This is a genomic window from Mycobacterium sp., from assembly GCF_035623875.1.
Taxonomy (GTDB): Bacteria; Actinomycetota; Actinomycetes; order Mycobacteriales; family Mycobacteriaceae; genus Mycobacterium.
In genome coordinates, this window is sequence record NZ_DASPSP010000153.1 from 1 (window position 1) to 41,146 (window position 41,146).

Below are 41,146 nucleotides of genomic sequence, written 5' to 3' on the forward strand. Positions count from 1 at the left end.
GGGGTCCGTGTCAAGGTTGGTGATCCAGGTGAACGGGAAGCCGATCCGATGGTGCTTGCCGAAATCGTCGTAGACCATCGTGTTGGCGAGGGTGTTCTGTCCAATGAGACTTTGGCCGTGGACGTAGGGGAAGTGGTATCCCTCGGCGAACGCTTCCAGTGCACCCTTCCATGAGACGTCGGACTTGAACTCGCGCTCGGTGTGATAGCCGTAGGCCTCGTAGTTCCACAGCGCCAGTTCGGCATTCAGTACTCCGAGGTGCGCGTCGAGGTCGATGGTTGCATCGGCGGTCAGCACCGCCCAAATAAATCCGTGACGCTCCTCCGATGGCAGTTCGACCAATCCGTAATCCTTGGTCTCCATGGAATCGAAGCCGGCCTTGCCGGGGACCATGAACAGTTCCCCGGTGTTCTTGTACGTCCAGGCGTGATACGGACACACGAACCGTGAAGCGTTGCCAGAACCGCAAGCCGGCATTGCGCCCCGGTGGCGGCAGTAGTTGAGGAAGACGTGGCTAGCAGCGGAGCGGTCGCGGGTTATCAACAGGGAATCGCCAAGCACCGACCGAACCACGTAGTCGTTCTTTTCTGGCAGCTGTGCCGACGGGACGATGGCCAACGGCACCCGGCGCAGAATCTGCGATTCCTCAATCTCGGTCAGCTTCGGATCGCGGTAGTAATGCAGCGGCACCTTCAGTTCGCGGTCGGTCAGGTCCGTCGTTTTGTCCAATGCATGACGCAAGCCTCGCCGCGTCAGCGCCTCGTCGGTGCCGCTCACTGGGCTGGTGGTCGTTGTCACCATCACAATCTCCTCCTCGCCGTATAGCTGACCATACAGTAGATAACATTTGTATTGTCAAGACTGTGGCCCTGTTTGTGCGACGATCACGCAATGCGGCGGCATGGCTGGTCAGGAGACATCCCGGCTGATGACGATGAAGCGGTCGCCCGCATCATCGCCGCGACCAGGAGCGCCATCGACGAACGCGGGACAGTGAGCGTGTCGGAAGTCGCTCAGACGCTGGGAGTGACGCGCCAGACGGTCTATCGCTACTTCGTGACCCATGAGGCGCTCTTGGCTGCCACTGCCCTGTCCTGTGTTGACGGGTTCCTCGATCGGCTTGCCGCCCATTTGGGTTCGATCACCGACCCAACTGAAGCGGTCGTCGAGGGTATCGCGTACACATTCGAGCAAATCGGTCATGACAAGTACCTCAGCCTGGTTTTCCAACCGGGCAAGGCCAGTGCCTTCACCGCCGGGGTGACCTCGGACATGGCTATTTCGTTCGGCCGCTCGATGTTGCAACGGTTCGATGTTGATTGGGATGCAACAGGTTTCACTGACGACAAGTTGGACGAACTTCTCGAGGTCATGTTGCGCATGCTGCAATCACTCATCGTGGACCCCGGACGCCCAGCACGACGGGGCGGCGAACTTCGCCGATTCCTGCGGGAGTGGATCGGGCCTTCGATCAGCACACACGCCACCGCGCCCACATGAGACTGTCGCAACTCGTCGGGTTTGACCTCAACTATGGTTGAGGTTCTAGCGTGGGTGCTATGTCGTTCAAACCGCATGAGATTGAGTTCATGAAAACGGCCGACCTCGCGCGGTTGGCCACCATCCAACCCAACGGCACGTTGCAGAACAGTCCGGTCGGCTTCAGCTACAACGAAGATCTGGGCACCGTGGACATCCATGGCTACCGGATGTCGAAGAGCCGTAAGTTTCGCAACCTGGCTTCCAACCACACCGTTGCGCTGGTGATCGACGACATTGCGTCCCGCGACCCGTGGCGGGTGCGGTGCCTGGAGATCAGGGGGACAGCCGAGCAAGCGGAGTCCGGCGAGAACCGCACCGAGCCCAACGGTAGCGAGATCGACACCGCGATCATTCGGATTACCCCGCGGCGCATCATCAGCTTCGGCATCGACGACACCGAGACCGAACCGCACAAGTTGGCGGCCGACAGCCGCGACGTGCCGACTACCGCCGACTAGCCCGCGACCGCCGCTGGATGGTCAGCGCTGCCACGGCGGCGGACTCGTTGATCGCCAAGTGGGCCAGCATCGGCGCGCTGAGGCTGCTGGAATGTTGAGCCAGCCAACCAAATATCCAGCCCGCACCGCCGGTAGCCAACACGGTGGGCAGCACGGGCTCACCGGTCGCGCGCGCGTCGGCGATGTGAGAAAGGCCAAACGCGACCGCCTGTAGCAGTCGACCAGCGGAGGCGCCGTAACCGCGATCGGCCAAGGCGGCCAGCGCGGCACGGAATGCGGCCTCCTCGGCCCACACCGTGCCCAGCGGTATCCGCAACGCCAGCCAGGTCGACGCCGGCGTGGGCAGTTCCCGCCCGGCCATCGAAACCCGCACGGCCGGAAGAGACGTCGTTGCCATCACTGCCGTCGCCGCTGCCGACCCGACGGCCAGCCCCAGCCGCAATCCGGCCCACAGCCGCGGCGGACGCAGGCCCAGCGGCGCCCTCGTCACGACGACCAGCAGCCCGGCAAGACCGGCCTGGAGCGTGGCCCGCGCGGGTATCCGCGGGCCGACGAAGCTCCAGCCGACCAGCGCGGTGGCCAGCCCGAGCGCCTGGATACGAGGAAAGTTACTGTGCCGCATCAGGTTTGGTCTCGGACGTTTGCAGCGCGGCACGGATGCGCTCGGTGTCGGCTGGTGTCCAGCCGTCCGGCGGCGCCACCGCGACCCACCCGTCCAAGATGTCGTTGCTGTAGTTGTGGCCGTGCCCGCCGGGCACGCCCTCGGCGTTGGTCAGGTCGGCACTGACTTGCCAAAAGGTGACAACCGGATTCCAGCGCACGGCAGCGCTGCGGTCCCGGCCGCGGGGTTCGACGAGCCAGCCGGGTCTGCCGAATAGCAGGTCGGGTGACCACCAGACCACCGGATCGGATGGGTGCTGCAGAAAAAGCACCCGGGTGCCCACCCATGGCGGCCCAGCCACATGGGTCACGTCCGCCGGATCGATGGCTTCGGAGAACCGCACCGTTCGCCCGCTGTCGTAACGCGGCGCTACCTCAGTGGTGCGAGGGTCACGCCGCACGATCAGTGCATGCCACAACGGACTCGCTTGCGGTGGTCCCACCCACAGCACCGCGTCGAAGCCCATTTGGCGGATGTCGGGCAGCCATCCGAAGGCGGCCTGGCCGGCCATCGAGCCAAGGCTCTCGCCATAGAGGACCAATTTCGGCCGGTGGTCGGGCGGCAGTTGTTGCCAGCGTTGGTGAACCGCCTCGATCAGCATCCGGCCGGAATCCATGGACTTCTGCCGGTCGGCCAGGAACGAGATCCAGCTCGGCAAGTAGGAGTACTGCAGACCGACGATCGCGGTGTCGCCGTTGTACATCATCTCCAGCGAGCTCGCCGCCACCGGGTCGATCCAGCCGGTGCCGGTGGTCGGCGCGATGACCAGTAATTTGCGGGTGAACGCCCCCGTGCGCTCGAGTTCTCCGAGGAGCACCTCCAACCGGCCCCGGTCGTCGGGTGCGGTATGCAGCCCGGCGTAGACCCGAACGGGCTCCTTAGCGGGCCTGCCGTTGAGCCGGGCCAGTTCGGCGGCATGCGGACCGGTGGCGACGAAGTCGCGGCCCTGATACCCCAGCGTATCCCACGGCGCCAATGATGCTGGGCTGCCCGACTTTTCGCCAAGCAGCGGCTGCGACACACCAGCGGGGGTGGCGATATCCCGCGGCTGGAAGACCGCGCTGGCCCCCGCAAAGAACCCGCGGACCAGAACACCGTTGAACAGCATGATCAGCAGCGCGACAACGATAGCCGTGCCGATGAACAGCGCCACCTCGTCGTGCAGGTGCCATCGCCTGATCAGCATCCGGGCCAGCAGCTTGACAGCGTCGATCAGCACCCTGAACGTGGAGACCAGCAAGCCACCGACAACGACAGCGACGATCAGCGTGCGCAGGTAGCCCAGGGTCGTCGGGCCTTCGATGCCCATCAGTGCAGACACCTGCCGCTGCCAGGAGGCGGCCGGGATGAGCATCAACACAGAGGCCGTCGGCGCAATCACGACGACCGCCGCCTTCATCCAGAACAGCACCCGCGTCGGGGGCGGCCACCAACGGGCATTCCGGAGCAGCAGACGATGGGTGGTCTTGCCGATCAGCACACCAATGCCGTAGCCAAAAGCTCCGTTGATACCGCCGATCAGCCCCTGGAACACCCAGTCCCGCGGCAGCAGCGACGGCGTCAGGGACAGACAGAAGAACAACGCGCCAAACGCCATCCCGACGAATTTCAGCCGTAGCAGGCTCCACGCCCACACCACCAACGGATGCCGTCGGCGAAGTTCGGTATTCATCGAAGCAGCGCAGCCAGCACTCCCTCGGACGTGCTGCGCAGCTCTGCCAGGGAGACGGTGAACAGACCCTGAATCTCCACCGCGTCCGAACCCTGGTCGACGACACCGATGCGAGTGGCCGGCAGGCCCCGTGCCTCGCACATCGAGCGGAAGCGACTCTCCTCGGTGCGCGGCACGGCGACCAGCACCCGGCCCGCCGACTCGGAGAACAACATGACAAATGGGTCGGCATCCTCGGGAAGCACGATGCGGCAACCCGTTTCGCCTGCAAGCGCCGATTCCACCACGGCCTGCGCCAGGCCGCCTTCGGACAGGTCGTGGGCTGCAGACACCAGTCCGTCACGGGAGGCCGCGCCCAGCACATCGGCCAACAGTCGCTCGCGAGCCAGATCCACCGCGGGCGGCAGCCCGCCCAAATGGTCGGCGGTGACTTGCGCCCACACCGATCCGTCGAGTTCGTCACGGGTGTCGCCGAGCAGCATCAGCGTCTCCCCCGGCTCGGTGCCCATCGCCGTCGGGAGGCGCCGCGCGACATCGTCTATCACGCCCAACACGCCCACCACCGGGGTGGGCAGGATCGCCGTCGACCCGGTTTGGTTGTAGAAGCTGACGTTGCCGCCGGTTACCGGAATGCCCAGTGCCGCACAGCCATCCGCCAGACCACGTACCGCCTGGGCGAACTGCCACATCACCCCGGGGTCCTCCGGCGAGCCGAAGTTGAGGCAGTTGGTTACCGCCACGGGTGTGGCACCGGTGACTGCGACGTTGCGGTAGGCCTCGGCCAGCGCGAGTTGGGCGCCGGTGTAGGGGTCGAGCAGCGTGTAGCGGCCTGACGCGTCGGTCGACAGCGCGATTCCGCGGCCGGTGGACTCGTCGACGCGTAGCACGCCGCCGTCGGCGTGTTCGGCCAGCACGGTGTTTCCGCGCACGTAGCGGTCGTATTGCTCGGTGATGAAGGCACGGCTGCACAGATGTGGACTACCCAGCAGCGCAAGCAAAGTCGCGCGCAGCTGATCGCCAGTGACCGGCCGGGCCAGGCTGCTCGCCCGGTCGGCGTTCAACGCATCCTGCGAATCCGGGCGAGCGACTGGGCGCTGATATACCGGGCCTTCGTGCGCCACGGTGCGTGGCGGCACGTCGACGACCGTCTCGCCGTGCCAGGTGATTCGCAACCGGTCACCGTCGGCGACCTCGCCGATGGTGGTGGCCAACACTTCCCACTTGCGGCACACGGCCATGAAAGCGTCCACGTTCTCCGGGGCAACGACCGCGCACATCCGTTCCTGTGACTCGCTGCAAAGCACTTCGGCAGGGGTCATGTTCTTGGTGCGCAGCGGAACGGTGCCCAGCTCGATCACCATGCCGCCATCACCGGCTGAGGCTAATTCCGAAGTCGCACAAGCTATTCCAGCTCCACCGAGGTCCTGGATACCGATCACCAAGTCTTGCGCATACAACTCCAGGCAGCACTCGATGAGCACCTTTTCCATGAACGGGTCGCCGACTTGAACCGACGGCAGCTTTTTGCGACCCGATCCGGATTCGTCGCCGCCGAACGTCTCCGATGCCAGCACCGACACGCCGCCGATCCCGTCGAGCCCGGTCCGCGCGCCGAACAGGATGATCTTGTTGCCCGCACCGGAAGCAAACGCCAGATGCAGATCCTCCTGCCGGAGCACGCCCACACACAGCGCGTTGACCAACGGGTTGCCGGCGTAGCAGGCGTCGAACACCGTTTCGCCGCCGATGTTGGGCAAGCCCAGCGAGTTGCCGTAACCCCCGATGCCGCGCACCACGCCATCGAGCACGCGACGAGTATCCGGGGCGTCCGCGGCGCCGAAACGCAGCTGATCCATCACCGCCACCGGTCGGGCGCCCATCGCCATGATGTCGCGGACGATGCCGCCGACCCCGGTGGCCGCGCCCTGGTAGGGCTCGACGTACGACGGGTGATTGTGCGATTCCACCTTGAAGGTGACCGCCCAGCCGTCGCCGATGTCGACGACGCCGGCGTTCTCCCCGATCCCGGCCAGCATCCCGGCCCGCATCTCGTCGGTGGTGGTCTCACCGAAGTACCGCAAGTGCACCTTGGAGGACTTGTAGGAGCAGTGTTCGCTCCACATCACCGAGTACATGGCCAGCTCGGCGTCGGTCGGCCGGCGGCCCAGGATGTCGCGGATCCGCTGGTATTCGTCGTCTTTGAGGCCCAGTTCGCGGAATGGTTGCGGCTGATCAGGGGTGGCCGCGGCCTGCTCGACGGTATCGACCGCTTGCGTGAGCCCGGACGTCACGGAGACAGTCTAGATTGGCCGCCCCGCGACCACCGACGACACGAGCAGCCGGGGCCAGACAGGCTAGTGCCCGCTTACCACGCAGAACGCGTTGCCGTCGGGGTCGGTCAGCACTACCCAGCGAAAGTTGCCGCCGAGGCTGTGCCGGCCGACCTCGGTGGCACCGGCGGCGGTAAGTCGCGAAACGTCGGCGTCCAGATCAGCGGCGACGAAATCCAGGTGCACCCGGTTTTTACCCGGTGTGGGATCGGGCACCTTCTGAAAGCCGAGCCGCGGTCCGTCCGATCGGCTCACCGCGATGAATTCGCCGGGGATCAGTTCCTGGGTCTTGCCGTCGAAGTGCTCGGCCCACCAACCGGCGAGCTTCGCAGGGTCGCTGCAGTCGAACGTCACCATCTCCGTCTTGAGTGTCATACCGGCGACCCTATGCCCGCACTCCGACAACGGACCGTCCTGACGGTGATGACCTCCGAGGTAATTGCGGATCCGCTGGGGCCGAGACACGCTTGCATCAACGCGCTGCGCCGAAGCGCCCAACCCGTGGAGGAACCATGACCGACATCCAATCTGCTTTTCCTGCAACGACTCCGGACTCGGCTGCCCCGCTGTTCAGCGCCCAGATGTGGGCGGCGTTCTGGGCGGCGCCCGATCTGTCCCGCGGGATGAACATCCTGGCCGAGGACATCGTCGGCTACTGGCCCGGCGACCCCGAGCCGGTGCAGGGAGTCGAGGCGTACACCGGAAAGATCGCCGAACTGCTGGCCGCCGCTCCGGACCTCCGGCTCGAACTCCTCGACAGCGCCACCGTTCCCGGTGCCGCCGACGGCGAGCAACTGATCTTCCTGCACTACATCGGCCGCGGAACCGGCCCGGAGGGACCATTCGAGATCCGGGGGCTCGACCGGGTCCGCACCCGCAACGGGGTGGTGGTGGAGAACGTGATCCGCTACGAGCCGGTCTTCGTCACGCAGCGCTGACCAAAGGTCAGCCCGGTGACAAGAATGCCCGCAGCGCCGCCGCGTAGGCGGCGACGTCGCCCGCGCCCATGAATTCCCGTGCTGAGTGCATGGCCAGCTGAGGAGCGCCGACGTCGACCGTCGGGATGCCGGTCCGTGCCGACGTCATCGGGCCGATCGTAGAGCCACAGGGCAGGTCGGCACGGTGTTCATAACGTTGCAGCGGCACCCCGGCCTGCCGACAGGCCAGCGCGAACGCAGCGGCGGTGCGACCGTCGGTGGCGTAACGCAGATTCGGGTGCACCTTGAGCACCGGGCCACCGTTGATCGCGATGAGGTGCCCGGGCTCGTGCCGATCCGGATAGTTGGGGTGGGTGGCGTGCGCCATGTCCGCCGAAGCCACTATCGATCCCGGCAGCCGGCGCAGAAAGTCCTCCCGTCCGCCACCACCGGCCAGCACGATGCGCTCCAGCGTGGTCGGCAGCAGCTCGGAGTCGGCGCCGTGGTCGGACGCGGACCCGACCTCTTCGTGGTCGAACAACGCCAGCACCGGAAGGTATTCGCCGGCCGTGGCGTCCAGGAACGCCTCCAGACCCGCATAGCAGGAGGCCTGGTTGTCCAGCCGGGGCGCGCTGACGAACTGGCCGCCGTGGCCGGACAGCGTCGACGGGGTCAGATCGTGGGTCATCAGATCGGCGCCGAGCACGGCATCGGGATCGACGCCGGCTTGCTCGGCGACGTAGCCAATGAACGACCCGGTGCGGTCGCCGGCTCCCCACACGGCGTTGACGTGGCGCTGTGGATCCAGCGTGAGCGACTTGCGGTCCTCCGCCAGGTGGATGGCCAACTGCGGTACGCGCAGGATCGCAGCATCGATCCGCACCAGCCGGTGAGCGATACCCTCGCCCTCGCGGACGGACAGCCGCCCGCTGACGCCCAGGTCGCGGTCCAGCCAGGAGTTCAGCCAGGCCCCGCCGTAGGGCTCCAGCGCCACGATCTGCCAACCCGCGACCTCGCGGTCGGGGTGTTGCTTGACCCGCAGATTAGGGCTGTCGGTATGACCGCCGATGACCCGAAACGGTCGGCCGCCGGTATCGGTGCCGCTGTCCCAGGCCACCAGCGACCCGGCGCGCACGGTGAAGAACTTGCCCTCCGACGGCCACTCGTCTGCCTCGGCCAGCTCGGTATAGCCGGCGGCGTGCAGCCTGGACGCCACCGTGGCACACACGTGGAACGGCGACGGGGACGCGTCGATGAATTCGCACAAGCCTCGCGCCGCGGCCGCCATGTGCCCATCTTTTCATCACGGGATTATCTGAAACCTGCGGGCACGTTAGGGTCGAACCCGTGCCCTCAGAGCTCTCGGTGCAGCCGCAACCGGTTCTGGCTCCGCTGACACCGGCCGCGATCTTCCTGGTGGTCACCATCGATGAGGGCGGCGAGGCTGCGGTGCATGATGCGCTGCCGGATATCTCCGGCCTGGCACGCGCAATCGGGTTTCGCGATCCCACTAAGCACCTGTCGGTGATCACCTCGATCGGCTCGCAGGCCTGGGACCGGTTGTTCGACGGGCCGCGGCCTGCCGAGTTACACCCGTTCGTCGAGCTGGACGGGCCGCGGCATACTGCCCCGGCCACTCCCGGCGACCTGTTGTTCCACATCCGGGCCGAGAGCATGGACGTCTGTTTCGAGCTGGCCAATCGCATTCTCAAGTCGATGGCCGGTGCTGTGACCGTTGTCGACGAAGTGCACGGCTTCCGGTTCTTCGACAACCGCGATCTGCTGGGTTTCGTCGACGGGACGGAAAACCCCGACGGTGCAGTCGCGGTATCCGCCACCACCATTGGCGACGAGGATCCGGAATTCGCCGGCTCCTGCTATGTGCACGTGCAGAAGTACGTGCACGACATGGCGGCCTGGGAGTCACTGTCAGTCCCCGAGCAGGAGCGGGTGATCGGCCGGACCAAGCTGGACGACATCGAGTTCGACGACGACGACAAGCCGGCCAACGCGCACATCGCGCTCAGCGTCATTACCGACGACGACGGCACCGAGCTGAAGATCGTGCGCCACAACATGCCGTTCGGGGAGCTCGGAAAAGGCGAATTCGGAACCTATTTCATCGGTTATTCACGCAGGCCCGAGATCACCGAACAGATGCTGCGCAACATGTTTTTGGGCGATCCGCCGGGCAACACCGACCGCATCCTGGACTTCTCGGACGCGGTCACCGGCACATTGTTTTTCTCCCCCACCGTCGACTTCCTCGAAGACCCACCGCCGCTGCCGAGTTCACCGGTCGCGACGCCGGCGGTGGTGGCCGTGCCCTCAGATGGCACAGACGGCTCGTTGGCGATCGGCAGTCTGAAAGGAACCGGGCAATGAACAACCTCTACCGCGATCTGGCGCCGATCACCGAAGAGGCTTGGAACGAAATCGAATTGGAAGCGACACGGACGTTCAAGCGGCACATCGCCGGACGCCGAGTCGTCGACGTCAGCGAGCCGGGAGGGCCGGCCACTGCGGCGATCAGCACCGGGCGGCTGCTCGACGTGAAGGCACCCACCGACGGCGTCGTCGCGCACCTGCGTTCCAGCAAACCGCTTGTGCGGCTTCGGGTTCCATTTACGCTGTCGCGCGCGGAGATCGACGATGTGGAACGCGGGTCGCAGGACTCCGACTGGGATCCGGTCAAGACTGCCGCCAAGAAGCTGGCGTTCGTCGAAGACCGGGCCATCTTCGAAGGCTATAAAGCCGCGTCGATCGACGGTATTCGTGGCTGTAGCTCCAACCCGCCGCTGAAACTGCCCAAGGAAGCACGCGGCTTTCCTGATGTCATCTCGCAGGCGTTGTCGGAGCTGCGATTGGCCGGTGTCGACGGTCCATATTCGGTGTTGCTGTCCGCCGACGCCTACACCAAAGTCAGCGAGACCACCGAACACGGCTATCCGATCCGCGAGCACATCCGCCGGCTGATTGACGGCGACATCATCTGGGCACCCGCCATCGACGGCGCGTTCGTGCTGACCACCCGCGGTGGTGACTTCGACCTGCAGCTAGGTACCGACGTGTCGATCGGATATCTCAGCCATGACACCGACACCGTGCAGTTGTACCTGCAAGAGACCCTGACGTTCCTGTGCTACACCACCGAGGCGTCGGTCTGCCTCAGCTCGTAACTAGGTCAGCGGTTCACCGCCGTCGACCTTCAAGGTCACGCCGGTCATGAAGGTGTTGGTCATCGCGAACAGCGCGGCGCCGGCAATGTCGTCGGGCGTCCCGATACGCCGCGCCGGATTGCCGGCGGCGATGTTTTCGAAGTAGCCCCGCTTGCCCTCTGCACCAAGCGAATCCCACGCGCCGGTGTCGATGACACCGGGCGAGATGGCATTGACCCGGATCGGGGCGAGCTCGACCGCCAGCCATCGGGTGAGGAAATCGACAGCCCCGTTTGTGATACCGACCCCGAGATAGCCGACGTTGAGTTTGAAGGCGTGCACGCCGGAGAACAGGACGAATGAGCCTCCCGGGTTGATCTGCCCCGCAAAGTATTTGGCGAGCATGGTGGGGCCGATGACTTTGGTGTCGAAGGACAGTCGCAGATTCTCGCGCTGCAGGTCTGCCAATTTTCCGCGGGCACGGGCCGAGGCGGTCGACACCACGTGGTCGACCGGGCCGACCCCGTCGGCGAGCGCGGCGATGGATTCGTCATCGGTGATGTCCACCACCTCAGCGCTGATCCCGGGGTCGTTATAGGCATCGGCGAGGTTGGCTTTGTCTCTTCCTGCGACGACAACTCGCGCTCCCTCTGAGCGCGCCAGCAGGGTGACCGCGCGCGCGATTCCGCTGCCGCGCCCGACTACCAGCAATGTTTTATCCCGCAACGCGCTACCCATCGACAGCTACTGCTTTGGCTCGCTCGCCGAGAATGGGTTAATTAACCCAGAATATGCATACCTTGCCGTGCGGGTCAACGCGCAAGTCGGCTCTGATGATTCGACACCAGAGGCTTGTGCCGCTGTTGCGGTGAGCGCATACTGGGATGCACAACCCAAAATGCCTTTCACACCCGCGGCTCAGGAGGAATGACTCATGCCGGCTGTTCATCACCGCTACCTCACCATCGACGGTCATCGGCTGTTCTTCCGGGAAGCCGGCGATCCGAACGCGCCCGCACTGGTACTCCTACACGGCTTTCCGACCAGCTCGTACATGTTCCGGGACTTGGTTCCCGCGCTCGCTGATCGCTACCACGTGATCGCGCCGGATCACCTGGGATTCGGCCTTTCTGACGCCCCACCGGTGGAGCAGTTCGACTACACATTCGATGCTCTCACCGCGTTGACGCAAGGCCTGCTGCGCGCATTAAAGGTCGACCGGTACGCAATGTACGTGCAGGACTACGGAGCTCCGATCGGGTGGCGGCTGGCGCTCGACGACCCCGCCACGATCACTGCGATCGTCAGCCAGAACGGCAACGCTTACGACGCCGGCTTTGTGGAGAGCTTCTGGAAGGTGGTCACGGCGTATCAGGCCGAGCAGACCGCCGAGACCGAGGGCGCGGTACGGCAATTCCTGACCTTGGACGCCACCCGCTGGCAATACGTCACCGGGGTGCCGGACGAGACACTGGTCAATCCCGAGTCCTGGCATCACGACTATGCGCTGCTATCCCGGCCCGGTATCGACAAAGTGCAACTCAAGCTGTTGCGCGACTATGCCAGCAACTCACCGCTATACCCGCGTGTGCATGACTATTTTCGCGCCAGCAAGGTCCCACTGTTGGCGGTGTGGGGTCGCGGCGACGAGATATTCGGTCCGGCCGGTGCGCAGGCTTTCGCCGACGACTTACCCGATGCAGAAATCCATCTGCTCGACGGCGGGCATTTCTTGCTGGAGTCGGCGCTGGACGAGGTGACCGGACTGATCCGCGCCTTCCTCGCCAAAGTGCATCCCGCCACCTGACGACACACTGCGCAACTATATGGGTTGAACATCCCATAAAGAGCGGTGCCGGCGCGTTAACCTGACGTTATGGTTCATGCCGATCTGCAAGACGACCGGCGCTTGACCGCCAAGGGCCGCGCCACCCGCGACCGGATCGTGAAGGTCGCCGCCGAGCTGATCCTGCGCGACGGTCTCTCGGCGTTGAACATGGACGCGCTGCGCAAGGCCGCGTCGGTAAGCGGCTCGCAACTGGCCCACTACTTCACCGACAAGCGCGCGCTGATCCGCGCGGTCGTGGCACGCCAGATCAATGTAGTGCTGGACTTTCACCGCCAGTCCAAGCTTCGCGAGCTTGACACGTTCGATGACTTCGAGCGCTGGATCGATCTGAACATGCGTTACCTGCGACGCATCGGCTACTCCGGCACGCCCACCTACCACGGGCTGGCCGGACAACTCGGCAAGTCCGACACCACAACGCGCGAGACGCTAGCAGCGGGCTACTGGCAATGGATCCAGTTGCTGGAGCAAGCGATCCGCCAGATGCAAGATCACGGCGTCCTGGTCGCAGACGCCGACCCGCGAAAGTTGGCTCTGGTCATCGTCGGCGCCCACCAGGGCGGCGCCACGTTGGCCTTCACCTATCGGGCGGGGTGGCCGCACGCCGACGCCGTGCGATTCGCGGTCAACTACTTGCGCATGTCCGCCACCGACTCCGCCGAGCGGATCCCCCGCCCACCGCGGCGTCCCCGCGGTCGGCACAAGGCCGCCCAACCTGCCTGATCCGAGCCGAGAGGGGCGGCCACGTGCGCGACGACGCCACACCGCGGTTCACTCGCAAGGGACGCGCGACTCGGGATCGCATCGTCGACGTCGCCGCCAAGCTCATGTTCCAGGGTGGCGTTGCCGGCACCAGCATCGACGAGGTGCGCAACACCGCGGCCGTCAGTGGATCGCAGATCTCGCACTATTTCGACGACAAACGCGATTTGACCCGCCAGGTGATCAGCGCACGCCGCGAGGACGTCCGGGAGTTTCACAGTCGGCCAAAGCTGGGCGCTCTTGACAGCCTCGAAGCGCTGCAAGCGTGGGCCGATGCGAACGTTGCCGACATCAACGCCGTCTACCGCGAAGGTGGATGCGTCTACGGTTCGCTCGCAAGCGAGTTGGTTGAAGCCGACGCCGAAATCCACGGCGATCTCGCCGCCGGCTACGACCAATGGATCGAGCTGTTTCGCGTCGGACTCGCCGAAATGCGCCGCCGCGGCGATCTGCGTCCCGACGCCGACCCCCGACACCTCGCAGTCTCGCTGGTCGCCGCGCACCAGGGCGGCGCCATGCTCACTTACATCACCGACAGCCCAGAACCGCTGCGCGCAGCGGTGAATGCTGCAGTCGAGTACGTGCGGTCGTTCGTACGGACCCCAACGGCCCGCAAATCCCCAACTGCCACTCGCCGCAAGCCCAAGGGCTGATCGGCCCAGCCCCTGGCCCGTAGACATATCTGGGTTATCTGGCCCATGATATTGGGTGATGCGTCCCAATATAGCCTCGGGAAAGGAAGGTACGTCATGTCGATCGCGGAGTCGACACAGCCCGCACTACCCACCGCGCCCGCGGTAGTCCGCGAACGGCCGGGTGGCGAAACCATGCGCGCAATCGTGCTGGAGAAGTTCGGCGGACTCGACAGCCTGGTCTACACCGACATCCCGAAACCGCTGCCAAAGGACGGCGAGGTCGTCATCGAAGTCCGCGGGTTCGGACTCAACCACGCCGAGTTGCACATGCGCCGAGGGGAATGGGCAGAAGCCGCCGAAGTCAGCGGCATCGAGTGCGTCGGCATCGTCGACTCCTGTCCGGGCGGCGAGTTCCCGGTTGGCGCCAAGGTGGCCGCGCTCATGGGTGGCCTCGGCCGAACCATCAACGGCAGCTATGCCGAATACACCCGCGTGCGCGCGGCCAACGTCACCCATATCGACTCCGAGCTGCCCTGGTCACAGTTGGCCGCGCTGCCGGAAACCTTTGCTACCGCGTGGACATGCCTTTTCCGTAACCTCAAACTGTCCGCAGGACAAACTGTCGTAATCCGCGGCGCGACTTCATCGTTCGGCCAGGCCGCGGTCAAGATGGCGGTCGCAGCCGGTGCACGCGTCATAGCCACTGCACGCAGGCGCGAGCGTTTCGACATGCTGGAGGCACTCGGCGCCGCGCGGGTCGAGCTGGAGTCGCGAACGCTGGCGGCCGGCATCGCCGAAGCCAAGCAGATCGATGCGGTCCTCGACTTGGTCGGCAACAGCACCATTCTGGATTCGCTGGACATGCTTCGCCGCGACGGCACCGCGTGCCTGGCGGGATGGCTGGGCGGCCTGGACCCAATCGGCGACTTCAATCCGCTGTTGCGCATGGCCAGCGGCGTGAATTGGTCCTTCTTCGGAAGCTTCGTATTCGGCACGGAAGGATTCCCGCTCTCGGATGTGCCTCTGCAAGACATCGCAGCGCAAGTGGCCGCCGGCCAACTCGAAGCAGCCCCGGAACGCGTGTTCTCCTTCGACGAGATCCGCGAAGCGCACCGCATCATGGAGGCCGGCGAAGCCGGCGGAAAAATGGTGGTCGTCATGGGATGAGTCTGGTTTGGTCGTTAGCGCTGGAGTTAGATGATAGAACGATGATTGCCGCTCCATCCGTTCTGGTGTTCGACGTCAACGAAACACTCATCGATATCGAATCCATGGCATCACTTTTCGAGCGAATCTTCGATGATCCACCCGCGATGCGGGAGTGGTTCAATCAGCTCGTCATGTACTCGATGACCGCAACGCTGTCGGGGCACTACGTCGACTTTTTCTCTCTGGGGCAGGGAGTCCTGCAGATGCAGGCAACCACCCACCGCCTGGCGATCACCGACGACGACGTGCACGCACTGAAGCACGCCATGCTGACGATGCCTGCCCATCCCGACGTCGAGGATGGGCTAACAGCGCTGCGCGACAACGGCTTCCGCCTGGTAACGCTGACGAATTCGCCACCCAACCCGGATGGGCCGAGCCCGCTGGAACACGCCGGGCTGGCGCACTTTTTCGAGCGACAGTTCAGTGTCGACGCTTGCCGCGCGTTCAAACCCGCGCCGACGGTGTACCGGTATGTGTGCGAGGAACTCGCCGTGGCCCCGGCAGAATGCATGATGGTCGCCGCCCACGTCTGGGACACGATCGGTGCGCAATCCGCCGGATTCAGCGGCGCACTGATCACCCGCCCCGGCAATGCGCCGCTACCCATCCCCGACTTGCCGCAGCCGACGGTCGTCGCCAATGATCTGCGCGAGTTCGCGCGGCAACTCTGCGCGTCGTAATGCTGACGCTCCAGCCAACCTCACAAACCCGGCGCACGAGACGTCTACCGAGTAGATAGCAATCCCGACGACCTCTCCCAGGAGCCGCCATGCCCACCGCAGCCGCCACAAACTCGACGTGCCACGTCATCGTCGACTCGCCGATCGGACCGTTGACGCTGGTGCGCGACGACGGTGATGACGGTGGCCTGACCGGCCTGTACTACCCCGGCCACTGGACCCGTCCTGACCGGAATTCGTTCGGGCCGCACGTCGACTCACGCGACGATCACGGCTTCGATCAGGCCGTTGCCCAGCTGGCGCAGTACTTCGCCGGCGAGCGCCGGGATTTCGACCTGCCGCTCAAGCCGGGTGGCAGCGACCAGGCGCGGCAGATCTGGCAGCTCATCGCGGAGATCCCGTACGGCCAGACCACCAGCTACGGTGAGCTGGCACGCACCGTCGGTGCCGGCTTCAGCCCCCGCGACATCGGCGGCTTTGTCGGCAACAATCCGCTGTCGATCCTCATCCCCTGCCATCGGGTGGTCGGATCCACCGGGAAACTCACCGGATACGCCGGGGGCCTGGACCGCAAGCGCTACTTGCTCCAGCTGGAAAACGCGATGCCCGCCTCACCTCAGCCGCTGTGGTAGCCGCCCGTGATGAAGCCGCCATTCGAGAAGGTCGTCGCGCAGCATGGTCCCACCGTGCTGCGGGTAGTCCGCGCCGTCCTCGGCCACGCTGATGCCGACGACGCCTGGTCCGACACCTTCTTGGCGGCGATGAAGGCATATCCCGATCTACCGGCCGATGCCAACCTAGAGGCGTGGCTGGTTACCATCGCCCACCACAAGGCGATCGATATCCACCGCGCCACGTCTCGGCGGGCAATACTGATCCCGAACACACCGGATACGCCGTCGCGCGACCACGCCGACGAATGTCACCATGACCTGACGGAGGCGGTCGCCGCGTTGCCGACCAAACAACGTCACGCGGTGGCCTACCACTACCTGGCCGGCCTGCCCTACGCCGAAATCGCCACGCTGCTCGACACCAGTGCCGCCGCCGCCCGGCGCGCGGCCGCCGACGGCATCGCCACGCTGCGACGTGCATTACCAAAAACGGAGTCCGCCAATGACTACAGTTGACCTCGCCGCGCTGTATCCAGTCGACGACGACGACATCACCCGCCTGCACGCCCAGTTGGCGGCGGCGGCCGATCGCGACGACCTGCTCGACGTCGCCTACCGGACGGTCGACTCACCCGTCGGCTCATTGCTGATCGCCTCAACACCGGTCGGGCTGGTGCGGGTGGCCTTCGGCAGCGAGGGGCATGAAACTGTCTTGCAGAACCTCTCCGACCGGATCAGCTCCCGATTACTGCGCGCCCCGGCGCGGCTCGATGCTGTCGCGCGCCAACTCGACGAATACTTCGCCGGGCACCGCCTCGCCTTCGATGTCCCGCTAGATTGGCAGCTCTCTACGGGATTTCGCCGGGTGGTCCTGACCCGTTTGGCGGTCGACGTCGGCTATGGCACCACCGCCAGCTACGGCACCCTCGCGCGACTTTCGGGTTCTCCCAAGGCCGTTCGCGCCGTCGGAACGACCTGCGCGACAAATCCCATCCCAATCGTGGTGCCGTGTCATCGGGTCGTCCGCGCCGACGGCACCTTGGGGGGCTACCGCGGTGGGCCGGCCGCCAAACGGACCCTGCTCGATCTCGAGGGCGTCGCGTAACTAACCTCAGCAACTGGGACGACGCCGGTCAGGCCGACTGGGTAGCCGGAATCGGGGCGACCCTGGTGCGCGGCCATGGACGATTGGAAGGGACCGGCCGCGTGGCGGTCACCGCGGCCACCGCCGGCCGCGGTGAGGTGTCGGTGCTCACCGCCCGGCACGCCGTCGTCATCTGCACGGGAAGCCGCGCAGCGCTGCCGGATTTGCCGGGCATGGCCGAAGCCCGACCATGGACCAACCGCAAAGCCACCGACAGCAGCACGGTGCCGAACCGCCTTGCCGTCGTCGGCGCGGGCGGTGTCGGAGTCGAAATGGCCACCGCTTGGCGCGGTTTGGGCGCATCAGTCACTCTGCTGGCGCGTGGATCTGGTCTGCTGCCCCGGATGGAGCCGTTTGTCGGTGAGCTTGTCGAACGCGGGCTCCGGGAGTCGGGTGTTGTTGTGCGCGTGGGTGTGTCGGTGACCAAGCTCCGCCGACCCGACGCGGACCGACCGGTCACCCTCGAACTGAGCGACGGCAGCGAGCTGGAAGTCGACGAGGTGCTGTTCGCAACGGGTCGCGCGCCGCTGACCGATGACATCGGTTTACAGACAGTAGGACTCACCCCGGGCAGCTGGCTCGACGTCGACGACACCTGTCGCGTGCGGGCCGTCGAGCGCGGCTGGCTCTATGCGGCCGGTGACGCCAATCATCGTGCGCTGCTAAACCATGAGGGCAAGTATCAGGCGCGGATCGCGGGGGCGGCGATCGCGGCGCGGGCAGCGCGGCAACCGTTGGACACCGCGCCGTGAGGCGCGCATGCGGCCACCGCCGACCATTACGCGGTGCCGCAGGTTTTCTTCACCGAACCTGAAGCCGCTGCGGTCGGGCTGTTGGCCGAGCAGGCTGAGCAGGCCGGTCACCGCGTCCGCGTGGTCGACGTCGACCACGGCTATCTGCTCGGTGTGACCATGGTCGGCCCGGGCGTCTCCGAACTGCTGCACTCGGCCACCATCGCAGTCGCCGGCCGAGTGCCGGTCGACCGGCTGTGGCACGCCGTACCGTGCTTTCCGACCATCAGCGAACTGTGGCTGAGACTTCTTGAGGCCTACCGGGATTCGCTCGCCTGACACTCTCGGCGCGCTGACTGCGACCCGTCACTACGCAGCCAGCACGGCGTCCAGCGCCGAATAAAACAGACCGAGCCCGTCGTCGGACGGCCCAGTCAGCGCCTCGATGGCATGCTCGGGGTGCGGCATTAGCCCGACGACACGGCCGTCGGCCGAGCTGATACCCGCGATGTCGTGCAGCGAACCGTTCGGGTTGTCGTGGTAGCGGAATACCACTCGGCCTTCACCTTCCAGCTCGTCGATCACGTCGGCGGAGGCTACGTAGCGACCCTCACCCGACTTCAACGGGATCAGCAGGTCGGCGCCGGGCTCGAACCGCGACGTCCACGCCGTGCTCGTCGACGCCACCCGTAGCCACACGTCGCGGCAGACGAAATGCAGGCCGGCGTTTCGGGTAAGCGCGCCGGGCAACAGCCCGGCTTCACACAGCACCTGAAATCCGTTGCAAATTCCCAAAACCGGTAACCCACGGCCAACAGCCGCGATGACTTCACCCATCACCGGGGCGAACCTGGCGATCGCGCCGCACCGCAGATAGTCGCCATAGGAGAACCCGCCGGGCACCACCACCGCCTCGACACCCTTGAGGTCGGCGTCGGCATGCCACAGGCTGACAGCCTCAGCGCCGACGACACGCACCGCGCGCGCAGCGTCAACATCGTCGAGCGTCCCGGGGAAGGTGATGACGCCGATGCGGGCCGTCACTGCGGTTCCCGGCTTACTGTCCAATCTTCGATCACCGTGTTCGCCAACAGCGACTCGGCGATCTCGGCAAGTGTCGAATCGTCAACACTGTCGTCGACTTCGAGTTCAAACCGCTTGCCCTGCCGGACATCTGCGATGCCAGCATGCCCAAGCCGCCCCAACGCGCCGACGATCGCCTGACCCTGCGGGTCGAGAATCTCGGCCTTGGGCATCACGTGCACAACCACCCGGGCCACCCGCGCTCCTCCTACTGATCCGGTTTACTCGGCCCCAACTCTACCGGTCGACACCGCGACCGCCTTGCTAGCACGAGCCGATGTAGGCCGCGCACAATGGCGACGTCATAGCGTCCAGTACCTGGGCGTCCGAGATCACCGGCCAGGGCAACTGCGGTGGCTCCGAAGACCACAGCGTCAGTTCGCTGATGGTGCTGTTTTCCGGATAGGCGACCAGGTAGGTGTGCATGATCACCGGTCCACTGATCACCGCGGCCAGCCGATTGGGCTCGTCGGTGGTGACCGACGGCGACTCTGCCGCCGCGCCCAGCTGGCAACCGCGTAGCGCCGCCGCGGCAACGCTCAGCACCGACGACGCGTTCTGACCGCCGCGGGCGGTGTCACCGCGCCAATGCAAGACTTGGGCCTGCAACTGCCACTGACCCGGGGGGTTGGTGACGGTCGCCCGGCCGGCGACCGCCGAGTTGCGGGTGTCCTGCGGGAAGGCAGGAGTCGCACACACCTCCTCGAACCGGAACTGCGGCGTCGCCGTCCCGGTCATCGGCACCGCCACACCGCCCAGCGAAGGCCAGCGGTATGTCGAGTTCAGCGGTATCCCGGACGACAAGATCCATGCGGTGTCGGGAATCCGGTCGCATACCGGCGGACAGGTCTCCTGGTCCGCGTGGGCGACGACCGCCGACATGCACCCGCCAATCAGGCCGCTGGCGATCAGCATCGTAGTCACGAGTAGGCGCATACCAGGTACCCCATGAGCGCACAATCGTAGACATGCATCTCACGCATTTTGGCCATTCCTGTCTACTCGCCAAGTTCGGCCATACCACCCTGCTGTTCGACCCGGGAAATTTCTCGCACGGTTTCGAGGGGATCACCGGCCTGTCGGCGATCGTGATCACCCATCAGCACCCCGACCACGTCGACGCCGCCCGGCTGCCTGCGCTGCTCGACGCCAATCCCGGCGCCGCGCTCTACGCCGATCCGCAGACCGCCGAGCAGCTTGACGTGCCGTGTCAGCAGGTGCAGGTCGGCGACGAGCTGTCAGTCGGCGACCTGACCATCCGCGCACTCGGCGGCCGACATGCCGTCATTCATCCGGAAATCCCAGTGATCAACAACATCTCGTACCTGGTCGGTGACGGCGAGCACCCCGCCAGGTTCATGCATCCCGGCGACGCGCTGTTCGTCCCGGACGAGCCGATAGACGTGCTGGCCACTCCGGCGGCGGCACCGTGGATGAAGATTTCCGAGGCAGTCGACTACCTGCGGGCGGTGGCGCCGGCGCGGGCGGTGCCGATCCACCAGGGCATCATCGCTCCGGACGCCCGCGGCATCTACTACGGCCGACTCAGCGAGATGACCAGCACCGACTTCCAAGTGCTGCCTGAAGAAAGCGCGGTCACCTTCTAGGCGATGTCGTTGGCGGCGCCGCGGCCAGCGGCACGACCTGAGAAGATGCAGCCGCCCAGAAACGTTCCCTCCAGCGCCCGATAGCCGTGCACACCACCGCCGCCGAAACCGGCTACCTCACCGGCCGCATAAAGCCCGTCAAGCGGAGTCCCGTCGGCCTTCAGGACCCGTGAGCCCAAATCGGTTTCCAAGCCGCCCAACGTCTTTCGGGTCAGGATGTGCAGCTTGACTGCGATCAGCGGTCCGGCCTTGGGATCCGCCAAGCGGTGCGGAGCGACCACTCGACCCAGCCGGTCGCCGAGATACCCCCGGGCAGCGCGGATCGCGGTGATCTGGCCGTCCTTGGTGAAACGGTTGGCTACCTCGCGATCGCGCGCAGTGACCTCTTCGGCTACCGTCGCATAATCCAGCGGCAGCACATCGGGCAATTTGTTCATGGCAGTAACCAACTCGCGCAACGAGTTTGCGCTGACGAAGTCGACGCCCCGGTCGACGAAGGCTTGCACCGGGCCCGGCGGGCCCGACCGTGCCCGCGACGACAGCAGTTCGCGGACGCTGCGCCCAGTCAGGTCAGGGTTCTGTTCCTGACCTGACAACGCGAACTCCTTCTCGATGATCTTGGCGTTCAGCACAAACCAGGTGTAGTCGGAGCCCGACTTCGCGATGTACTCCAGCGTGCCGAGAGTGTCGAAGCCGGGATACAACGGTACCGGCAGTCGCTTGCCGGTGGCGTCCAGCCATAGCGACGACGGTCCCGGGATGATTCGGATGCCGTGCAGCGGCCAGACCGGGTCGTAGTTGGTGATGCCCTCGGTGTAGTGCCACATCCGGTCGCGATTGATCACCCGGGCGCCGGCCTTCTCCGTGATCGCGATCATCCGGCCGTCCACATGGGCGGGCACACCGCAGAGCAGTTGCTCAGGCACCCGGCCCATCCGCTTCGGCCAGTTCGCCCGCACCAGCTCGTGGTTGCCGCCGATACCCCCGCTGCTGACGATCACCGCTTGAGCACGAAACTCGAACTGCGCAAGGGGCTTTCGTGATGATGGAACACCGCGCGGTTCCGCCGAGGGTTCCAGCACGGTGCCCCGAACCCCAGTCACTGCGTCATCCTCGACGATCAGCTCGTCCACCTGGTGCCGGTGCGCGAAACGCACCTTCGGCTGGTCCCGCAACCGCCGTGCGAAAATTTCCACCAACGCCGGCCCGGTTCCCCAGGTGATGTGAAAGCGCGGCACCGAGTTACCGTGCCCCTGCGCGTCGTAGCCGCCGCGCTCGGCCCACCCCACCAGCGGGAAGATCTGCAAGCCCCTGGCGCGCAGCCAGCTGCGTTTCTCCCCCGCGGCGAAATCGACGTAGGCATACGCCCATTGCCTCGGCCAGTAGTCTTCCTGGCGGTCGAACGCCGCGGTGCCGAGCCAATCCTGCAGAGCGAGTTCGTGACTGTCGCGAACGCCCAGGCGGCGCTGCTCGGGGCTGTCGACGAAGAATAGGCCGCCGAATGACCAGAAGGCCTGCCCGCCGAGGTTGGCGCTGTTCTCCTGGTCGAGGATCAGCACCCGTAGGCCACGGTCCACCACCTCGCAGGCGGCCACCAAGCCGGCCAGGCCCGCCCCGACGATGATGACATCCGCGGCCGGCCCAGCTCCGGTATCGCTCATGGCGCTACACAGTAGCGACCCGGGACGTCAGGCTGCGTCGAGAACCGTCTGATCAGCCCGCCACTCATACACGCTGGGGGCACAGGCTTGCAGCAATGCCAGGTCCACCGCGTCGAGCATCGCTTGCAGCGGCCCGGGCTTGCGCAGGTGATGTGCTGCGACCGCGACCCTGACGATGCCGTCACGGCGGGCTACCCGCTCCGCGGACAGCACCAGCATCCGGCACCACCACGGCTCGGCCAGGAAACCTTCCCCGATGCCTAACACCCGTGCCCGCACCGTCGTCTGCCGGACCAAGTCGGTGATTCCATGCAGATCGGCTAGGAGTCGAAACCCGTTGTGCGGCAGAGCCTTGACCGTACCGGGTGACGCCGTCCAACCCGGCGGCGCAAACAGCCGGGTGCGCAGCCCGAGATGCTCGAGCACTCGGTCGGCGGCCATCAGCCGCAGGTTGGCCTCATGCATGGGCAGCGCCGCGAACTCGCCGCGTCGTTTCTTGGTGGCGGCCTGGTCATAGCCGTTCAGCAGGATCGGGTCACCGGCGGCGCGCCGGTCGGCGAGCCACTCGACGGTGTGCGGGTCACGGTCGAGCCGGTAGCCGCCTTTGAGCCGCGGGGCCACCAGCAATGACACCGGCACCGCCCGGGTGTCCATCTGTGCGCAGAACTCAGCGACGTCATCCAACGTGCGTTCACAGATCCCGGAGACCGAGACGATCAATTTTCCAGACACATCACAATTTTGACGATGCCAGGTGTCCAAATGGTGACATACACACGGACAACAAACGTCGATCCGGCCCTGCGACCAGCTAATTCGGTAGTGCAGCCTCGATTGCGGCAATAACCTCCGGCGCATCGGGGACCGTCCGTGGACGAAATCGGTTGACCACTTTTCCACCGGGCGCGATCAGAAACTTTTCGAAGTTCCATTGCACGTCACCGGCCTGCCCATCCGCGTCGGGCGTCTTGGTCAGTTCTGCATAAAGCGGGTGCCGGCCAGGCCCATTGACCTCGGTTTTTGCTAACAGCGGAAACGTCACGCCGTAGGTGGTGGAACAAAAGGTTTGGATTTCTTCGGCGGTGCCGGGTTCTTGGCCCATGAATTGATTGCACGGAACTCCAAGGACCGTGAGGCCCCGGTCGCCGTAATCCCGCGCAAGCTGTTCTAGCGCAGCGTACTGCGGGGTCAGGCCACATTTGGACGCCACGTTGACCAGCAAAACTGCGTGGTCGCTGTAGTCGGCCAGCGACGTCGGCCGGCCGTCGAGTGAGGTCAAAGCGATATCGGTCACGGTCATACCCGGCCACGCTACCCCTATCGCATCCAGCGCAAAGTATGTTGGTCAGCTAGCTAGTTTCTCGTTAGGCTGATTCCGTGGTCCATCGCTCCGACACCCCGCGCTCCTCTGAACCGGCGAGGCCGGGTACGGGAACCACCGTTGACGGGGTTGTGTTGCCGGACGCGCCGATCAAGCCGGTAGCCGACGACCGAGCCGATTATCCGGACACCCTCGATGTCGGCCTGCTGCGCATCGCCGGTGTCTGCATTCTTGCCTCGGTGATGGCGATCCTGGACACCACGGTCGTCAGCGTGGCACAACGCACGTTCATCGCGGAGTTCGGATCCACTCAGGCCATTGTCGCCTGGACGATGACCGGCTATACACTCGCGCTCGCCACCGTGATCCCGCTGGCCGGTTGGGCAGCTGATCGGTTCGGTACCAAGCGGCTGTTCATGGGCTCGGTTTTGTGGTTCACGTTGGGTTCGCTGCTGTGTGCAATGGCATCAAATATCACGGCGCTCATCGCTTTTCGAGTAATACAGGGACTCGGCGGCGGGATGCTGATGCCGCTGACTTTCATCATCTTGACGCGCGAGGCAGGTCCGCGTCGGCTCGGCCGGTTGATGGCGGTGCTGGGGATCCCGATGCTTTTGGGCCCGATGTGCGGGCCGGTGCTGGGCGGCTGGCTGATTGACGCCTACAGCTGGCAGTGGATTTTCCGGATCAACCTGCCGCTTGGGGTGATCGTGTTAATCCTTGCCGCAGTGGTGTTCCCCAAGGATCGCCCGACGCCGTCGGAGACGTTCGACTTCACCGGTATGGCCCTGCTGTCGCCGGGGTTGGCGACGCTGTTGTTTGGAATATCCTCGGTCCCCCGGCACGGCACGTTCGCCGATGACCATGTGTGGATACCGGCGGCCGTAGGCCTGAGCTTGATCGCCGCGTTCGTCGTCCATGCCCTGAACCGCGCCCAGCACCCGCTCATTGACCTTCGGCTTTTCACGAATCGAGTGGTGACGCTGGCTAACTTGTCGATGTTCTTATTCGCCGTCGGTTTCTTCGGCGTCGCACTGTTATACCCCAGCTACTTTCAACAGCTGTTGCATCAGACGCCACTGCAATCCGGGCTGCATCTGATCCCGCAAGGGCTCGGCGCGATGGCGACAATGCCGCTCGCCGGAACCTTGATGGACAAACGCGGACCGCGGAACGTCTTGCTGGTCGGTATCGCGCTGGTCAGTATCGGCTTGACCGTGTTCGCTTACGGCGCATGGAAACAAGCCGGGTACCTACCAATCCTGCTGGTCGGGTTGGTGATTACCGGCATGGGTTTGGGTTGCACGATGACGCCGCTGTCCGGAGCGGCGGTGCAGACCTTGGCCCCGCATCAGGTAGCACGTGGGTCGACGCTGATCAGCGTCAATCATCACGTCGCCGGTTCGGTTGGCACCGCACTGATGTCGGTGATGCTGACCAATCAGTTCAACCGCAGCGAAAGCATCGCCACTGCAAATACACTCGGTATCCTGCGCGGGAAAGCTGATAGGCACGGGACGCCGATTCATTCGTCTGTGCCTCCGCCCCACGCACTTTCCGCCGATTTCACCAGCCGGCTGATGCACGACCTCGCGCATGCCTACACACTCGTCATCGTGGTGGCCATCGTCCTGGTTGCGTTAACGCTTGTGCCGACAGCGTTTCTGCCGAAGAAGCCGCCGTTGCCGGTGCGCCACCAGACGCCGGTGCCGGCCTACTAGCCTGGCGACAAGTCTTCGAAGAGCATCGTCGCTATCCGCTCGGCGGTCGTCATCGGGTCAGTCGCCTTGATGCGCGCGTTCACCGCGTCGTTGAGCCAGAGCATCGAAAACCCGTGCACCAGTGACCAAGCCGCCAGCTCGGCACCGGCCGGATCCGCCTTAGCGTGCTGGTCCGGCAGCGACGCCACGCCGCGCGACAGCTCGGCGCCGGCAGCCGCCTGGGCATCGGCCAGGTCGCGGTTCGATGGATCGACCAGCGACTTGTCGAACATCACCCGGTAGTGGCCTGGATGCGCGATGGCAAACCGCACGTACGCCAGCGCAGCATCCAGGAACCGGGGCCGGGCCCCCGCGAGGGCCGCGGCCAACAATTCGAACCCTTGCGCGGCAAGCGCGGTGAACAAGCCGCGCCGATCAGTGAAGTGGTGGGCCGGCGCGGCGTGTGACACCCCCGCCTCCCGCGCCAACTCGCGCAGTGACACCCGGTCGGCGCCGCGCTCATCGACAAGACGTGCGGCCTCGGTCAAGATCGCGGCCCGCAGGTCTCCGTGATGGTAGGTCGGACGAGTCATAGCGCCAGCATAACGGATAAACTTGACAGTGCCTAGTTCAACCCTTATGCTCGCCAGACAGAACTTGTCGGTGTCTAGATTGGAGGGTTGAAATGGCTCCGCTGATCACCTTGCTGGCGGGAAGCATCGTGGCCCGGACCGCGGGCTGGGCCGGTGTCCACTATGTCGACACCTGGATCAAAGCGATTGCGGTCGGCCTGGCCGCGATGTTCGTTCTGACCGGTGTGGCGCACTTCGCCCCACCGCTCCGCGCCGCCTTGGTCGCGATCGTGCCTCCGCGGCTGCCGGCGCCCGGCCTGCTGGTGACTCTCACCGGCGTGTTGGAGTTCCTCGGCGCCGTCGGACTGTTGGTTCCGACCACTCGCGTCGCTGCGGCCGTTTGCCTGCTGCTGCTGATGCTGGCGATGTTCCCGGCCAACATCTACGCGGCGCGGATGCCCAATCCGCCCAAGTCGATGACGACGCAGCTACCCCTGCGCACCGCTGAGGAGATCGTCTACCTGGCCGCTGCCGTAGTGGTCGCGATCGGCGGCAGCTAGCAGCCAGGCGTACTGGTAGGCCACTTCTTTCCAGCGCTCGTAGCGCCCACTGATACCACCATGGCCGGCGGTCATCTGGGTCTTTAACAGCACCGGATTACCGTCGGCTTTGGTGTGCCGCAGGGCCGCTACCCATTTCGCGGGCTCGACGTAATGGACCCTGGTGTCGTTCAGCGAGGTCATCGCCAGGATGGGCGGATACTTCTGGGCGGCGACGTTCTCGTACGGCGAATACGATTTCATGTAATGGTAAACATCGCTGTTGCTCAACGGGTTTCCCCACTCGTCCCACTCGGTGACGGTCAGCGGTAGCGACGGGTCCAGAATTGTCGTGAGCGGGTCGACGAACGGAACTTGCGCCAGAATCCCGGCGAACAGATCGGGGGCCATGTTGGCCACCGCACCCATGAGCAGCCCACCGGCGCTGCCGCCCAGGGCCACCAGCTGCTGCGGTCGGGTCAGTCCAGAGTCCACCAGATGGTTCGCGACCGCGACGAAGTCGGCGAACGTGTTCTTCTTCTCCAGCAGCTTGCCGTGCTCGTACCACAGCCGACCCATCTCGCCGCCGCCGCGGACATGCGCGACGACAAACGTCATGCCACGGTCCAGCAGCGACAGCCGGGCGATGGAAAAACGCGGATCCTCACAGATCTCGTATGCGCCGTAACCGTAAACAAGTGCCGGAGCCGGGAATTCAACGTTGGCTCGGTGCACGATCGAGATGGGAATCCGGCTTCCGTCGGCCGCGTAGGCCCAATCTCGGCGTTCGACGTAGTCCTCGCGCCGGTAGTCGCCGAGCACCGGCTGCTCGCGCAACAGCGTGCGCTCGCCGGTGACCAGATCCAGGTCGTAGATCTGCACCGGGGTGACAAACGATGCTGCGCCGATGCGGAGCCTGGGTGAGTCCCAATTCGGGTTGGCGCCAAGGCCGACCGACATCAGCTCAGAGTCGAACGAGATCTCCTCGGGCTGTCCATAGTCGGGACCATCAATGGGCCACAATTGAATTCGCGGCAACGCCTCACCGCGGTAGCTGACCACCAGATGTCCGGCGAACGCGTCCACGGCGTCCAGCCGCACGTCGTCGCGGTGGGGGATCAGCGTGCGCTGGGTGCCGGGGTCATCGGCAGGTGCCTCCACGAGCGTGAAGTTCACCGCACCGTCGTTGTGCAGGATCAGAAACCGGTTCTGCCCGTTGACGATTGCGTGCTCCACCGAATACTCGAGACCGTCGCGCCGGGGCAGCACGGTGACGAACTCGGCATCCGGGTCGGCGGCGTCCGCGTAGCGGACTTCCGAGGTAATGGCCGACGCCGACACGATGAGCACGTAGGCGTCGCTGCGGGTCCGACCGGCCGCAAGCCAGAACCGCTCATCGGCTTCGTGATACACCTTCTCCGCGGGCAGGCCCGAGGCGAGTCGGTGCCGCCACACAGTATCGGGGCGCCAAGCCGCGTCGACGGTCACGTAGTAGACGGTTCGATTGTCGGTAGCCCAGGTCGCCCCGGCGCCAATGCCGACAATCTCGTCCGGGTATTGTTCCCCCGTGCGCAGGTCCCTGAACCGCAACGTATAGCGTTCATCACCGACCACGTCGACGGAGTACGCCAGCACATTGCCGTCAGGGCTGACGCTGGCGGCGCCCAGTGCGAAGTAGTCATGCCCCTCGGCTTCGACGTTCTCGTCGAGCAATATCTGCTCACCGGGGATCTCGGTGTGCTCGTCGAAGATCGGTGGGTTCCAATCGGCCGGATCGGCTACTGGGCAACGGCATTGGATGCCGTATTGCTTGCCTTCAAAGCTGCGGGCGTAATACCACCAGTTGTCCCGCCGGATCGGTACCGATAGGTCGGTTTCCTTGGTGCGTGCCTTGATCTCGTCGAAAATCCGCTGCCGCAACGGCTCGAGCTGGGCGGTCGTCTGATCGGCGTACTCGTTCTCGGCTTCCAGATACGCGATGACCTCGGGACTGGACTTGTCGCGCAGCCATTCATACGGGTCGACGAACACGTCACCGTGAAATTCCCGTCTACTCTCCACCCGCTTGGCGACGGGAGGTGCCCCGAGGTCGCTCATGCGCCAGGCCCGATCCAGTCGTCGAAGCGCAATCCGGAAATCCGTTCGTAGGCCTCGACGTAACGCGCACGCGTGGCGTCGATGATGCTCTCGGGCAGCGGCGGCGGGGGCTTCGGTCCCGAGCGGTCCCAGCCGGAGTCGGGGCCGGTCAGCCAGTTACGGACGAACTGCTTGTCGAAACTGGCCTGCACCTCGCCGGCGCGGTAATCGGCGGCCGGCCAGTAGCGCGACGAATCGGGGGTGAAAATTTCGTCGGCCAGCACCAAGTTCTCGTGCGCGTCGATACCGAACTCGAATTTGGTGTCGGCGATGATGATTCCTCTTCTCAGCGCATGGTCGGCCGCCTGTACATAGGTCTGCACAGTACGGTCGCGCAATTGGTTGGCGCGAACCCCACCGACCATCTGGATCACTTGTGCGAATGAAATGTTCTCGTCGTGTTGTCCCAGTTCGGCTTTCGTCGCCGGCGTGAACAGGGGTGTGGAGAACCTGCTGGCCTCGACCAGGCCCGGGGGTAGTGCGATGCCACAGACTTTCCCGGTCTGCTGGTAATCCAGTAATCCCGAGCCGGTCAGGTAGCCGCGGGCGACGCACTCCACCGGAACCATCTTCAGCTCTCGCACCACCAGTGCGCGGCCAAGGACCTCGTCGGGGATGCGGGGATCGTCCGGTGGCCCGGCAAGGTGGTTGGGCGCCTCGACGAGGTCGAAGAAGAACACGCTCATCGCGGTCAAAATCCGACCTTTGTCGGGAATCACGCTGTCGAGCACATAGTCGAACGCTGAGATCCGGTCGGTGGCGACGAACAGCAAGTGATCGTCATCGATGCGATACAACTCTCGGACCTTGCCGCTGGCCAGGTGCCGATAGTCGGACAGTGCGGGACGCATCGGGTCAGCCTAGCGGGCCGGTAAATGCCAACCTGCAGACCGACCGTGTGTTGGGATCGGGGCTATGAAATCGCGGTATCTGCCATACGCCACTACTCCGGGCCGACTGTTGGCTCAATTGTTCAGCGATGTCGTCGTTGTCATTTGGACATTCATTTGGGTGCTCGTCGGCCTGGCCGTCCACAGCGCGGTCTCTAGCATCGCCGCGGTGGGTCGACAGGTCCAAGGCGGCGCGGGTGGTGTCGCCGACAGCCTCAAGTCGGCCGGCCATGGTGCCGATAGCATCCCACTGGTCGGTGACACGGTGAGCAAGCCACTCACCGCGGCCAGTAAGGCCGCTCTCGACATCGCCGGCGCCGGGCACGACCTGGACACCACCGCCACCTGGCTCGCGGTGGTGCTGGCATTGGCCGTCGCTGCACCGCCGGCCATGGCGGTGGTGATGCCCTGGTTGGTGCTGCGCATCCGGTTCTTCCGACGCAAATGGACCGTCAGCACGCTCGCCGCCACACCAGCCGGCGGACAGCTGCTGGCGCTGCGGGCATTGGCCAACCGGCCGCTGCGCAGGCTGACTGCCGTCAGCCCCGACCCGGTCGGTGCATGGCGCGTTGCGGATCCTGGCGCCATCCGGGGACTGGCCGCCCTCGAGCTGAGGTCCGCGGGAGTAGCGATCCGCCCGCGCTAACACTCGGCGATCGGCAAGACCCCGCCCATCACCCGCTTGACCAACCTCCCTGGGCAGTACACCTAGTCCTCGGCCTTGCTGGCCCGAATCGCCTCGAATACGCCAGGATCGACCAACGTCGAGGTGTCGCCGAGTTTGCGGCCGTCAGCCACGTCGCGCAACAACCGGCGCATGATCTTGCCGCTGCGAGTCTTCGGCAGTTCGGGTACCACGTGGATCTCTTTCGGCTTGGCGATCGGCGAGATCTCGCGGGCGACCTCGGCACGCAGTTCCTCGACCATCTGGTGGCGCGGCAAGTCGACCGCGCTGGACTCCAGGATGACGAACGCACAAATGGCCTGCCCGGTCTGCTCGTCGGCGGCCCCCACCACCGCAGCCTCGGCCACGTGGGCGTGGCCCACCAGGGCGGACTCGACCTCAGCGGTCGAGATACGGTGGCCCGACACATTCATCACATCGTCGATCCGGCCCAGTACCCAGATGTTGCCGTCGGCGTCGTAGCGTGCGCTGTCGCCGGCGAAATACCAGCCCTGCTCGCCGAACCGCGACCAGTAGGCCTTTTTGAACTGCTCAGGATCCCGCCAGACGCCGCGCGGCATTGACGGCCACGGCTTGTCCAGCACCAGGTAGCCGCTGGCCTGCTCACCGTAGTCGGTGCCGGGTGGCAGCTGTTCGCCGTGGTCGTCGACGATCTTCGCCGAGACGCCCGGCAGCGGTGTCATCGCCGACCCGGGCCTGGTCGCCGTAACACCCGGCAGCGGCGAAATCATGATGGCGCCGGTCTCGGTCTGCCACCAGGTGTCCACGATCGGAGTCTTGTTCGCGCCGAAGACTTCGCGATACCAGCGCCACGCCTCCGGGTTTATCGGCTCACCGACCGAGCCCAGGAGACGCAGCGTGGATAGATCGTGGGCGTCGGGAATCGCGCGTCCCAGCCTCATAAAGGTGCGAACCAGCGTGGGTGCGGTGTAATAGATTGTCACACCGTATTTCTCGATCACTTCGAAGTGGCGGTGCTCGGTCGGCGAGGTTGGCGTGCCTTCATAGACCACCTGAGTGACACAGTTCGACAATGGACCGTAGACGATGTAGGTGTGCCCGGTCACCCAGCCGATGTCGGCCGTGCACCAGTAGACGTCCGTCTCGGGCTTGACGTCGAAGACGTTGAAGTGTGTGTAGGACGCCTGGGTCAGATATCCGCCGGTGGTGTGCATGATGCCCTTGGGCTTTCCGGTCGTGCCCGACGTATAGAGGACGAACAGCGGGTGCTCGGAATCGAAAGCTTTCGCGGTGTGCTGGACCGAGGCCTTGTCCACCGTCTGGTCCCACCACAGGTCGCGGGCTTCAGTCCAGGCAACGCCGATCCCGGTGCGGCGCACTACCAGAACGTGCTCTACGCATCCCAGTCCCGAAAGTGCTTCGTCGACAGCATCTTTGAGCGGAGCGGCCTTGCCGCGGCGGTACTGGCCGTCGCTGGTGATCACCAGTCTGGCCTCGACGTCCTCGATCCGCGCGCGCAGCGCCGAGGCGGAAAACCCCGCGAAGACGACGCTGTGCACGACCCCGAGCCGTGCGCATGCCAGCATCGCCACGATCGCCTCGGGCACCATCGGCAGGTAAATGATGACTCGGTCGCCCGCGACCAGTCCGAGGTCGGTGAGTACATTGGCGGCCCTACAGACCTCGTCCTTCAATTGGGCGTAGGTCAGCGTTCGATTGTCGCCGACCGGCTCACCCTCCCAGTGGATTGCGACCCGGGCACCGTTACCGGCCTCGACGTGCCGGTCGACGCAGTTGTAGGCGACGTTGAGGGTGCCGCCGATGAACCACTTCGCGAACGGCGCTTCCGACCAGTCGAGCACGTCGGTGAACGGCGCTTCCCAGCACAATCGCTGGGCCTGTTCCGCCCAGAACGCTAGCCGGTCCGCTCGCGCCCGCTCGTACAGATCCGTCGTTGCGTTGGCGTGCTCGACGAAATCGGCTGGCGGCGTGACCGATTCGTAGTGGGCAAGTTCGGTTGTGGTGTCCAATTGTCTTGCCGTTCTCCCGCGATGGTAACCGGTAGTCGATTGCAGTTCGTCGTGGCACTCCCGATTCGGTAAGCGTGGCTCAGGCTAACTGGATCCGAGCTCACCAGATAGGGACCTTCGGCCCCTATGACCACCCGATGCCGGAACTGCCGGCATTGGCTGATTTAGGCGTAGTTCTACCGCCAGAGCGCGAGCAAGATCCCGGTCGCCGTTCCTGCGGCGAAACCGTCGGCTCGGTCGGATGATCAATGCTGTCAGACGAGTTCCACGACTAGGTGCCGGATGCCGGTATGCCGGTTGCTGCGCGTCCATTCGACGGGCCGCATAACCCGTACGACGTGGAAACGCGACAACAGTTCGTCGAACAGCACTCGCAGTTCCAGTCGGGCCAGATTGGCGCCCAGGCAGTAGTGCACGCCTTGACCGAAACCTAGATGTGGATTGGGCTTTCGGGTGATGTCGAACTCGTCGGCGCGGTCGAAGACGCTGGCGTCGCGGTTGGCCGAGCCTTCCCAGATCTGTACCTTCTGTCCCGCCTCGACCGAGGCTCCGCCGAGCGCGACGTTTCGTGTGGCGGTGCGACGTTTGGACGGCGACGGTGACGTCCACCGGACCATCTCTTCGACGGCCGTGGGTAGCAGGTCCAGATCCTCACGCAGCGCGCGCAATTGATCGGGATGTTCCGCCAACGCCAGCAGCCCACCGGCCACCGCGTTGCGGGTCGTCTCCGCACCGGCACTGAACAGCAGACTGAAGAACAGATACAGCTCGAGATCGGACATGGCCGGCGCGGCAGGATCGTCCAAATCATCCAGCTTTGCGTTGGCAACCACCGACAACATATCGTCGGTCGGCCGGGCACGCTTCGACGCGATCAGCTCCTGGCCGTAGGTGTACATCCGCGACCCGGCCTCTTCTGCCGACATCTGCGCAAGCGAGGCCTTACGCGATCCGCCGAAGTCGAACTGTGGCTCGATGGCCTCGAAGAGCCAATGCCGTTCGGATTCCGGCACTCCCAGCAGGATGCAGATCATCTGCATCGGCAGTTCGGCGGCGATGTCAACCAGAAAGTCGAACGGTTCGCCGGGCGCCACCGCATCCAGCAGCCGACGCGTCCGGGCCCGAAGATCGTCCTCGACGCGGCGGATCATCCGCGGCGTCAGGCCGGAGCTGACGAGTCGCCGAATCTGCGAGTGCCGCGGATCGTCCATCATGTTGAGCACCTGGCCCGCGATTGCAAGGTCCTGCAACAGCGTCCCGCCGAACGGCCGTTCGCCGCCGGTGACTGACGAGAAGGTCACCGGATCCTTCAGCACGGCAAGCGTTTCCGCATACGTGGAAACGGACCAGAAGCCCTCACCGTCGGGTGTGTGCTCGGTCGGCTCGTGCCAGTACACCGGGGCTTCGCGCCGATGGACAGCGAACAATTCGTGCGGAAATCCGTTGGCGAAGTTGTCCAGATCGGTGAAGTCGATCCCCGAAACGGCGCCGGCGAGGGTCATAGGATCGCACCCGGCGTGTACTTGGCCGCGTCCGGGTAGCGGGCGACCAGCGCGTCGACCGCCGCAACCACCCCGTCGACTTGGTCGCCGGCGGCCCCGATGAATGCCTCCTTATCGGCCAGCGCGGTGTTCAGCGCCGCCCGGTCCAGCGGCAGTCGCGGATCGGCGGCCAGCCGGTCGAGCAGGTCGGGCTCGGCGCCGCGTTCGCGCATCGCCAGTGCGGTCGCCACCGCGTGTTCTTTGATCACCTCGTGGGCGGCCTCACGGCCCATCCCGGCCCGCACCGCTGCGATCAGGACCTTGGTGGTGGCCAGGAACGGCAGGTAGCGGTCCAGCTCGCGCGCGATCACCGCCGGGTAAACGCCGAATTCGTCGAGCACGGTCAACATCGTCTCGATCAGCCCGTCGACGGCGAAGAAACTGTCCGGCAACGCAACTCGGCGCACCACCGAGCAGAAGACATCCCCTTCGTTCCACTGCGCACCGGCCAATTCCGCGGCCATCGAAGCGTAGCCGCGCAGCACCACCTGCAACCCGTTGACTCGCTCGCAACTGCGGGTGTTCATTTTGTGCGGCATCGCCGACGAGCCGACTTGGCCCGGCGCAAAACCCTCGGTGACCAGGTCGTGGCCGGCCATCAGCCGGATGGTGTGTGCCAGTGAGGACGGCCCAGCGCCCAGCTGCACCAGAGCGGACACCACTTCGTGGTCGAGCGAACGCGGATATACCTGTCCGACACTGGTCAAAACCGTTGTGAATCCAAGGAAGTCGGCAATGCGTCGTTCGAGTTCAGCCAGCTTCGCCACGTCGCCGCCGAACAAGTCGAGCATGTCCTGGGCGGTGCCCATCGGGCCTTTGATGCCGCGCAGCGGGTAGCGGTCGATCAATTCCCGCAGTCTGGTCAACGCCAGCAGGGTCTCCTGCGCCGCCGAGGCGAACCGCTTCCCCAACGTGGTGGCCTGTGCTGCGACGTTGTGGCTGCGTCCGGCCATCACCAGGTCGCGGTAGGTCGCCGCACGCTCGGCCAGTCGGGCCACCACAGCCACGCCATGGGCGAACACCAATTCCAGCGACCGGCGAACCTGCAGCTGCTCGACGTTTTCGGTCAGGTCGCGGCTGGTCATGCCCTTGTGCACCTGCTCATGGCCGGCCAGCGCGTTGAATTCCTCGATGCGGGCCTTGACGTCGTGGCGCAGCACCCGCTCGCGGGCGGCGATCGAAGCCAGGTCGACATCATCGAGCACCCGTTCGTAGTCGGCGACAGCGGCGTCGGGGACCTCGACCCCCAATTCCGTCTGCGCCCGCAGCACCGCCAGCCATAGCCGCCGCTCGGCGACGACTTTGGCCTCCGGCGACCAGATCGCCACCATCTCGGCGCTGGCGTAGCGGTTGGCCAGCACGTTCAGGATTGTCACAAACACACAGCTTAACGGCGCCGCAAGGCGCGCGGATCAGGCACAGTAGGCCCCATGCACTTCGTTGGGCTCGATCTCGCCTGGGGCGAGAAAAACAGCACCGGTGTCGCGGCCATCGATTCCGATGGCCGGCTGCTGCACGTCGGTGCCGCACAGGACGACGCGAGCATCGAAGCGGCGGTGTCGCCTTATGTCAGCAACGACTGCCTGGTGGCCATCGACGCGCCGCTGATCGTGAAGAATCCGACCGGGCACCGGCCGTGCGAGGTGGCGCTCAACCACGACTTTCACCGGTTCGAGGCGGGAGCGCGCCCGGCGTTTGCGGAGAAGCCCGAATTCAACGATCCGCGCGGCGCCCGGATAGCGACGGCTTTGACGCTCAACATGGATCCACTATCGAGGTCGCCACGACGGGCAATAGAGGTGTATCCACACCCGGCGACCATCGTATTGTTCGGCTTGGAGAAGACGCTGAAGTACAAGAGGGGACCTTTCGAGGTTCGTCAGCGTGAGCTGCTGCAGTTGATGACGCTGATTGAGGGACTCGACAAGGCAACACCGCGGCTGCGGGTGAACCACAACGTGTCTTGGGTCGAACTGCGGAGGCGGGTGGCCGCCGCTACTCGACCGGGACAGCTCGACAGAGACGAAGATCCCGTCGACGCCGTGCTTTGCGCCTACGTCGCGCTGTATTGGTATCACCGGCCGGAAGATGTGACCCTCTATGGCGACTTCGCGACCGGGTACATCGTCACGCCGACTCTTCCACCGGATCTGGCGCCCGCGCCGCGTCGTCGTCCAGCCTCACAGCCGGACACCGAAGAATTACGTGAGCGGCTCGCGCACCTTGCGGCGCTCCTCGACGAAGCGCAACGCGAGTTGACCGTGATCCGCCGACAGCTCGACCATTAGCCCGCCGACGATGCACGCCGGAACGGCGTGAGGTGGGGGCACCCCCAGCCGCGCAGCGGCGAGGGGACAAGGCGGGCAATCGAGCATTAGCCCGGCGACGTCAAATCTGTATGCTGCGCTGGTCGAACGGTGCCAACGAGTCGATGACATCGATCACAGTCGCCCGCGCGACGGTGCGGGGATCCTCGCAGTCGTCGACCAAGGCAGAAACCACCGCGCCATCGACTGTGCAAATCAACGCCGAGACCAGCTCCAGGCGCGCCGAGCGTCCCGACCGCTCGATCACCTCGGCGATAGCGTCGGTCCGGTGACGCAGGTTGCGGCGCTGGATGTCGCGCAATGCGGGCTGGCGGGCACAGGCGATGTAGCGCTCATAGCGCGAAATCAGCTGCTCGGTCAGGGGCGGGCCGGATTCATTGCCGACGAGCAGGTCGACCAGCAGGTCCGCGGTTGTCTCTGACCCGCGGCGCCGGCGGGACAGGGTTGCGACCTGGGCCCGCAGCTGCGCCACCTCCAGCATCCCGATATGGGCGACTGCGCTGGCAATCAGGTCATCGAGACTAGAGAAGTAGTAGGTGGTCGAAGCCAGCGGAAGGCCCGCGCGGCGTGCCACGGCACGGTGACGGACTGCCTCGAATCCGCCTTCGCACAACAGCTCGGCGGCAGCGCTGACCAGCGCGTACCGTCGCCGTTCCCCCTTAGGAGTGACAGCTGCAGTCACCTAGGACATGCTGCCAGTCAGCCTGGTGCCGCATTGCCCTTTCCGACAAACGCCAGGTCCGATGTGGCACCTGCAGCCGCACAGCGACGATGGGGCGTTGAGTGGCGCTTTAAGATTGCCCGCATGCCAGATCTGAGTCGTCGTGCCGTGTTGCGCCTTGGCGCCGGCGCGGCGATGGGAGCACTGGGCGCCTATGCGCTGGATAGGTTGCCGCCCGCGCGGACCCCGCTCACGGCGCCGGTGACGATGGCAGGCACCGGCGTTCCGCTGGCGCCGCGCCCGCCGCTGGACCCGGCCCCTGCGCCGGTCGCGGCCCCAACGATGGTGACCGGCTCGTTCGTGTCGGCGGCGCGCGGCGGAATAGCCACCAACTGGGCGATCGCCCGGCCGCCGGGTCAAACCAAACCCCTGCGACCGGTAATTGCGCTGCACGGCAAGGGAAGTAGCGCGGCCACCGTGATGGACGGCGGCGTCGAACAGGGCCTGGCCCAAGCGGTCGCTGCCGGCCTGCCGCCGTTTGCAGTGGTCGCCGTCGACGGTGGCGGAAGTTATTGGCACAAAAGGGCTTCCGGCGAGGATTCCGGCGCGATGGTGTTGAACGAGCTCATCCCGATGCTGGACACCAAGGGCCTCGATACCTCCCGGGTCGCTTTTCTGGGCTGGTCGATGGGCGGTTACGGCGCACTGTTGCTCGGTGGCCGGCTCGGAGCGCCGCGCACCGCCGCGATCTGCGCGGTGAGCCCGGCGCTGTGGCTGTCGTCAGGGGCCGCCGCGCCGGGCGCGTTCGACGGCCCAAACGATTTCGCGGCCAACTCGGTATCCGGGATGCCCGCGCTGGCGTCCATCCCGATCAGGGTGGACTGCGGCAACAGCGATCCGTTCTACGGGGCGACAAAGCAGTTCGTGGCTCAGCTGCCCAACCCGCCGTCGGGCGGGTTCTCGCCCGGCGGGCACGACGCATCGTTCTGGAGCTCTCAGCTGCCCGCCGAATTGACCTGGATGGCACCGCTGCTGGGAGCCTAAACCATTACCACAAGCCTTACGATATTTGATACGATAGCCCGTTCGAACTATCGGAGGTCATCGAATTGGCGAGGCAGGCAGTCGCAGACAAGCGGCAGCGGCGTCAACGTGGATCGATCAGCGTCGACGAAATCATCAATGGCGCGTTCGAAGTAGCCAAGGACGTATCGGTTGACGGCTTGAGCATGCCGCTGCTGGCCAAGCACCTCGATGTCGGTGTGACGAGCATCTACTGGTACTTCCGGAAGAAGGACGATCTGCTCAACGCGATGACCGATCGCGCACTGGGCCAGTACGATTTCGCGACACCATTCGTCGAAGGCCAGGATTGGCAGGAGTCGCTGCGCAATCACGCTCGAAAAATGCGCCAGACCTTCCGCAGTAATCCGATCCTCTGCGATCTGATCCTGATCCGCGGGACCTTCGGCCGGGAGGCGACGCAAGCCGCCTTCCAGAAACTCGAGATGGCGGTCGCCACCCTGGTGGAGGCGGGCCTATCGCCCGAGGATGCGTTCGACACCTACGCCAGCATCTCGGTTCACACCCAAGGCGCGGCAGTGCTGGAACGGCTGCAAGACCGATCCGGCGGGGCTCAACCGTACCGGCGCAGCGGAACTTCGGTCATCGACCCCGAGACCATGCCGCTGATCGCCGAACTGACCGACAAAGGTCACCGGATCGGCGTCGCCGACGACATCAACTTCGAGTACGGCCTCAATTGCATTCTCGAGCACGCAAGCCGGCTCCTCGCCGCGCGTCGCTAGACCTCGACGACGACGGCGCCGCCCTGGCCGCCGCCCGCACACATCGCTGCCACACCGATCCCGCCGCCGCGCCGGCTCAATTCGTGCACCAGCGTGGTGAGCATCCGGGCGCCGGAGGCTGCGATGGGGTGGCCCAAGCTGCACCCACTGCCATAGACGTTGACCCGGTCCTCGTCGAGCCCATACTCGCGGCATGCCGCGATCGGCACCGAGGCGAACGCCTCATTGATCTCCCACAGCGTTACGTCGCTGGCAGCCAGACCGGCCCGATCCAGCACCTTGCCGATCACCTTCACCGCGCCCAGACCGGTGTCCCGCGGTTCGACGCCGGCGGCGGCCCATGTCTTGACCGAGCCCAGCACCGCGAGCCCGGCAGATCGGGCGAAGTCGTCGTCGGCCAGCGTCAGCGCGGCGGCCGCGTCGTTCGTACCGCTGCTGTTGCCGGCGGTGATGGAAAACCCGTCGATCTCCGGGTGCAGCACTTTCAGCGACGCCAGCTTCTCCATGCTGGTGTCGCGGCGCGGGTGTTCGTCAACGCTGAAGTCCACCAGCGCATCATCGGGGCCTTGAATTTTCAGCGGGACGATCTCATCGAGGAAAGCGCCGCTGTCGATCGCAGCGATGGCGCGTTGGTGCGACCGCAACGCCCAGGCATCCATCTCTTCGCGGCTGATCCCGACTGCCTGGGCGGTGTTCCACCCCACCGTGATCGACATGTCGCGGGTCGGCGCGTCGGGTGCCTCCACATGGGTGGGCGGGAGCCACTGGTCTTGGAACTCCAGGGTCGGCCCCGGGATGCGCTGCTTCATCAGCGGAGTCATCGACAGCGACTGCACTCCGCCGCCGACGACGACATGCTCGACGCCGGCGCCGATCTGCGCAGCCGCGTTGGCTACCGCGGTGAGGCTGCCGGCACAATGCCGGTTGACGGCCTGGCCGGGTACAGAAACCATGCCCGAGGCGGCCGCCGCGTAACGCGCCAGATCGCCTCCGCCGTAGTGGGATTCGGCGAAGATGACATCGTCGATGGCTGGCGTCTCGACTCCGGATCGTCGAACCGCTTCTTGCAGGATGGTGGTTGCGAGGATCTCGGGGGGAGTGTTGACCAACGAGCCCTTGAACGACGTCCCGATGGCGGTCCGGACAGCACTGACGATGACGGGCTTGGGCATGGGGTCTACCTTCGGGATTCGGGAGGACTTTAGAAAGTCCGCTGAGACGGCAATCGTATCAGCTACCGTAGCGACGACGATATCGGGTGCATGCTGGCCGTAGGGCACGCTGAGACACTTGGGTCCCGCACCCGTCCACACGGAGAAGCCGATTTTTTTTCCGTCAGGCGCAGCTGCCGCTGGCTTTGCTGACACCGGACATGCGGGAAAGGCAGGTCATCGACGCAGCCCCGGCCGATTACGCCATCACCGTCAGCCCGCAAGTTGAGACAGATTCGGTCGCTTCGCCGTTGGCGCAGGTCGCTACCGGTGACTGGGCATGCATCATTCCACACACCTGGCTGTGGACCAGCCTGATGGCCGTAACATCCGCGTGGTTGAACTCGTCGATCCAGTCCTCAAGGCGCAGGTCGCCGTCGCCACCAGCTCTGCCGAGCCGGGCTCGCCGGTGGCCCGCGCTTTTTCGGCATGCGCGCAAAAGTTGTCGGAACGAGTTTTTCGACGTTCGGTTGCTCGGAATTGCCGGGCGGCGTTGAGGATTACCCGCTAGCGGCAGCGCTTTTCGGGTTGAGGCTGGTCAGGTGTCCGCTCTCCACACCCGCGGCTGGGTCGAGTTCGCAATCCACGATCGCCGGCCCCTTCGATGCCAGCGCGTCGGTCAGGGCGGATTGCAGTTCGGCAGCAGTGCTGACGTGATAACCCTTGCCGCCGAAGGCCTCAGCGATCAACTCGTGGCGGGCATGCGGACTCAGCACGGTCGGCGCTGGCTCCGTGCCGGAGGCCTCGTCACCCCGGTAGACGCCGCCGTTGTTGAGGATGACGACGGTGATCGGTAGCCGGTAGCGGCAGATCGTCTCGAATTCCATGCCGCTGAAGCCAAAGGCGCTGTCACCCTCGATTGCCACCACCGGTTGGCCGGTTTCGACCGCGGCAGCGATGGCGTAGCCCATGCCGATGCCCATCACACCCCAAGTTCCGCTGTCGAGCCGGTGGCGCGGCAGCTGCATGTCGATGACGTTGCGGGCGATGTCCAACGCGTTGGCACCCTCGTTGACTAGATACACTTCCGGATGCTGTTGCAGCACAT

General features: G+C 65.2%; 42 protein-coding genes and 2 pseudogenes. 22 read left to right on the top strand and 22 right to left on the bottom strand.

The window, feature by feature from the left end; all coding sequences use genetic code 11:
* Positions 1-801: aromatic ring-hydroxylating dioxygenase subunit alpha (locus VEI45_RS12280; RefSeq protein ID WP_324853496.1), on the bottom strand; the 801-nt coding region annotated here is incomplete at its 3' end.
* Between the two features lie 90 nt (positions 802-891).
* On the opposite strand from VEI45_RS12280, the gene VEI45_RS12285 reads away from it, so the two are divergent.
* On the top strand, positions 892-1,500 hold the full coding sequence (locus VEI45_RS12285; RefSeq protein WP_324853498.1) for a TetR/AcrR family transcriptional regulator: 609 nt from the start codon (positions 892-894) through the stop codon (positions 1,498-1,500).
* Positions 1,501-1,559: 59 nt separating this feature from the next.
* Positions 1,560-2,000: a PPOX class F420-dependent oxidoreductase gene (locus tag VEI45_RS12290; RefSeq protein ID WP_324853500.1), complete on the top strand. Its 441-nt coding sequence runs from the start codon at positions 1,560-1,562 to the stop codon at positions 1,998-2,000.
* Here VEI45_RS12290 and VEI45_RS12295 read toward each other — a convergent pair.
* From VEI45_RS12295 to VEI45_RS12310, 4 genes are all read right to left on the bottom strand, one after another.
* Positions 1,987-2,622, bottom strand: coding sequence for a CPBP family intramembrane glutamic endopeptidase (locus VEI45_RS12295; protein WP_324853502.1), 636 nt, complete (start codon positions 2,620-2,622; stop codon positions 1,987-1,989). The two genes, VEI45_RS12290 and VEI45_RS12295, sit on opposite strands and share 14 nt — an antisense overlap.
* Positions 2,609-4,333: an alpha/beta hydrolase gene (locus VEI45_RS12300; RefSeq protein WP_324853504.1), complete on the bottom strand. Its 1,725-nt coding sequence runs from the start codon at positions 4,331-4,333 to the stop codon at positions 2,609-2,611. The genes VEI45_RS12295 and VEI45_RS12300 overlap by 14 nt, the downstream gene beginning before the upstream one ends.
* The gene (gene purL / locus VEI45_RS12305) at positions 4,330-6,624 is read right to left on the bottom strand and encodes a phosphoribosylformylglycinamidine synthase subunit PurL (protein WP_324853506.1); all 2,295 of its coding nucleotides are present in this window, start codon (positions 6,622-6,624) and stop codon (positions 4,330-4,332) included. The genes VEI45_RS12300 and purL overlap by 4 nt, the downstream gene beginning before the upstream one ends.
* A 63-nt stretch (positions 6,625-6,687) precedes the next feature.
* Entirely contained in the window at positions 6,688-7,038 is a 351-nt protein-coding gene (locus VEI45_RS12310; RefSeq protein WP_324853508.1) for a VOC family protein, read from the bottom strand.
* Positions 7,039-7,175: 137 nt separating this feature from the next.
* Here VEI45_RS12310 and VEI45_RS12315 point away from each other — a divergent pair, with 137 nt between their 5' ends.
* Positions 7,176-7,601, top strand: coding sequence for a nuclear transport factor 2 family protein (locus VEI45_RS12315; protein ID WP_324853510.1), 426 nt, complete (start codon positions 7,176-7,178; stop codon positions 7,599-7,601).
* Positions 7,602-7,608: 7 nt separating this feature from the next.
* Here VEI45_RS12315 and VEI45_RS12320 read toward each other — a convergent pair whose 3' ends face one another.
* Complete coding sequence (locus VEI45_RS12320) at positions 7,609-8,868, bottom strand: M18 family aminopeptidase (protein ID WP_324853512.1); 1,260 nt, start codon at positions 8,866-8,868, stop codon at positions 7,609-7,611.
* A gap of 59 nt (positions 8,869-8,927) precedes the next feature.
* Between VEI45_RS12320 and VEI45_RS12325 the strand changes: the two genes are divergently transcribed.
* Together VEI45_RS12325 and VEI45_RS12330 are read left to right on the top strand one after the other, a co-directional pair.
* Positions 8,928-9,965 (top strand): Dyp-type peroxidase, encoded by a 1,038-nt coding sequence (locus VEI45_RS12325; protein ID WP_324853514.1) that lies wholly within the window; start codon positions 8,928-8,930, stop codon positions 9,963-9,965.
* Positions 9,962-10,759 (top strand): family 1 encapsulin nanocompartment shell protein, encoded by a 798-nt coding sequence (locus tag VEI45_RS12330; RefSeq protein ID WP_324853516.1) that lies wholly within the window; start codon positions 9,962-9,964, stop codon positions 10,757-10,759. Before VEI45_RS12325 ends, VEI45_RS12330 begins: the two co-directional genes overlap by 4 nt.
* Here VEI45_RS12330 and VEI45_RS12335 read toward each other — a convergent pair whose 3' ends face one another.
* Positions 10,760-11,476: an SDR family oxidoreductase gene (locus tag VEI45_RS12335; RefSeq protein WP_324853518.1), complete on the bottom strand. Its 717-nt coding sequence runs from the start codon at positions 11,474-11,476 to the stop codon at positions 10,760-10,762.
* 196 nt (positions 11,477-11,672) lie between these two features.
* On the opposite strand from VEI45_RS12335, the gene VEI45_RS12340 reads away from it, so the two are divergent.
* The 9 genes and pseudogenes from VEI45_RS12340 to VEI45_RS12380 all read left to right on the top strand — a co-directional run.
* Positions 11,673-12,545, top strand: a complete 873-nt coding sequence (locus tag VEI45_RS12340) for an alpha/beta hydrolase (RefSeq protein ID WP_324853520.1) — start codon at positions 11,673-11,675, stop codon at positions 12,543-12,545.
* Between the two features lie 69 nt (positions 12,546-12,614).
* On the top strand, positions 12,615-13,310 hold the full coding sequence (locus VEI45_RS12345) for a TetR/AcrR family transcriptional regulator (RefSeq protein WP_324853522.1): 696 nt from the start codon (positions 12,615-12,617) through the stop codon (positions 13,308-13,310).
* A 23-nt stretch (positions 13,311-13,333) separates the two neighbouring features.
* Entirely contained in the window at positions 13,334-14,002 is a 669-nt protein-coding gene (locus VEI45_RS12350; RefSeq protein WP_324853524.1) for a TetR/AcrR family transcriptional regulator, read from the top strand.
* A gap of 96 nt (positions 14,003-14,098) precedes the next feature.
* Entirely contained in the window at positions 14,099-15,151 is a 1,053-nt protein-coding gene (locus VEI45_RS12355) for a zinc-binding alcohol dehydrogenase family protein (RefSeq protein WP_324853526.1), read from the top strand.
* A 44-nt stretch (positions 15,152-15,195) separates the two neighbouring features.
* On the top strand, positions 15,196-15,876 hold the full coding sequence (locus VEI45_RS12360) for a haloacid dehalogenase type II (RefSeq protein ID WP_324853574.1): 681 nt from the start codon (positions 15,196-15,198) through the stop codon (positions 15,874-15,876).
* Positions 15,877-15,965: 89 nt separating this feature from the next.
* The gene (locus VEI45_RS12365; RefSeq protein WP_324853528.1) at positions 15,966-16,508 is read left to right on the top strand and encodes a methylated-DNA--[protein]-cysteine S-methyltransferase; all 543 of its coding nucleotides are present in this window, start codon (positions 15,966-15,968) and stop codon (positions 16,506-16,508) included.
* Between the two features lie 9 nt (positions 16,509-16,517).
* Entirely contained in the window at positions 16,518-17,006 is a 489-nt protein-coding gene (locus VEI45_RS12370; RefSeq protein WP_324853530.1) for an RNA polymerase sigma factor, read from the top strand.
* Positions 16,993-17,595: a methylated-DNA--[protein]-cysteine S-methyltransferase gene (locus VEI45_RS12375; protein ID WP_324853532.1), complete on the top strand. Its 603-nt coding sequence runs from the start codon at positions 16,993-16,995 to the stop codon at positions 17,593-17,595. Before VEI45_RS12370 ends, VEI45_RS12375 begins: the two co-directional genes overlap by 14 nt.
* Positions 17,583-18,704 (top strand): annotated as a pseudogene (locus VEI45_RS12380) (FAD-dependent oxidoreductase); the annotation flags it as partial. The gene VEI45_RS12375 and the pseudogene VEI45_RS12380, both read left to right, overlap by 13 nt.
* 30 nt (positions 18,705-18,734) lie before the next feature.
* Here VEI45_RS12380 and purQ read toward each other — a convergent pair.
* The 3 genes from purQ to VEI45_RS12395 form a co-directional block, all read right to left on the bottom strand.
* Entirely contained in the window at positions 18,735-19,409 is a 675-nt protein-coding gene (gene purQ / locus VEI45_RS12385; protein ID WP_324853534.1) for a phosphoribosylformylglycinamidine synthase subunit PurQ, read from the bottom strand.
* Entirely contained in the window at positions 19,406-19,645 is a 240-nt protein-coding gene (gene purS, locus VEI45_RS12390; RefSeq protein ID WP_324853536.1) for a phosphoribosylformylglycinamidine synthase subunit PurS, read from the bottom strand. The genes purQ and purS overlap by 4 nt, the downstream gene beginning before the upstream one ends.
* Positions 19,646-19,712: 67 nt before the next feature.
* A complete protein-coding gene (locus VEI45_RS12395) occupies positions 19,713-20,363 on the bottom strand; it encodes an ATPase (RefSeq protein ID WP_324853576.1) in 651 nt (216 codons plus the stop codon).
* Positions 20,364-20,416: 53 nt separating this feature from the next.
* Here VEI45_RS12395 and VEI45_RS12400 point away from each other — a divergent pair, with 53 nt between their 5' ends.
* Positions 20,417-21,055 (top strand): MBL fold metallo-hydrolase, encoded by a 639-nt coding sequence (locus VEI45_RS12400; RefSeq protein WP_324853538.1) that lies wholly within the window; start codon positions 20,417-20,419, stop codon positions 21,053-21,055.
* Here the strand turns inward: VEI45_RS12400 and VEI45_RS12405 are convergent.
* From VEI45_RS12405 to VEI45_RS12415, 3 genes are all read right to left on the bottom strand, one after another.
* The gene (locus VEI45_RS12405) at positions 21,052-22,716 is read right to left on the bottom strand and encodes an FAD-binding dehydrogenase (RefSeq protein WP_324853540.1); all 1,665 of its coding nucleotides are present in this window, start codon (positions 22,714-22,716) and stop codon (positions 21,052-21,054) included. The two genes, VEI45_RS12400 and VEI45_RS12405, sit on opposite strands and share 4 nt — an antisense overlap.
* A 27-nt stretch (positions 22,717-22,743) precedes the next feature.
* On the bottom strand, positions 22,744-23,448 hold the full coding sequence (locus VEI45_RS12410; protein WP_324853542.1) for a DUF2334 domain-containing protein: 705 nt from the start codon (positions 23,446-23,448) through the stop codon (positions 22,744-22,746).
* 79 nt (positions 23,449-23,527) lie between these two features.
* The gene (locus VEI45_RS12415) at positions 23,528-24,016 is read right to left on the bottom strand and encodes a glutathione peroxidase (RefSeq protein ID WP_324853544.1); all 489 of its coding nucleotides are present in this window, start codon (positions 24,014-24,016) and stop codon (positions 23,528-23,530) included.
* Positions 24,017-24,168: 152 nt separating this feature from the next.
* Between VEI45_RS12415 and VEI45_RS12420 the strand changes: the two genes are divergently transcribed.
* Complete coding sequence (locus tag VEI45_RS12420) at positions 24,169-25,758, top strand: DHA2 family efflux MFS transporter permease subunit (protein WP_414687465.1); 1,590 nt, start codon at positions 24,169-24,171, stop codon at positions 25,756-25,758.
* Here the strand turns inward: VEI45_RS12420 and VEI45_RS12425 are convergent.
* The gene (locus VEI45_RS12425) at positions 25,755-26,330 is read right to left on the bottom strand and encodes a TetR/AcrR family transcriptional regulator (protein ID WP_324853545.1); all 576 of its coding nucleotides are present in this window, start codon (positions 26,328-26,330) and stop codon (positions 25,755-25,757) included. The genes VEI45_RS12420 and VEI45_RS12425 overlap by 4 nt on opposite strands.
* Positions 26,331-26,422: 92 nt before the next feature.
* On the opposite strand from VEI45_RS12425, the gene VEI45_RS12430 reads away from it, so the two are divergent.
* Complete coding sequence (locus VEI45_RS12430; RefSeq protein WP_324853548.1) at positions 26,423-26,869, top strand: hypothetical protein; 447 nt, start codon at positions 26,423-26,425, stop codon at positions 26,867-26,869.
* Here the strand turns inward: VEI45_RS12430 and VEI45_RS12435 are convergent.
* Both VEI45_RS12435 and VEI45_RS12440 read right to left on the bottom strand, forming a co-directional pair.
* Positions 26,798-28,945, bottom strand: coding sequence for a S9 family peptidase (locus tag VEI45_RS12435; RefSeq protein WP_324853550.1), 2,148 nt, complete (start codon positions 28,943-28,945; stop codon positions 26,798-26,800). The two genes, VEI45_RS12430 and VEI45_RS12435, sit on opposite strands and share 72 nt — an antisense overlap.
* Positions 28,942-29,835: a phosphoribosylaminoimidazolesuccinocarboxamide synthase gene (locus tag VEI45_RS12440; protein WP_324853552.1), complete on the bottom strand. Its 894-nt coding sequence runs from the start codon at positions 29,833-29,835 to the stop codon at positions 28,942-28,944. Before VEI45_RS12440 ends, VEI45_RS12435 begins: the two co-directional genes overlap by 4 nt.
* A gap of 64 nt (positions 29,836-29,899) precedes the next feature.
* Here VEI45_RS12440 and VEI45_RS12445 point away from each other — a divergent pair, with 64 nt between their 5' ends.
* Complete coding sequence (locus tag VEI45_RS12445) at positions 29,900-30,520, top strand: hypothetical protein (protein ID WP_324853554.1); 621 nt, start codon at positions 29,900-29,902, stop codon at positions 30,518-30,520.
* Between the two features lie 62 nt (positions 30,521-30,582).
* Here VEI45_RS12445 and acs read toward each other — a convergent pair whose 3' ends face one another.
* From acs to purB, 3 genes are all read right to left on the bottom strand, one after another.
* On the bottom strand, positions 30,583-32,550 hold the full coding sequence (gene acs / locus VEI45_RS12450; protein ID WP_324853556.1) for an acetate--CoA ligase: 1,968 nt from the start codon (positions 32,548-32,550) through the stop codon (positions 30,583-30,585).
* A gap of 254 nt (positions 32,551-32,804) precedes the next feature.
* Positions 32,805-34,052: a cytochrome P450 gene (locus VEI45_RS12455; RefSeq protein WP_324853558.1), complete on the bottom strand. Its 1,248-nt coding sequence runs from the start codon at positions 34,050-34,052 to the stop codon at positions 32,805-32,807.
* The gene (purB, locus tag VEI45_RS12460; protein ID WP_324853560.1) at positions 34,049-35,467 is read right to left on the bottom strand and encodes an adenylosuccinate lyase; all 1,419 of its coding nucleotides are present in this window, start codon (positions 35,465-35,467) and stop codon (positions 34,049-34,051) included. The genes VEI45_RS12455 and purB overlap by 4 nt, the downstream gene beginning before the upstream one ends.
* Before the next feature lie 54 nt (positions 35,468-35,521).
* Here purB and VEI45_RS12465 point away from each other — a divergent pair, with 54 nt between their 5' ends.
* A complete protein-coding gene (locus VEI45_RS12465) occupies positions 35,522-36,379 on the top strand; it encodes a DUF429 domain-containing protein (RefSeq protein WP_324853562.1) in 858 nt (285 codons plus the stop codon).
* A gap of 100 nt (positions 36,380-36,479) precedes the next feature.
* Here the strand turns inward: VEI45_RS12465 and VEI45_RS12470 are convergent, their stop codons facing one another.
* The gene (locus VEI45_RS12470) at positions 36,480-37,100 is read right to left on the bottom strand and encodes a TetR/AcrR family transcriptional regulator (protein ID WP_324853564.1); all 621 of its coding nucleotides are present in this window, start codon (positions 37,098-37,100) and stop codon (positions 36,480-36,482) included.
* A 123-nt stretch (positions 37,101-37,223) separates the two neighbouring features.
* Here VEI45_RS12470 and VEI45_RS12475 point away from each other — a divergent pair, with 123 nt between their 5' ends.
* Positions 37,224-38,123 (top strand): alpha/beta hydrolase-fold protein, encoded by a 900-nt coding sequence (locus VEI45_RS12475; protein WP_324853566.1) that lies wholly within the window; start codon positions 37,224-37,226, stop codon positions 38,121-38,123.
* A gap of 65 nt (positions 38,124-38,188) precedes the next feature.
* Complete coding sequence (locus tag VEI45_RS12480) at positions 38,189-38,887, top strand: TetR/AcrR family transcriptional regulator C-terminal domain-containing protein (RefSeq protein WP_324853568.1); 699 nt, start codon at positions 38,189-38,191, stop codon at positions 38,885-38,887.
* Here VEI45_RS12480 and VEI45_RS12485 read toward each other — a convergent pair.
* Entirely contained in the window at positions 38,884-40,059 is a 1,176-nt protein-coding gene (locus tag VEI45_RS12485) for a thiolase family protein (protein ID WP_324853570.1), read from the bottom strand. The genes VEI45_RS12480 and VEI45_RS12485 overlap by 4 nt on opposite strands.
* A 167-nt stretch (positions 40,060-40,226) precedes the next feature.
* On the opposite strand from VEI45_RS12485, the pseudogene VEI45_RS12490 reads away from it, so the two are divergent.
* Positions 40,227-40,595 (top strand): annotated as a pseudogene (locus tag VEI45_RS12490) (LysR family transcriptional regulator substrate-binding protein); the annotation flags it as partial.
* 3 nt (positions 40,596-40,598) lie between these two features.
* Here VEI45_RS12490 and VEI45_RS12495 read toward each other — a convergent pair.
* Positions 40,599-41,146: thiamine pyrophosphate-dependent enzyme (locus tag VEI45_RS12495; protein ID WP_324853572.1), on the bottom strand; the 548-nt coding region annotated here is incomplete at its 5' end.

Bases quoted from the DNA above. Each gene is read 5' to 3' on its own strand.
- VEI45_RS12285 (WP_324853498.1), top strand. From the start codon at position 892: ATGCGGCGGCATGGCTGGTCAGGAGACATCCCGGCTGATGACGATGAA.
- VEI45_RS12290 (WP_324853500.1), top strand. From the start codon at position 1,560: ATGTCGTTCAAACCGCATGAGATTGAGTTCATGAAAACGGCCGACCTC.
- VEI45_RS12295 (WP_324853502.1), bottom strand. From the start codon at position 2,622: ATGCGGCACAGTAACTTTCCTCGTATCCAGGCGCTCGGGCTGGCCACC.
- VEI45_RS12300 (WP_324853504.1), bottom strand. From the start codon at position 4,333: ATGAATACCGAACTTCGCCGACGGCATCCGTTGGTGGTGTGGGCGTGG.
- VEI45_RS12310 (WP_324853508.1), bottom strand. From the start codon at position 7,038: ATGACACTCAAGACGGAGATGGTGACGTTCGACTGCAGCGACCCTGCG.
- VEI45_RS12315 (WP_324853510.1), top strand. From the start codon at position 7,176: ATGACCGACATCCAATCTGCTTTTCCTGCAACGACTCCGGACTCGGCT.
- VEI45_RS12320 (WP_324853512.1), bottom strand. From the start codon at position 8,868: ATGGCGGCCGCGGCGCGAGGCTTGTGCGAATTCATCGACGCGTCCCCG.
- VEI45_RS12330 (WP_324853516.1), top strand. From the start codon at position 9,962: ATGAACAACCTCTACCGCGATCTGGCGCCGATCACCGAAGAGGCTTGG.
- VEI45_RS12335 (WP_324853518.1), bottom strand. From the start codon at position 11,476: ATGGGTAGCGCGTTGCGGGATAAAACATTGCTGGTAGTCGGGCGCGGC.
- VEI45_RS12340 (WP_324853520.1), top strand. From the start codon at position 11,673: ATGCCGGCTGTTCATCACCGCTACCTCACCATCGACGGTCATCGGCTG.
- VEI45_RS12345 (WP_324853522.1), top strand. From the start codon at position 12,615: ATGGTTCATGCCGATCTGCAAGACGACCGGCGCTTGACCGCCAAGGGC.
- VEI45_RS12355 (WP_324853526.1), top strand. From the start codon at position 14,099: ATGTCGATCGCGGAGTCGACACAGCCCGCACTACCCACCGCGCCCGCG.
- VEI45_RS12365 (WP_324853528.1), top strand. From the start codon at position 15,966: ATGCCCACCGCAGCCGCCACAAACTCGACGTGCCACGTCATCGTCGAC.
- VEI45_RS12370 (WP_324853530.1), top strand. From the start codon at position 16,518: ATGAAGCCGCCATTCGAGAAGGTCGTCGCGCAGCATGGTCCCACCGTG.
- VEI45_RS12375 (WP_324853532.1), top strand. From the start codon at position 16,993: ATGACTACAGTTGACCTCGCCGCGCTGTATCCAGTCGACGACGACGAC.
- VEI45_RS12395 (WP_324853576.1), bottom strand. From the start codon at position 20,363: ATGCTGATCGCCAGCGGCCTGATTGGCGGGTGCATGTCGGCGGTCGTC.
- VEI45_RS12400 (WP_324853538.1), top strand. From the start codon at position 20,417: ATGCATCTCACGCATTTTGGCCATTCCTGTCTACTCGCCAAGTTCGGC.
- VEI45_RS12405 (WP_324853540.1), bottom strand. From the start codon at position 22,716: ATGAGCGATACCGGAGCTGGGCCGGCCGCGGATGTCATCATCGTCGGG.
- VEI45_RS12415 (WP_324853544.1), bottom strand. From the start codon at position 24,016: ATGACCGTGACCGATATCGCTTTGACCTCACTCGACGGCCGGCCGACG.
- VEI45_RS12425 (WP_324853545.1), bottom strand. From the start codon at position 26,330: ATGACTCGTCCGACCTACCATCACGGAGACCTGCGGGCCGCGATCTTG.
- VEI45_RS12430 (WP_324853548.1), top strand. From the start codon at position 26,423: ATGGCTCCGCTGATCACCTTGCTGGCGGGAAGCATCGTGGCCCGGACC.
- VEI45_RS12435 (WP_324853550.1), bottom strand. From the start codon at position 28,945: ATGAGCGACCTCGGGGCACCTCCCGTCGCCAAGCGGGTGGAGAGTAGA.
- VEI45_RS12440 (WP_324853552.1), bottom strand. From the start codon at position 29,835: ATGCGTCCCGCACTGTCCGACTATCGGCACCTGGCCAGCGGCAAGGTC.
- VEI45_RS12445 (WP_324853554.1), top strand. From the start codon at position 29,900: ATGAAATCGCGGTATCTGCCATACGCCACTACTCCGGGCCGACTGTTG.
- VEI45_RS12455 (WP_324853558.1), bottom strand. From the start codon at position 34,052: ATGACCCTCGCCGGCGCCGTTTCGGGGATCGACTTCACCGATCTGGAC.
- VEI45_RS12465 (WP_324853562.1), top strand. From the start codon at position 35,522: ATGCACTTCGTTGGGCTCGATCTCGCCTGGGGCGAGAAAAACAGCACC.
- VEI45_RS12475 (WP_324853566.1), top strand. From the start codon at position 37,224: ATGCCAGATCTGAGTCGTCGTGCCGTGTTGCGCCTTGGCGCCGGCGCG.
- VEI45_RS12485 (WP_324853570.1), bottom strand. From the start codon at position 40,059: ATGCCCAAGCCCGTCATCGTCAGTGCTGTCCGGACCGCCATCGGGACG.